Below are 41,128 nucleotides of genomic sequence, written 5' to 3' on the forward strand. Positions count from 1 at the left end.
TAAAAAAGATTTAAAACTATCTGATAGAGTTTATAAATGCAGTTGTGGACTTTCTATTGATAGAGATTTAAATGCTTCAATAAATTTAGCTAATGCAAAAGAATATAAGATAGCTTAATTAAACAAGCACTTATATGTGTACCCAAGGCTATTTGGGGAATTAACGACTGTGGAGTGCTATACAAACTGTAGTAGCTTCGGCAAGGCAGAGTACATTGAAGCAGTAATAATCTCAATATGGATACATTTGACCATATTTTGAGTAGCAGCATAGATAATCAATGTATAATTTGGAAGCGGTTCTTAAAAAATATTTTGGATATGACAATTTTAGAAAAGGTCAGAAGGAAATTATTGATAGCGTGGTAAATGGGAGAGATGTAGTAGGTATAATGCCTACTGGAGCAGGAAAATCTCTTTGTTTTCAAATTCCTGCTATTATTTTTAGTGGAATTACTATAGTTGTGTCCCCACTGATTTCTCTTATGAAGGATCAAGTTGACAGTTTAAGAGAACAGGGGATAGAAGCTACTTATATAAATAGTACACTTTCAGAAATGGAGTATATGGAGAGAATTCAAGGCATATCCGTAGGGGATTATAAGCTTGTTTATATAGCTCCTGAAAGATTGGAGTCAGAAGGGTTTTGTAGAATGTTAAACCAGGTGGAAGTATCTTTTGTAGCCATAGATGAAGCTCACTGTATATCCCAATGGGCTCATGACTTTAGACCTAGCTATAAAAAAATAGGAGATTTTATAAAAGGGTTTTCAAAAAGGCCTGTGGTAGGGGCATACACTGCAACAGCTACAGAGAAAGTAAAGGAAGATATAGTAAAACTTTTAGAATTAAATTGTCCCAAGGTTTATGTAACTGGATTTGATAGAGAAAACTTGTTTTTTTCAGTATTAAGGGGAGAAGATAATCAGAACTATATATTATCATATATAGAAGGGCACAAAGAAGACACTGGAATTATATATACAGCTACAAGAAGAGAAACTGAAAGCATATATAATTTTTTATTAAAGCATGGAATAAAAGCAGGATTGTACCATGCAGGATTAAGCGATAGGGAAAGGGAAGAATGGCAAAATAGATTTGCTTATGATGATATAGATGTAATGGTGGCAACTAATGCCTTCGGTATGGGTATTGACAAACATAATATTAAATTTGTAATTCACAACAACATGCCTAAAAATTTGGAAGCGTATTATCAAGAAGCAGGACGTGCAGGCAGAGATGGCGGAAAAAGTGAATGCATACTTTTATTTAATGCAAGGGATGTTCAGCTTCAAAGCTTTTTTATAGAACAAAGTGATTTACCTCAATATAGAAAAGAATATGAGTATGAAAAATTGAGAGAGATGGTAGATTATTGCTATACATCAAAATGCCTTAGAAAATACATATTAGAGTATTTTGGAGATACAGTGGATTATGAGGAATGTGAAAATTGCGGTAACTGTTTAGATGAAGGAGAATTTAGGGATATAACATTAGAAGCTCAAAAAATATTTTCTTGCATTTATAGAATGAGGGAAAGATATGGCAGTGGTATGGTGGTTGATGTACTAAGAGGTTCACAGAATAAAAAGCTTTTATCTGCAGGACTAAACAAATTATCCACCTATGGAATAATGCCGGAGTATAGTAAAAGGGATTTGATGAATGTAATTAATAAATTAGTAGCAGACGGTTATTTGAAACTTACCAATGATGGATATCCAGTAGTTAAATTAACAGCAAAGGCAGTGCAGGTTTTAAAAAGCAAAGCTAGGGTAACAATGAAAGTTGCAAAGGTTAAAAAGGCTATTAAGGCGGATAATCAATTGTTTAACTTATTAAGAACCATTAGAAAGCAGATATCAGAAGAAGAAAAAGTTCCACCATATATAGTGTTTGGAGATAGCTCTTTAAAAGAGATGAGTGAGTATATGCCTATTAATAAAGAAGAGTTTTTAAGTATAAGTGGAGTAGGAGAAATAAAGTATGAAAGATATGGAGAGAGATTTTTAAAGGGCATACAGGATTATGTGGAGGAAAATAACATCCAAAGAGGAAACTTTTTAAAACCTATAAGAAGTGTAGATGATAATTTAAAAATCAAAAATGAAGAAAATAAAAATGCTAAAACTCCAAGTCATTATATAACTTATGATATGTATTGTCAGGGAAAAAGTTTAGAGGATATTGCAAAGGAAAGAAATATTATATTGAGAACGGTAGAAGATCACATAGTTAAATGCTATATGGAAGGAAAGGAATTAGATATTAATGAATTTGTGCCAAAAGAATACATGGAGATAATTAAAAAAGCCATATATAAAGTAGGCACAGAGAAGTTAAAACCTATAAAAGATGAATTGCCAGAAGAAGTAAAGTATTTTTGGATAAAATTAGTTATGTATCAGGATAAGTTGGAAACTAATGAAAATGAAAGAGTTGTATAGCTGTCATATAAAATTTCTATGAGATATAAAATAGTGCAAGTATACACCAAAAATATTTTATTAATAGTTATTGAATTTTTGGGGCATTGTGGTAAAATTTTATTAGAGATTTCACCGCAGGAATGTATCCTGCGGTTTTGTTTTATTTAATCAATTTATAGGAGGGACATTATGGATTTCTATGTTTACAACACCTTAACCAGAAAAAAAGAAGAATTTATACCTGTAAAAGAAGGAAAAGTTGGTATGTATACTTGTGGACCAACAGTTTATAACTATGCACATATTGGAAATCTAAGGACATATATTTTTGAGGATGTTTTGAAAAAGTCTTTAGAGTATATAGGATATAAAGTAAAACACGTAATGAATATAACAGATGTAGGTCATCTCCAATCTGATGCAGATGAAGGTGAAGATAAAATGGCATTAGGAGCAAAACGTGAAAATAAAAGCCCTTGGGAAATAGCTAGATTTTACGAGGATGCATTTTTTGATGATTGTAAAAAGCTTAATATAAAAAGACCAAATGTTACTTGCAGAGCTACAGAACATATAGATGATATGGTAAATCTTATAAAAAAATTAGAAGAAAAAGAATATATTTATATAGCTAATGGCAATGTTTATTATCAAATAGATAAATTTAAAGATTATACTAAATTAGCAAACTTAAGTATAGATGAACTAGAGGCTGGTAGTAGAGTAGATGTAGATGTACACAAAAAGAATCCTTTGGACTTCGTACTTTGGTTTACTAATTCTAAATTTACTAATCAAATAATGCAATGGGACTCTCCATGGGGTAAGGGCTTTCCAGGGTGGCATTTAGAGTGTTCTGCTATGTCTATAAAATACCTAGGAGAAAGAGTGGATATACACTGTGGCGGAATAGATCATATACCAGTACATCATACTAATGAAATAGCACAGTCAGAAGGTGCTTTAGGACATAAATGGGTAAATTACTGGATGCACGGTGAATTTTTAGTTTTGGATAGTGGAAAGATGTCAAAATCTAGTGGGGATTTCTTAACTTTATCAAGACTTATAGAAGAAGGTTTTGATGCTTTAGATTATAGATATTTCTGTCTTCAATCTAGATATAGAAAACAGCTTTTATTTAGTTTCCAAAGCTTAGAGGAGGCTAGCAAGGGACTAAAAAAATTAAAAGAAAGAATATTTAACATAGGTAAGTCAGTGAATGAAGAGGAAGAAGTAAATGAGGAAAATATACAAGAATACAATAATAAATTTAAAGCATGCATATGCGATGATTTAAATATACCTAATGCTTTTACAACTCTTCATGAAGTTTTAAAACATCAAGATTTAACTAATAGGGAAAAGATTATATTAGTTAAGGATTTTGATAAGGTACTTGCATTAGATTTATTAAATTATAAAGAAGAAAAAAATCTAGATATAGATGAGGAACATATAAACCATCTAATAGTTGAGAGAAATGAAGCTAGGAAAAATAAAGACTGGGCTAAAGCAGATGAAATTAGAAACAAGCTTTCAGAGATGAACATAGAACTTATAGATACCAAAGAAGGAACAACATGGAAGGCAAGATAGAAACTAAAATAACAAATAACAAATATCAAATAATTCAACCTTCGCAGTTATAAAATAAAAAATTAAAATAAAGAATAAATAGATTAACTATAATTTGAAGATAAATAATAGCTAAGAAGTAAAATGATAATAATAGCAAATTCACAATAAGGTAGTAGTAAAAATGAATTTATAGAAAAGCAAAATTACAATGAAATGGGGTTGCTGCACTAAGAGTAAATACTATAATATATTGTGCTAATTTTAAATTTGCAAAACAATATATTGTATATAAATTTCTTAATGCAACAGCTCCATTTTTTACAAATGTAAATATGAATGTGATTTTGAAAATAAAGTTTACTATATTATGCTATTATGAATTCTTTCTCTTGCATTGGTTAAATGAGTTTCCATTATTGTTTTGGCTTTTTTGCCATCTTTATTTTTTAATGCTTCAATTAGTGCAATGTGATCTTCTACAGCAGTATCCTTAAGCAAATGCATATAAGGGTCTATCATTACTATACGTCTGCCTTCATCTAGAAGCTTGTCAATTAACTCAATTAGTTTTTTATTTCCAGAGGCCTCTGCTATTATTGTATGAAATTTTTTATTGTATTCCCATATGCAATCGCAATCAGGATATTTAACTAGATTTTCTAACTTTTTTATTTGTTCTTTGGTGATTTTAACTGCAGCTAGTTCTGCGGCAGCGCCTTCTAGAAGTATTCTAATAAAATACATTTCTAAAATATCCACATGAGTTATGGTTTTTATCATATATCCATTTTTAGGAATGGCTTCTAGCAGATTATCTTGGCATAACATAGTCATAGCTTCTCTTACGGGAGTTCTGCTCACTTCGAATTCCTTGGCTATAGTTGTTTCCAATAATATTTCAGATGGTTTATAGAAACCAGACAATATTCTGTCTCGTATATTTTCATAAACTTTTTCTCTTAAATTTTGTTTTAAATTAGAATTTTTCATATTAGCCTCCATTCTACAAATACGTAAGGTATACATTATATATTATACATTTAGGTTTAAAAATCCTTCTATAGGAAAAATAAAATATACATTATATATGAAATAATATAGATGGAACTTTTCAAATATAAAACAATAAACTATAATTGTTCTAAGAACATATAAAATTTTAAAGGAATGAATTTATTATGATTGAACTGTTAAAAACTTTAGTAAACAACTTGGGATATATTATAGTAATAGCTTTTATTGTTTCTAAACTAAATAGCTTTAAAAAAATAATGCAAAAGGATTCCTTTACAAAGCTTGATTTATTAATATTATCTTTAATATTTGGAGGCTTTGGAATACTAGGTACATATGTAGGAAAAGAAATAAATGGTGCCGTGGCAAATACCAGAATTATTGGGGTAATGACTGGAGGGATTATGTGCGGGCCTGTGGTTGGAGTAGTAGGGGCTTTGATAGCAGGTATTCATAGGCTTGCTCTATATCCTGTGGGTATAACTGCAATACCATGTTCTATTGCAACTATAATTTCTGGTATAGTAGGAGGGATTATATATAATAACGTAGAGGAAGGGGAAAAAAAGTGGGTTTATGGATTTTTTTCTGCTATGGCCATGGAGAGCTTAGAGATGATTTTGATTTTGATTATATCAAAGCCCTTTACACAGGCTTTTTCCATAGTTCAAAAGATATATATACCTATGTTATTTGCCAACGCTATAGGTATTGCTATGGTAATATTGTTGATTCAAAATATATATAATGAGAAAGAAAAAATAGCTGCTAGCCAATCAAAGCTAGCACTGCAAATAGCAAATAAAACCTTGCCCTATTTTAGAGATACTGGAGAGGACTCTTATGATAGAATATGTAATATTATTAAGAACTCCATAGGAGCAGATGCAGTATCCATAACGGATAGGGAATGCATTTTGTCTCATGTAGGCATGGGTTCAGATCATCATGTTAAAGGAGCATGTATACTTACAGAGGCAACTAAAAATGTAATTGATGAGGGAAAAATGATGGTTTTAAATAAGGCATATGAGATAAATTGTGAGCATAATAATTGCCCATTAAAATCAGCGGTTATAGCACCTTTGAAGGAAGGGGATAAAATAATAGGTACTTTAAAAATATATTATGCTAAGGAAAACAGCGTATCCTATAGAAATATAAATTTAGCGGAAGGGTTATCTCAAATAATTTCTACTCAAATTGAAATAAGTAAGGTTGGAAAACTTAAAGAAATGGCTAATAAGGCTGAAATTAAGGCATTGCAGGCTCAAATTAACCCACATTTTTTATTTAATGCATTGAATACCATATCATCTTTTGTTAGGATTAATCCTGATAAAGCAAGAGAACTAATTATAAGTCTTTCTACTTATTTAAGGTATAATTTGGAAGTAGGAGATGAACTAGTGGATATGCATAAGGAATTAGAGCAAGTAAAAGCATATGTAGAAATAGAAAAGGCTAGGTTTGGTGATAAATTAAATGTTATTTATAATGTAGATGATAATATAAATATTAAAATTCCAAGCCTAATAATACAGCCCATAGTAGAAAATTCTATAAAGCATGGAATTCTTCCTACAGGTAAAAGAGGTAATGTAAAGATAAATATTAAAAGTTTAACACAAGAAGAATGTGAAATTTGTATTGAGGATGATGGAGTTGGTATTTCCGAAGAAATAATAAATAATGTTTATGAGGGAAAATGTAGTGGAAATAAGATAGGTATTTCTAATGTAAACAATAGGCTAAAAATACTTTATGGACAGGGACTTAAAATAAAAAGAAAAGATAAAGGTACTAGTACTAGTTTTATAGTTAGGAATAAGAGGTGATAATTTTGAATTGTGTAATAATAGACGATGAATATCCTGCACGTGAGGAATTGAAATATTTTATAAATAATTATAGCAAGATAAACATATTAGGAGAATTTGATGATGGAGTAGAGGCATTGATGTTTATAGAAAAAAATATGCCGGACATTATATTTTTAGATATAAACATGCCTAAAATTTCTGGTATAGAAATGGCAAGGTTATTAAACAATTTTAGCAAAAGGGTTGATATAGTGTTTATAACAGCTTATAAAGAGCATGCGGTGGAAGCTTTTGAAATACAAGCCTTTGATTACATATTAAAACCCTATTCGAAGGAAAGAATAATAAATACTTTGAAAAGATTAGAACGGGACTTTTTAAGCGAAAGTTTGCCATATGTAAATAATAAGATAACTCTTTGGAAAGAAAATAAAATGGTGGTTATAAATGTAAAAGATATTTGTTATTGTGAAGCAAAAGAAAGAGAAACTATAATTTATACTAAAGATAATGAATATATAATGAATCAAAGTATTTCACATGCAGCAGAGAAGCTTCCAGATAATATGTTTTTTAGAACCCATAGATCTTTTCTTATAAATATTGATAAGGTAGTGGAGATAAATCCTTGGTTTAATAATACATATATGCTTAAGTTGGAAGGTGTAAACAAAGAAATTCCAGTTAGTAGAAATAATATAAATAGCTTTAAGCACATTATGGGCATATAAATGCACTTTATGTGCTTTTTTTTACATTTCATGCGAAAAGGTTTAAATGAATTCTGATAATTTTGTATACTTAAGTTGTAAACGATATTAAAAATTTATTAAAAAAATATTAATAAGGAGGACTAATTATGATTTCATTCTTATTATCTATTGTGGCTTTAGTAGTAGGATATTTTATCTATAGTAAGGTAGTTGAAAAAGCTTTTGGAGCTGACGAAAATATACAAACTCCAGCTGTAAGACTAGAAGATGGTGTGGATTTTGTTCCAATGCCTTCATGGAAAATTTTTCTTATACAATTTCTTAATATAGCAGGACTTGGACCTATATTTGGTGCTATATCTGGTGCATTATGGGGACCAGCAGCATTTTTATGGATAGTTCTTGGTTCAATTTTTGCTGGAGGAGTTCATGATTATTTTTCAGGAATGTTGTCAGTAAGACATGATGGTGCAAGTATACCAGAAGTAGTAGGACACTATCTAGGTGGCGGATTTAAGAATTTCATGAGAGTTTTTTCAGTAATAGTGCTTGTACTTGTAGGTGTAGTATTTATAACAGGTCCAGCAGGATTACTTGCAGGATTGACACCAAAGTCTCTTGATAAAACTTTTTGGATATATGTTATTTTTGCATATTACATAATTGCTACATTAGTTCCAATTGATAAGGTTATAGGAAAAGTATATCCTATATTTGGTATAGTTCTTTTGATAATGGCTATTGGAGTTAGTGCAGGTATAATATTTAAAGGATATCATATTCCAGAGATTGCTCTTACTAATATGCATCCAAAGGGACTTCCTATTTGGCCATTAATGTTTATAACCATAGCTTGTGGAGCTATTTCAGGATTCCACTCCACTCAGTCACCACTTATGGCTAGATGTATAACTAGTGAAAAACAAGGAAGACAAATATTTTACGGTGCTATGATAGCAGAAGGAATTGTAGCTTTAATATGGGCTGCAGCAGCGATGGCTTTCTTTGGCGGCACAGCTGAATTAGGAAAAGCTATGGCAGAAAATGGTGGAGCACCTTATGTAGTTAACATAATATCTAATACTTTACTTGGAAAAGTAGGTGGAGTTCTTGCCATACTAGGAGTTGTTGCTTGTCCAGTTACTTCTGGAGATACAGCTTTCAGAAGTGCTAGATTGACAATAGCTGATGTAATTGGATATAAACAAGGACCTATAAAAAACAGATTAGCTATAAGTTTACCATTATTCATCATAGGATTTATATTAACAAAAATAAACTTCGATATAATATGGAGATATTTTGCATGGTCAAATCAAACTCTAGCCATGATAGTGCTTTGGGCTTCAGCAATGTATCTTGCAATTAAAAACAAATTCCACTGGATAGCAACAGTTCCTGCTACATTTATGACAGCAGTTTCTATAACTTATATATTAGTTGCACCAGAAGGATTCAAAATGGCTGCAAGTATTGCTTATCCAGTAGGAATAGCAGTAGCAGTAGCAGCACTAGCTATATTTTTAGTAGCTGCAAATAAAAAAGTTAAGAATAATAATGTACAAGCTTAAATAAGTAAAAAGTAAAGAGTAAGAAGTAAGAGTTAAGGATAAAACTCAAGGAGTTTTTTATAATTAACTTGTGGATAAGTAAGAAGTAATAGTTGTTGAATAATTAATTATTCGTATAAGTTGTATATAAAAAATAAAGGCTTTGGAAAGATATATACTTTTCAAAGCCTTCATTTTTTTTATTATTCAGCTAGTTCTAGCGCTATTTCCATCATTTTTGTGAAAGTTTTTTGACGTTCCTCTGCATTAGTCTCTTCACCTGTAATTATGTTATCGCTTACAGTTAATATAGAAAGAGTGTCTACTCCGTATTTAGCTCCAAGAGTGTAAAGTGCCGTACTTTCCATTTCTATAGCTAGTACTCCATAATCAGACCACATTTTAAAGGAATTTGGAATATCATCGTAAAATAAATCACTAGTTAATATGTTTCCTACTGTAACTGGTATGCCCTTTTGTTCAGCTACGTCATAGGCTTTTTTTAGCAGTTTAAAGCTGGCAGCAGGTGCGAAATCCATTCCATTAAAACGTCTTCTATTTATACCTGAAGTTGTGCAGGATGTCATAGCAAGGATAACGTCTCTAACTTTAATATTTTCTTGAATTGCACCGCAAGTGCCTACTCTTATTAATCTCTTAACTCCATAATCTTTGATAAGTTCATTTGCATATATAGATATGGATGGGACTCCCATTCCAGTTCCCTGAACAGATATTCTTTTGCCTTTATATGTACCAGTATATCCGTACATACCACGAACCTCATTGTAGCAAATAACATCTTCTAAATAGGTATCTGCTATGTATTTAGCTCTTAGTGGATCTCCTGGTAGTAATATAGTTTCAGCAATTTGACCTTCTTTTGCACCTATATGTGTACTCAAATTATCTCCTCCAATGTATATAGATATTTTTTATGATAATGATAACATATTTTTAGACTATATAGGGATATTTTATATAATTTTTTAAAATAATTATTACATATATATCTATGAAATGGTAAAATTAAATATATAAATTCATATTTGATATAATAAGATCGAAGGGAGGGAAGCCGTTACGATAATTATATTTAAACTTTAAACCAAATATGTAACGGTGAATTTATGGATTATAAGCTGAAATTGGTAAAAAAGGAGCACCAAAAGACTTCTACTTGGTCGGGAGGTACTACGACAGAACTTTTTATATATCCAAAAGATGCTTCCTATGAAGATAGAAATTTTAAATGGAGATTAAGTTCTGCTACAGTGGAACAGGAAGAATCAAATTTTACATATTTAGAAGGTGTAAATAGGTGGATCATGACTTTAGAGGGAGATATTAAACTTCAACATAAAGGTCATGGGGAAAGGGAACTAAAAGCTTTTGAACCGTATAATTTTAGTGGGCAATGGGAAACTAAAAGTTTTGGCAAGGTAAGAGATTTCAATCTTATGTTAAAGGAAGATTGTAGTGGCGAAATTAGTAGTATTAATATTGCAATAGATATGTCTAGAGAACTGTACATGCATAAAGAAGAAATTAGAAAAGAAAATTTTTCTAAAGTAAGCTATGCACTATATTGTGTAAAGGGCAAAATTTTAGTTAGGACTTTTCATGATGAGGTTAGTTTAAATGAAGGGGATTTACTTCTTATAGATTGTGATTTAGTAACAGAAGAACAGGAACAAAGTTCTAACCTTTATATAGATGTTCATAATAACGGTGATGAAGAGGTTATAGCAGTTACTTCAATAGTTTATCAACCTTGATAATTATAGTTTTATCTAGAATTTTCACTTAAACATGAGCAATTAGAGCAATTTTATCCGATGACTACCTGCCGTAACACTGCCACTTCTAACAAAGTGGGAGATAACGGCAGCTACGTCCCTGGATAACGATCTCTAACCTTCAGTTGGAGTAAAAACTCCATCTGAAGCTAAGAGCTCTGTTTATAGATGTTTTTTAATAAAATATATAATAATTGTTTATTCATAATGATTATTTGTTACGAAAATTTAGTTTTTATGTTATAATATATAATCATATGTAATAAAAAATAATTTATAGGAGGGTTTAAATATGAAATCATTAAAAGGAACTAAAACAGCAGAAAATTTACTTAAGGCATTTGCAGGGGAATCACAAGCTAGAAACAGATATACTTATTATTCAAGTACAGCTAAGAAACAAGGATATGTGCAAATAGCTAATATATTTTTGGAAACTGCAGAAAATGAAAAAGAGCACGCAAAGAGATTTTACAAATTCTTACTTAATGATTTGCAAGGAGAAGGTATTGAAATTAATGCTACTTATCCTGTATCTTTATATGGGGATACTAAAGATAATTTAAAGGCAGCAGCTTCTGGAGAAAATGAGGAATGGTCAGAATTGTATCCTGAATTTGCTAAAGTAGCAAGAGAAGAAGGATTTGAAGAAATAGCAGTAGCTTTTGAAAGAATTGCTGAAGTAGAGAAGCATCATGAAGCTAGATATAATAAATTAGTAGAAAACATAGAAAAAGACATGGTATTTAAGAAAGATAAGGTACAACTTTGGAAATGCAATAACTGTGGATACATATTTGAAGGAGAAGAAGCTCCAGAGGTATGTCCTGCATGTATTCATCCAAAGGCTTATTTCGAAGTACTTTGTGAAAACTACTAGGATATTAAAATAAAAACCTCTCTGGTTCATTATTTGGACTGGAGAGGTTTTGTAATAATTAATTCATTGTTTTAAAATAATAAAATATTACTTGCAAAAGTATTTTCATAATAGTACAATAATATTGTAAGTTAAATAAAAAATGGATGTAAACTTAATATTATAAATTCATGTATAAATTAGTAAATGTATTTATAATATTTTAAATTAAAATTGAATAGATACTTTTAAGGTGTTTCTTTAAAAGAAATGAAAAGGGAAAGTGGTGAAAGTCCACTACAGCCCCCGCTACTGTAAGGAGGATGAAACCTTGTAACTCACTGAAGCAAGTGCTTTGGGAAGAGAAGGGAGTAAAATGATTCTAAGTCAGGATACCTGCCTTTAAAGTTATGTTTTAATCTTTCGGAGGGAGAGATTTCTTAGAGTTTATTGTATGAATAATATTGTTTTTTACGCCTTCCATAAAGGCGTTTTTTTATGCCCATACATTAACCACATCTTTGAAACAAGCCTCTCTTATGAGGCTTGTTTCTATTTTTCAAAAAATATCTTATAAAAACAAAATCAATATATTTAGAAGATTATTTAGTAAATGTTGTGCAATATTAAACGTCAGGTATCTGTAATTAGGTTGCCTTAGGTATTTATATGCAATTTTTACAATTCATGAAGATAGCATTAAATGAAGTAAAACAATTATTAGAATACAATTTGTTTATTAGGGTAGAGAATTTATATAAGGGGAATTCAAAAAAAGGGGAGATTAATAATGAAGAGTAAACAAATATTTGCACTAGCAATGGTCATATCTATGGCATTAACTGGATGTGGAGCAAAGTCAAAAGGAAAAATGGATACTAAAAACAAATCCGCTATGTTTCAAGGCATGAAGAGTGAAATGAAGGGAAAAGACTCGGGTTCCATGGGAGATATGAAGGATAAAGGTATGGGTTCCATGGGTAAATTAACCATGTCAGAAGGTAAGGGTTATCCAGTTACCATAAAGGATGTAATGGGAAATGAAGTTACTCTAAAAGAAAAACCAAAAAAAATAGCAGCAACCTCAGGAACATTTTTAGGACTTTTATATGCAGTAGGAGGAGAGTCTATTTGTACTGCTGATTTATCTGGAGGAAGTCCAGCGCCAAAGGGCACAGAAAAACTTCCTAAAATAGGACAAGTTTATAATCCAGATGTGGAAAAATTAATATCTCTTAAGCCGGATTTAGTAATTGCTCAATTTGGTCTTCAAAACAAATTAGTACCTGCCTTAAAACAGAGTAATATACCAGTTTTAGCTTTAAATATGAGAACCTATGATGATGTAATAGAAAATTTAAAAGTTGTAGGAAGAATAGCTGGTCATGAAGATAAAGCTGAAGATATTATAGCTAAAATGACTAAAGATAGAAAGGATATAGAAGATAAACTTCCAGAAAAATCAAAAAAAGTAGTTATTTTATATGCTACTTCTAAAGATATATCAGTAAAGCTTGAAAATAGTATAGCTGGTAATGTGGCAAAAATATTGAAATTAAACAATATAGCTGCAGGGAAAAAAGGAGAAGGAATGGGAGGAGAATCTATTCCATTTAGTATAGAAGAAATTGTAAAAGAAGATCCAGATGTTATATTGGTAACTAGTATGGTGAAATCTGATAAAAATGCAAAAGAAGTAATAGAAAAGCAGCTTGGAAAGGATCCTGTATGGAAGAATTTAAAAGCAGTTAAAAATAATAAAATAGTATATCTACCACAAAGATACTTTTTATACAATGCAGGAGATAAATTTGTAGATGCAATAGAATTTATGGCTAAAGGCGTATATCCAGAAATATACGGTGAGTTAAATGATAAATAATATAAAAAACTGTAAAAAAAGTAATAGGAATTTTTACAAAATAACTGTGATAATAGTATTTATTATATTAGCTATAAGTGCATTTTTTATAAGTAATGTGTATGGTAGTATGGAAATATCTATAAAAGATATATTTACCATATTAAAACACCCCAATAATTTAACTCCACAAGGCCTTGTTATATGGAATGTTAGAATTCCGAGAACTATTGTAGGAGTGTTGGTTGGAATTAACTTGGCCCTTTCTGGGGCAATGCTGCAGGGGGTAATGAGGAATCCCCTAGCAGACCCTGGAATAATAGGCATATCCTCAGGAGCTGGTCTTGCAGGCATGATTATACTAATAATTTTTCCTCAATATCAATATTTAGTACCACCAGTTGCATTTGTAGGTGCCATGGGTGCAGCTATGATGATATATATACTTGCCTGGAAAGGTGGAATACAACCTATGAGAGTTGTATTGGCTGGAGTAGCAGTTTCAGCCATATTAGGTGCAGGCATATCTGCGCTTATGGTGTTTTTTAGCGACAGAGTGCATGGAGCTATAATGTTCATGAATGGAGGATTATCTGCAAGAAGTTGGCCTCAAGTATATACTATTTTGCCTTATACTATGGTAGGCTTAGTGCTTGCTATTATTATGTCCGAAAGGCTAAACATATTGGTATTAGGCGATGATACTGCAAGAGGATTGGGCCTAAATGTAGAATTAGTCAGATTAGAAATAACGGCTATAGCAGCTATGTTAGCAGCTAGTGCAGTGTCTGTAGTTGGACTTTTAGGATTTGTAGGGCTTATAATACCTCATACCACTAGGCTTATAATAGGTAGTGATTACAAATATTTGCTTCCAGGTTCAGCGTTTTTAGGTGCAGCTGTAGTTGTGTTTTGTGATACTTTTGGAAGAACTATTTTTGCACCGGTGGAAATACCTGTAGGTATAATAATGGCACTTTTAGGAGCACCATTCTTTTTATATTTACTTAGAAAACAGTCGTAGAAATATAAAATATTATTATGGGTGATAAATGGGTGATAAAATGGATATTTTAACTGTAGAAAACATAAGGGTTAATTATGGTGAAAAGGAAGTATTAAAAGGAATAAATTTAAACATAGAACAGGGGAAAATAGTATCCATAATAGGACCTAATGGGTGTGGAAAGACTACGCTGCTTAGGGTTATGAGTAGAAATTTAAAGCCAAAGGCGGGAAATGTTTTATTAAATGGTGAGAATATATATAAATTAAAATCTAAGACCTTGGCAAAGAATATGGCTATTTTATCTCAGAATAATGGATGTCCTGAGGATATTTGTATAAGAGATTTAGTTGCCTATGGAAGACATGCTCATAAAAAGATTTTTTCAGGATTTACAGATGAAGATGAAGGAATAATAGATTGGGCTATAAAAAGAACAGGACTTGATAATATAAAAGATAGAAAAGTAGCTACACTGTCAGGGGGAGAAAGGCAAAGAGCATGGATAGCTATGGCTATAGCTCAAAAACCAAAGATTCTTCTTTTAGATGAGCCCACTACTTATTTAGACATAAGTCACCAATTAGAACTTTTAGATCTTATTAAAAGTTTAAATGAAGAGGAAAAAATAACAATAGTCATGGTACTTCATGATATAAATGAGGCAGCTAAATACTCTCACGAACTTATTGTTATTAAAAATGGAGAGTTGCATTGTAAGGGAACTCCTTATGATATTATAAATGATGAAATGCTTAAACAGGTATTTAGAGTAGAAGCTGAGATAAATGAAGATATTAACACTAAAAAGCCAGTTATATATCCAATAAGGGTTTTTAGTTAAATAATTTAATTTTCGCATTTATCCAGAGACTTACCTGCCGTAACACTCCCACTTCTAACAAAGTAGGAGATAACGGCAGCTACGTCCCTGGATAACGATCTCTAACCTTCAGTTGGAGTAAAAAACTCCATCTGAAGCTAAGAGCTCTGTTTATAAAGTAAAAATTTAAAAATTAGAATTAATGACTATCTGGAGTTGAAATTTGAGAATTGATAATGAATGATAAAACTCCTTTAAAGAAGTTTTTGAAAATATGAATTTTAGCTTGACGTAATTATTAAAAAATCAGCTACAGGAAATCATATATCTGTAGCTGATTTTTACTTTAATCAAGAAGTAATTAGTGTTATTTTATAAATTTGTATAGAAAGAGGGGATGAATTTGAAGATTACAGTGGTATCAGTTTCTACCAGTGTTTTTGGGGAAATTATAAAGGCCTGTGAATATATTAATAAAAGTTATGATAATATATTGGATTTGAATTTATATTATGTATCAAGGGGCTTGAAAGATGATAGATTAGAAAGTATGATGTGCCATATACAAGAAGCGGATATGTGTATAATAGACTTGATGGGTGCACCAGATAAAATTGTTAAGACAACTTATGATTCTCTAGAAAATTCAAAAGCACAAGTAGTTATTATAGGCAGACAAGGTAGGGAATATTTGAAGCTGGGAAGTTTAACTTCAAAGGATATGAGTATGAATAAAAAGAAGGGTGAAAGCAAAAATCCCGATGCAAAAGCTATGGATAAAATGATAAACATGGCAGAAAAAATGGGAAAAATCATGCCCGTTGGAAAACTAAATCATATGAAGAATTATATACACATAGGAAGATATTGGAATAATGCCGGGTTTGAAGATATGAAGAATTTATTATATTTAATACTTAGGGATTATGGAAATTATAAAGGAATTCCTAAGCCTTTAGAACCAGTAAAAAGAGAAGACATAAGTATATGTAATCCAGAAACTATGGAGTTTTTCAATAGTTATAAGGAATATATGAAAAAATATGGTTTTGATAAAGAAAGACCTACTGTTGCTTTAATATTTTATGGTCACAGTTACCCTAGTAAAACATCTGACTGCGTTGGAGAAATATGCCGTAGAATAAAAGAGTTTGCAAATGTGGTACCAATAGCTTTTTCTAGTGTTTTAAAAATGGATGGGAATAAACTTAGAAATATGCTGGAGGATGCCTGTGGTAAAAAGGTGGATTTAATATTAAATTTTATGTCCTTCAGATTAGGAGCAGGTCCTATGGGAGGAGATGCCAAGAAGGCCGTAGAAACTCTTGAAAAAATAGAAGCTCCTATGATTCATCCATTTTTTATGACTAAAAAAACAGAGGAAGAATGGATGGAAAGTGCTCAGGGAGTAAGTTCTTCAGAATTTTTAATTTCTGTAATGTTGCCTGAATTAGACGGAGCTATAGAAACTTATCCCATAGGGGCAATGAAATCTAATGGATTAGATGAGGAATTTAAAATAGAATTAAATGAACTGAATATTATAGAAGAAAGAGTTGAAAAACTTATAGGTAAAATAAAGGGATGGCTTAAGCTTAGAGAAAAGCCTAATAAAGATAAAAGAGTAGCTATAGTATGCTACAATTATCCACCGGGAGAAGATAATTTATTTGGAGGGGCTTTTTTAGATACATTTAAGTCTATAGAAAAGATATTAGAGGCCTTAAAAAATGAAGGATATAATACTGAAAGCTTAAACAGTGAAGAATTGATGAATAAATTTTGTGGTAAGATAGTTAACTCTGGAAGATGGGTTTCGGAAGAAAATATTCACAACATGATAAAATATAGCTGTGAAAAATATAAGAAAAATATTAAGGGCAGGAATTTTTATTTAGATATGATTAAGCAGTGGGGAAAGATACCTGGTAATGTGATGACTTTGGATAATAATTTTTTGATACCAGGAATAGTAAATGACAATGTTTTTATAGGATTACAGCCTTCTAGGGGAATCCATGAAAATACAGATAAAGTATATCACGATAAATCCATGCTTCCGCACCATCAATATATAGGATTTTATAAATGGATTAAAGAAGAATTTAAGGCAGATGTAGTTATACATGTGGGAACTCATGGCACAATAGAATTTTTAAAGGGAAAAGAATGTGGCATGTCTGGGGAGTGTTTCCCTGATATGCTACTTTATGATATTCCCCATTTGTATCTATATTTCATAGGAAATCCAGCAGAGGCTGTGATAGCTAAAAGAAGAAGCCATGCAGTAATGGTAAGTTATAGTCCGCCAGCTTTTATGGAAGGAGAACTTTATGAGGAATATTTATGGCTTCAAAAATCCATTGAGGAATACCACCAATGTGAAAGATTAGATCCAAAAAGATGTAGCCAAGTGTTAGAAAATATTAGAGAAAAAGCTAAAGAGGTGAATATGAATTTTGAAGACTTAGAGGAGTTGGAGAGGGAACTTTATAGGATGAATCGTTCCCTAATACCAAAGGGCTTACATGTATTTGGTGAAGGATATAATGAAGACGAGGCTTTTAATTATATTAAGTTTATTCTTAGATATGATAGAGGTGATATAAAGTGTATAAGGAGAATTGTATGTGAGAATAGATACTTGGATTATGATAAATTAATAGAAGAAAATTCTGCAGAAATTTTAGCTTCACTGGATAGTGAGGTGCAGTGGATTATGGAGAATTTCAAGAAATATGGTGACTTAAGTTTTATAAATAGTGGTGAAAAACATTATGAAAAAACTTGTATAGAGGATATGAAAAAATCTATAGAATATGGAAAAGAGCTTAGTTTAAATATAGTTAAAAACTTTGAGATAGAAGGTTTAATTAAGGCTATGCAAGGAAAATATTTAAAAGCATCACTGGCAGGAGATATAATTAGAAATCCTGATATATTGCCTTCAGGTTATAATTTATATCAATTTGATCCAACATTAGTACCTACAGAAACAGCTTATAAAAGGGGAGCTAGCATAGCTAAAAATACCATAGAATTATACTACAAGCAAAATGGAAAGTATCCATCTAGTACTGCAGTAATATTATGGGGACTTGAAACCTCTAGAACCGGAGGGGAAACTATAGGGCAAATACTGTATTATTTAGGAGTTAAGCCTGTTAAAACTGCAAGTTCCTTTGAAAGTGACTATGAAATAATACCTATTGAAGAATTGGGAAGGCCTAGAATAGATGTGGTAATAAACATGTGTGGATTCTTTAGGGATATGTTCCCTAATTTACTGAAGGATTTGAATGATATATTTGCCCATATATATAATTTAGATGAAACTTTTGAAGAAAATTATTTTAAAAAGAATTCTCAAATTATATATGATAAAATTATAAAAAATGGAACCAGTGAGGAAATTGCAAAAGAACTTTCTATATCTAGAATATTTGGACCTAAAGAAGCGGAGTATGGTACAGGAGTCACTAAGCTATTAGAAACAAAGGCTTGGGAGGAAGAAGAGGATATAGGTAAAAACTTTATAGATAGTTTGAAATATGTATATAGCAATAATTTTAGAGGTAAGGAAATAGATGGACTGTATAGAAGTAACTTAAAAACTGTGGATGTGGTATCGCAAGTAAGAAGTAATCATGAATATGAAGTTACTGATTTAGACCACTATTATGAATTTTTCGGTGGACTTTCTAAATCTGTTGAAATGGTTAAGGGGAAAAAACCTGCTATGTATATAAGTGATACTACGGGAGAAAGGTTAGAAACTGAAACAGTAGATAAATCCATAAATAGGGGTATAAGAACTAGAGTTTTAAATCCTAAATGGATTGATGGTATGTTAGAGCATAAATACCATGGAGTTCAAAAAATAGCTGAGAGGTTTGAAAATATATTAGGGCTAGCAGCCACTACTAATGGTGTGGAACAGTGGATATACAATGATTTATATGAAAAGTATATTGAAGATGAAAAATTAAGGAAAAGATTGAAGGAAAACAATTCATATGCATATATGACCATAGTGGAGTGGATGCTAGAGTATAATAAAAGAGAATATTGGCAGGCAAGCAAAGAGCAGCTTGAAAAGCTTAGAAATGTATATTTGGATATAGAAGGAAATATAGAGAGCTTTCAAGAGGAATAAATAAAATAGGAGCTTCTGTAAATTAACATTTCATTACAAATGTAATTTAATTTGCAGAAGCTATTTTAGTGGAAGGGATAAACTAAATTAGGTTGTTTGACACTGAAGTTTTTAACATGCTATAATTTGCTTAAAATTAAAGAAATTTAAAAATAATACAATGGTGGTAGTTAATATGATAAAACAAGAAGATATAGCCAAAATTTTAAATGTTTCAAGAACTACTGTGGCTAGGGCTTTAAATGGCAGTGAAAATATAAAACCTGAAACAAAAGAAAAGATTATAGAACTTGCTAAAGAATTGGGATATAAAAAGAATCCAATAAGTAGTTCCTTAGCCAGTAAGAAGAAAAAAAATGTATATGCTTTTATAATAAAATCAAAAAATAAATATTATACAGAAGAAATAGAAAGAGGACTTAAGAGCGCTGAAAAGGAATTTAAATTTTATGGGTTTAATATAAATATAATAAAAACAGATATTGAAACCCCAGAAAAGCAGCTAGAGCAGTTAAAAGCTGCAGTAAATGAAGATGTACAGGGGATAATAATAATTCCTTTGCTAAAAGAAAAGGTGAAAGAAGTAAGAAATCAAAATCCTAATATAGTTTTTACAACACTGGATATTAATATAGATCAATCTATATTTCATGTAGGACCTAATTATTTTAAATCCGGTAGAATTGCAGCGGAAATACTTATAAATACCCTAGAAGAGAAGTCTAAGGTTTTGGTTTTAGATACGGTAGATGATAGGATTTCCTCTAAGCTATACATGGATGGTTTTTTAAGTAGAATGTCAGAAGAAAAAAATAATCCTATGATAGGTCCTGTGTATTCAGAGCACTTAATGAATGATTTAGATGATATATTGGAAAAACACATGACAAAAGAAGTAAAATCAATATATGCTACTAGATTTTTAACAGATATAGTGAAATATATAGGATATAGATACAACATTCCCATGAAAATTGTAGGTAATGGTATGTCAGATGATATGAAAATTTTAATACTAGAAAAAAAAGTGCTGGCTACAGTGGTGGAACAACCTTACGAAGAGGGATATTTGGCAGGGAAGTTTATGTTTGAGAAATTATATAAGGATATGAATTTTAAAGAAGCTTCTCATATTATGGAAAGTAAAATAATAGTTAGAGAAAGTCTTTTTTAAAAATATAAAATAAACTAAAGAGGAGGAAAACATGAAAATAAAAGAACATATGAAAACCGATGTATTAGTTGTTGGAGCTGGAATTGCAGGTATAAGTTCAGCTATACAAGTGGCTAAAGCAGGAAAAAGTGTTACAGTAGTGAGCAGTGGTAGGTTTTGCTCTGGAGCCAGTTTTTATCCAGGAACCTGGGGGCTTGGAATGGTAGTGGCAGAGGATGAAAAAGATAAAGAGGACTTTGTCAATGCCATAATGGAAGTGGGATGCCACATTCCCAATAAAAAAATGGTAAAAACCTTAATAGATAATGCTGAAAAAGACATAAAAGAATTTATGGATTTAGGGATTCAATTTAGAAGACCTATAAGTGGAGAAACTGTAACACCTTGTTTTGATAAAAAGCCAAGAAAATGGTATGGATTTGATTTTAAGACAGCTATTAAAGCCTTTGATAAATTAAAATCATTAGAAAATGTAAGTATTGTTGAGAATACTAGTTTAATTAAAATATTGAAGGATGAAGAGGAGGCTTTTTCTTCAGCAATATTTATAAGTGATTCAGAAGAATATGTACAAATTTCTGCTAAAGCACTTATAATAGCCAGTGGAGGGTTTACGAATATATATAAATACAACCTTAGCACAGAAGATATGGCGTTGAATGCACATATCCAAGCATTAGAGGTGGGATGTAAACTCACTAATATGGAATTTATTCAATTCATTCCAGCACATATAGAACCAAATTATAAAACTATATTTAATGAAAGAGTTTTTAGTTATATAAAATTAGAAAATTCAAAGGGAGAAGATATTTTCCAGGATAATTTAGATGAAAATTTAAATGAAAAGGCTATATTAAAAGAAAGATCCACTCATGGCCCATTTACATGCAAATTAAATTCCAAATATGTGGATATAACTATGTTTAAGGAATATCTAAAAAGCTGCCAAGGTGTGGGTTTTTATTATCCAAAGGATATACTTAATATAAAAGATACTCTTATATATAATTATTTTATGTGGCTAAAGGATAAAAATGCTTTAAATGAAAATAAGATAATAATACTTCCTTTTGCCCATGCAGCCAACGGTGGTATAGAAATAAATGAAAAGGCCCAAACGGCTATAAAAGGCATATATGCTGCAGGTGAAGTAACTGGAGGGGTACACGGTGCAGATAGAATTGGAGGCTTGTCTACGGTTAATGCTATGGTATTTGGTAAAATAGCAGGAAAAGAGGCTATAAAATATATAGAGGAAAAAACTGTTGATGAAAAAGTCTATAATGATATTAATGAAGTATTCCATTTTAGTAATAAACAAGAATCAACCATAGAGCCAGATTGGGTTATAAATGAAATAAGAGAGATTATGTATAGAAATGCTAGCATAATAAGGAATAGGAAGTCCTTAGAAAATGCAGTAGGAACTATTAATAATATAGAGGATAAATTTAACTTGTACACATATGTATCACAAAATAAGCATTGTAAAAAAGCATTTATAGCTAATAATTATATTAATACTGCAATAGTGGTGCTAAAGGCCATGATAGATAGAAATGAAAGTGTAGGATCGCATTATAGGGAAGACTAAAAACTTAATAAATTTATGATTTAGTCTATAGTTACAAGAATAAAGGGTGTTGTGGAAGGGAGCTATAAAAGTATATAATTTTTATAAAATAAAAGTATATAAAAAAATTTAAAAAATTAATATTTACACTTGAAAATGTTCACGAGAACATATATAATATTCTTAGAAAATAAAAATATTAAGAATTTTCAAAGGCTTGATGTAAAGGATAACAAAACTTCAATGCTTTAGAAAATTTAGTCTATGAGCAAAAAAATGTATCTATTTTAAAAAAGTTATAATTTTTTTTAACAAATAATGTTCACGAGAACAAAACACACGAAAGCGCATTATACAATAATTTTAAATTTAGAGGAGGACTTGAGATGAAAGGAATTTTTTCAGCACTATTAGTACCATATGATGAAAACGGAAACATTAAAGAAGAGGGACTTAGACAGCTAGTTCGTCACAATATTGATGTATGTGGAATAGATGGTCTTTACGTTGGAGGAAGTACAGGAGAAAACTTCATGCTTTCTACTGAAGAAAAGAAAAGAATATTCGAAATTGTCAAGGATGAGGCCAAAGATCAGGTTAAATTAATTGCACAAGTAGGATCTATAAACTTAAAAGAAGCAGTTGAACTTGGAAAGTTTGCTACAGCTCTAGGATATGATTCACTATCAGCAGTAACACCTTTTTACTATAAATTTGACTTTAGCGAAATAAAAAATTATTATGATACAATCATAAGAGAAACTGGAAACAATATGATAATATACTCAATACCATTCTTAACAGGAGTTAACATAACACTAAATCAATTTGCTGAGTTATTTGAAAATGAAAAAGTAATAGGAGTTAAGTTTACAGCAGCAGACTTCTATTTATTAGAAAGATTAAGAAAGGCTTTCCCAAATAAATTAATATTCTCTGGATTTGATGAAATGCTTTTACCAGCAGTAGTTTCAGGTGTAGATGGAGCTATAGGAAGTACATTTAATGTAAACGGTAAAAGAGCAAAAGAAATCTTTGAATTAGGTAGAAAAGGTGAAATAGAAAAAGCTTACCAGGTACAACACGTTACTAATGACTTAATTGAAGGAATATTAAGCAATGGTTTATATCAAACTATTAAGGAAATATTAAAGGATAAGGGTGTGGATGCAGGATATTGTAGACAACCTATGAAGAAATTAAATGAAGAAGGAATTAAGTTTGCAAAAGAATTATCTGCAAAGTACCTATAATTAAAATTTGTAATATATAGATAAAAAAATAAAAATTTAAGTTTTGCATTAAATCTAAATTTATTAATCATCAGATATTTACAGTTTTGAGAGGATTATATAATAGCTTATGAAGTTATATAATCTTCTCTAATAAAATAATTAAATATAATGGAGGGTTATTCATGAAGGCATCATTTCAAATGTTGGATTATATAGTTTTAGTTGTATATCTTTTATTTGTACTGTATGTAGGTGTTAGAGTAGCTAAAAAAGAAATGAAAGGCAAAGAATATTTTAAAGGTGATGGAACAATTCCATGGTGGGTTGCAGCCGTTAGTTTATTTGCAACAATGCTAAGTCCCATTTCTTATTTAGCTTTAGCTGGACGTTCATTTAAAACAGACTGGTCAGCTTGGGTGGCTCAGCTTGGTATATTTATAGCTGTTCCATTAACTATAAAATATTTCTTACCAGTTTATAAGAAACTTGATTTAGATACAGCATATGAATACTTAGAAAGAAGATTTAATAAAAGTTTAAGATTAGTAGGAAGTATAATGTTTATAATTTACCAAGTAGGTAGAATGTCTATAATCATGTATTTACCAGCATTGGCATTATCAATAGTTACAAAAATAAACATAAATTTATTAATAGTTCTTATGGGTGTTATAGCAATTGTATATTCATACGTAGGCGGAATTAAATCAGTATTATGGACAGATTTTATACAAGGTGTAGTGTTATCATTAGGTGCCGTATTTGTAGTAGTTTATATGGCATTTACAATTAAAGGTGGATTAGGTGAAGTAGTTAGAGTAGGGGTGGCGGATGCTAAGTTCTTACATTTATCACAAATGCTTAACTTAAATATATTTAAAGAGGGCTTCTTTATAGTACTTATAGGAGCAGGTTTGTCAACGCTTTCATCTTATGTATCAAGCCAAGATATGGTTCAAAGATATACAACAACTACTGATCTTGGAGAAATGAAAAAGATGACATATTTAAATGGTGCTTTATCTATAGGTATAGCAACTGTATTTTTCTTCATAGGAACAGGACTATATGTATTTTATCAACAAAACCCAGCATTATTAATATCAAAAGCGGAGGACCAAGTTTTTGCAAGTTATATAGTTAGTCAATTACCAGCAGGTATATCAGGACTATTATTAGCTGGAGTATTTGCAGCAGGCCAATCAACTTTATCTACAGGTTTAAATAGTGTGGCTACAAGCTGGACTTTAGATATACATAAGTTAATAAAAGGTGATGTTAACAATGATGAAGCAACTAAGCTTGCTAAAATTCTTTCTTTAGTAGTTGGAATAGTATCTATAGTAGTTTCTATAGTTTTAGCTCACTCTGATTTGAAATCTGCATATAGCTGGTTCAATGGATTTATGGGACTAGTTCTTGGAGTTGTAGGAGGTCTTTTTGGACTTGGAATATTTACAAAGAAGGCTAACTCTAAGGGAGCTGTGGCAGGATTTATAGTGGCTGCAGTATTAACTGTAGCGGCAAAATACTTTACAACAGTTACATTCTGGATGTATTCAGTTATAAGCATAGTTTCATGCATGTTATTTGGATATATATTTAGTTTAATATTTAAAGATGATGAAAAGAAAAACTTAGATAACTTAACTATATATGGGGATAAGTAGTAAAGTAGAGTTAATATAAATATTTTAGATTAAATTGCCAGTAAAGCATAGTACTTAAGTGTATATGCTTTCTGGCTAATTTCAAATGTAACATAAGTTTGTATTTTGGCTTAATACAAAAGTATTTTATTAAAATATGCTTTATTATTTTAATTATGAAAAGCAATAATAGTGCGTATATTAAAGATTATAGAGGGAGAGGCTATGCTATGATAATTGATAGAATTAATAATATGGAACTTTATGGTGAGGCTGAAAGCAATATAAGTAAGGCATTGAAATTTATGAAAGAACACGATTTTTCTAAGGATGAAAAAGGTGTTCATAAAGTGGATGGAGATAATCTTTATTATGTAGTTGCAGAATATCAAACTAAAGATTTAGAAAAAGGTTTTTGGGAATCTCATAAGAAATATATTGATGTACACTATATGTTAAATGGACAAGAAAAATTATTATATTCTAATTTTAAAAATATGGAAATAGAAAAAGATTATAATGAAAATGACGATGCTTATATTTTAAAAGGTGATAGTGAAGGGGAAGTGACTATAAAAGAGGGAACTTTTGTATTGTGCTATCCAGAGGATGTACATATGACAGGTATAAAAGTAAAAGATTCTGAGGATATAAGAAAAATTATATTCAAGATAGCTATTTAGTGAGATAATTTTATGACTTTGTATAAGTGTTATATTTAGGAGATGATTATGATGAAAGAAGATTTAATGGATAAAATAAAAGGCGGTTTGATAGTATCTTGCCAAGCATTAGAAGATGAGCCACTTCATAGTTCTTTTATAATGTCCAAAATGGCTCTTGCAGCTAAAATTGGAGGCGCAGTGGGCATAAGGGCAAATACTGTAGAGGACATAAAAGCTATAAAGGGCCAAGTGGATTTACCTATAATAGGAATAATTAAGAGAAATTATGGAGAATGTTCTGTTTATATAACGCCTACCATGAAAGAAGTGGATGAATTGTGTGAAGAAGGAGTTCACATAATTGCAATAGATGCTACTAAAAGGGAAAGACCAGATGGAAAGAAGCTTTGTGAATTTGTAAAAGAAATAAAAAGTAAATATCCAAATCAATTATTAATGGCGGACATATCTGATCTAGAAGAAGCAAAATTAGCAGAAGCATATGGCTTTGATTTTGTGGGGACTACTATGCATGGATATACTGAATATACTGAGGGAATGGATATACAAGATAATGATTTTGAATTTCTAAGACAGGTTTTAGATAATGTAAAAATACCTGTAATTTCAGAAGGAAAAGTAGACACACCAGAAAAAGCAAAAAAATGTTTGGAGCTAGGAGCTTTAGCAGTGGTTACAGGAGGAGCTATTACTCGTCCACAATTGATAACTAAAAAGTTTGTTGATGAAATAAACAATAAATAGGAGGAACAAAGGGTGAAATATTTAGCTGTGGATATAGGTGGAACAGGAATAAAATACGGGATAGTAGAAGATAATGGCAATGTGCTAGCTCTTTATAATATGGATACAGAGGCATCCAAAGGAGCAAATTGCTTAATAGAAAAGGTAAAGGATATAATAAGATTTCTACTAAAGGAACACGGCGAAGATATAGATGGTATAGGCATAAGTACTGCAGGACAAGTGGATAGGGTAGCAGGGGAAATTATATTTGCAACAGATGCAATACCTGGTTGGACAGGTGTAAAGCTAAAAGAAATTATAGAAAAGGAATTTTCATATCCTTGCTATGTGGATAATGATGTAAACTGCGCAGCCTTAGGAGAAATGTGGGCAGGAGCCGCAAAAGGTGAGAAAAACTTCTTATGTCTTACATTAGGTACAGGCATAGGTGGAGCCATAGTATTAAATGGAGATGTGTTTACAGGAAGTAGTTATTCAGCAGGAGAATTTGGACATATGAATTTGTATCCTAATGGTATGGAATGCAATTGCGGACATAGGGGTTGCTATGAAAGATATGCATCTACATCAGCTTTAGTAAAATTTGCACAAGAAAAGGCAGGAACAATAGAAAAATTAAATGGAAAAATAATATTTGAAAGAGCTAATAATGGAGAAAAGATATATAAAGACATAGTTAATCAATGGACTTATAATGTTGCATTAGGACTAAAAAGTCTCGTACACATATTTAATCCTTCCCTTATTATAATAGGTGGAGGGGTATCGGCTCAGGGAAATTTAATTACAGATCTAATTAAAGAACATCTGAATAATATGATAATGCCTTCCTTTAATAAAAACTTAATGTTAAAGGTTGCTAGCTGCGGTAACAAGGCTGGAATGTTAGGGGCAGTATATGGATTGAAAAACAATAAAAAATAACTATTAAATATATATTGTGAAGTAAGTGCCGTAGGAAAAAGCTGCCTTTAATTCCGTGATAAAATTGAAATTTTGGACTGTGAACAGTACGCTAAGAACTTCTAAATGTTTTGAAATTTAAATCCCCTAAAGCCTTCAAACTCGCTCGTACCTCACTCAAGCAATGAAGGCTTCTTAACGGGGCTTTAAATTTCAAAACAAAGAAGTTCTAAAGCTAGTTCAATAGTCCAAAATTTCAATTTTATCACTCCATTAAAGGCAGCTTTTTCAGTTACAGAATGCTTGCTTCGTGGGTAAGAGATAGCCTACTAAAGGATGATTTTCCTCCACTTCGTTACGGAAAATCTTTAATTGAATATAAGCAATAGTATAGTGGGAAAAGGTATAACTGATTCATTAAATGAAGTGGTTATACCTTTTCTTTTAAGTGCTTAAAAAATCTTTTATTGGCGGTAGCCAGGGAAAATATAGAAATATCAAATATTAAATATTAAATATCAAATAATGTTGAAATTTCTATGGAATTTCTTAAATTATAATTTGTGGAGGAAGTACGAAGTGACAATTGAGAATTAAGTAAGAGGTGAAAAGTAAGAAGTAAGAGTGAGTGAGGATTTTCCTCCACTATGTTCTGGAAAATTTTTAATTAAATAAAATGTAATAGTAAAACAAGCTATACGGCAAAAAGTAAGAAGTTGAGCACTTAAAAAGTTCTTTTGGCGTAGCCTGCTGATTTATAATAAAAGACTTATTATATAAACAGATCTCTAACCTTCAGATGGAGTTTTTACTCCAACTGAAGGTTAGAGATCTTTATCCAGGGACGTAGCTGCCGTTATCTCCCACTTTGTTAGAAGTGGGAGTGTTACGGCAGGTAGTCATCGGATAAAGTGGTTGGAATAATCTATTTTTAGTTAAAACTTAAAATAAAAATGCAATTTGAAATTATTTATTAAGGTTATTACGGTTTTATGGGTTAAGTCAAAGCATAGCTATTTTTGCCCCTATCGGTCTGATGACTTAGTAGCCCTTTAAGCAATAGTTCTTTAAAAATTCAGCAAAGCTGAATTTTTAAAGAACTATTAACTTTTATTTATTCACAAATTAATTATAAAAAACTCCTTGAGTTTTATCCTTAACTATTATCCTTAACTATTACTTCTTACCTTTTCCCCTCTACAAATAAGATTTATACAAACAATTGCCTTACGGCAAAATAAATTGAATTTTAGTTACTGCTTTATTTTAACAAGTATACTATAACTTTTCGAAAGGCTCCGCCTAAAAAATATTATGAGCCCCTTATTTAATATTTGATATTTATTATTTTATTATTTTATTATAGTATAGGGTACTAAAGTTTCAGTGTTTATATGTGTAAGTTTTGAGTTATAATTCATTAAATTTCCACTATAAATTAGTTTTAAGTGTTTACAAGTCCTAAAGTCACTAGGAGTTACTAGTTCGCATTTCTTATTAAATATTTTTATATTACTTCCTTCTAGCACAGTTGCTGCAAATTGGGAGCAAAAATAGGCATTTTCTCTCTTAAAGGGTATATTGCAAGCCACTGCAAATAGGCCTAGAAAATTATATTTATATTTATGTTTGTCATTATGAAATTTGTTTATAATTTCCTTCATTTTTTCATATTGAAGCCTGTCCACTTCTAAAGTATAAACTGCACAATTTACATTGGTAAATATAGAATATAATCCTTTGTATCTATCTTCAACTATAAAACCTCCTATTAAGGGGTTATGAGGAAATATCCTGCCAAAACTATATATTTCGTTTAATTCAATATCAAAGCCTATGGAAACATGAGTATAAGGTTCATTAGTATATTGCTTTATAACCTTGGATAGAAATGTGCCTGTATTAGTTAAAAGTATTACTACTTCATATTTTTTAGTTTTGCACATGTTTTTTCTCCCTTTTTATATTATGGAATAATGAAAACTTTATTTAAATTATATTTTACTTTCTAAAAAGTTAATACTATTTTAACATATTAAAGGGGTGTTGTATGTATGATTTTTATGTATAAAAATTTTAATATTTGGAAGTATAAATATGAAATATATAGAATAGGAGTGGAAGATATGAGTAAAATAAAAAATACTAACAAACAACTTGCAGCCATGGGTATAGAAAGAATGGATAATGACAAAGAAACGCGAAAGAAAAAGGGGAGAAATAAAAATGAATCTATTGAGGATGATGTATAACCTATATATTGGAGAATATATATACAAATAATATGATATTGGATATACAAATAGCTGTATAAAAAAATTAAGTTAGCATTTTTTTAGGTTTTTTGAAAATATTACTTGAAAATAATATATAATTGGTTTATACTAAATATTATGAAAATTAATAAAAAAGAAATTTTGAAAAGGAGGTCGTGGAATTGATTAATAAAATAAATATAAGTTTTAATGGCAATGCATATGTAATTAAATTTAATACTGTACGCGGCCTTTGGAATATAGTGTGATTTTATGTTTATTACTATTATTAGTTTGTAGTAAGTTTTCTTGAAATTATACTGCCATGGGTTAATTGCGACCTATGGCTTTTATATTCTATATTAATATTTTTATTTAAGATATTAAAGCCGTAGAAATCTCTACGGTTTTTTATATATTATGGAGGTGTACAGTTATGAAAAAGTTGCTTAGTAAATGTTTTAGGAAGCCATTAGTTTTTACGTGAGTTATTTTAGAAAATGTAATAGAGAGGGGGACTTTATATGAAAAATTCTAAACTTTTGTGGAATTTTATGAAAGGTAATAGACTTAAATATATTGGGGCAATAGTAAGTGTTGGATTTGCAATATTCTTTTCTACCTTAGCACCTTTGGTTATAAGAACTACCATAGACTCTATATTAGGGGGAAACCCTATGGAACTTCCAGCTTTGGGTGTAAAGGTTGTAAATTTTTTAGGTGGTAAGTCTATATTAGTTCAAAATATTTGGATTTGCTCATTATTATTAATAATTATAACTTTAATAAAAGGAATATTTTTATTTTTAAAGGGTAAATGGTCAGCTTCTGCAGCAGAAAATATAGCTAAGAATATGAGGGAAACTTTATATGATCACATTCAACATTTACCTTATGATTATCATGTGAAATGCAAAACAGGAGACTTAATTCAAAGATGTACTTCAGATATAGATACTGTAAGAAGATTTTTGGCTATGCAATTAGTTGACATTGGAAGAGCTATTTTTGTATTAATTTTTTCTATAACAATGATGCTTTCCTTAAATGTGAAAATGACTCTTATAGCCATGGCAGCAGTGCCTATAATATTTGCATATTCCTTTGTTTTCTTTAATGGCATAAAAAAATTATTCCAAGATGCTGATGAATCTGAGGCTAAAATGACCACAGCACTTCAAGAGAATTTATCTGGAGTTAGGGTTGTAAGGGCCTTTGGAAGGCAAAAGTACGAGGTGGATAAATTTAATGCTAAAAGTGAAGAATTTAAAGATTTAAGCTACAAAATGTATGCATTAAGAGGAAACTATTGGGCTATTTCGGACTTTTTATGTATGCTTCAAACAGGAGCAGTATTAATAGCTGGTGTTTATCTAACAGCAAGAGGTGACATGACATTAGGTACATTATTTGTGTTTACAACTTACGAGGGAATGTTATTATGGCCAGTTAGACAGCTTGGCAGAATACTGTCTGATGCAGGTAAGATGACTGTATCTATAAAGCGTATAAACGAAGTTTTATCTGAAAAAGAGGAAGAAACCCCATTAGATGCTGCAAAACCTGAAATAAAAGGAAATATATCATTTGAAGATGTATATTTTGAGTATGAAAAAGGTGTGCCAGTATTAGATGGTGTGTCATTTAATATAAAGACTGGAGAAACTATAGGTATAATGGGTAAAACTGGTTCAGGAAAATCATCTTTGGTTCATTTATTAGCTAGGTTGTATGATTATAATAAAGGTTCCATAAGGATTGATGGAGTGGAGCTTAAAGATATTAACAGAAAATGGATAAGAAAAAATATAGGTATAGTTCTTCAAGAACCATTTTTGTTTTCTAAAACTATAAAAGATAATATAAGCCTTGCTAAAAGGGAAGCAGTGGATAAGGAAATATTCGAGGCAGCTAATATTGCAGCTATACATGATGTAATATTGGGTTTTGATAGAGGATATGAAACTTTAGTAGGAGAAAAGGGCGTAACCTTATCTGGAGGGCAAAGACAAAGAGTTGCCATTGCTAGAACAGTTATAAACAAAAGTCCTATATTGATATTTGATGATTCACTAAGTGCAGTGGATACAGAAACAGATAGGGCTATAAGAAAAGCCTTGTCAAAAAGAAGTAGAGGAGTTACTACATTGATAATTTCTCACCGTGTATCTACACTAAAGGAAGCAGATAAAATAATAGTATTGGATAAAGGTAAAATAGCAAGTATAGGTAGTCATGAAGAGCTTATTAAACAAGAAGGATTATATAAGCGTGTTTGGGAAATACAAAGTTCATCAAAGGCTGACTATCATAATGACAGTAAGGTTAGCTAAGGAGGTGCATAGTTTTGAGCGCATATGTAGAAGAAAATTTTAATAATAAAAATGAAAAAATTGATTTTGGACTTTGGAAAAAACTTTTAAAGTACGCAGCAGACTTTAAAAAACAACTTATAATTTTAGGATTTGTAATGTTAGCTGTAGCGGGTATTGATGTTTTAATTCCCTATCTTACAAAATATGCTATAGATAATTTTGTAGTAACAGGAAATATAAAAGGTCTTTTGAATTTTTCAATGGTTTATGTATTAGTTATAGGAGTGCAAGCTATAAATGTAAAACTTTTAATAACTTTATCTGGGTCAGTGGAAACTAAACTTGCTCATCACATAAGAAAGCTCGGCTTTAAGCGATTGCAGGAATTATCTTTTTCCTATTATGACAAAACTCCTGTAGGATGGATAATGTCTAGAATGACATCAGATATATATAGATTAAGTGAAATAGTTTCATGGGGACTTACAGATATGGTATGGGCCATAGTTATGATGATGGGCTTTGCAGGAGTTATGTTTTATCATAATTGGAAGCTTACGCTAATAACTTTATCAGTGGTTCCACCGCTATTTTTAATAGGAATGTATTTTGAAAAAAAGATATTAGATGCCTATAGAAAGGTTAGAAAAATAAATTCTTGTATAACCGGAGATTTTAATGAATGTATAACGGGAGCTCAAACCACTAAAACATTGGTAAGAGAAGAAGACAATTTAACAGAATTTAAATTGGATACAAGAAATATGAGAGACTCAGCAGTTAGAGCTGCAGTATTCTCAGCCCTTTTCTTACCTATTGTTTTGACATTAGGCAGTATTGGAACAGGGTTATCCCTTTGGTTTGGTGGTAAGGAAGTTCTTCTAAAAACTATGAGTTATGGAACTTTAATGATGTTTATATCTTATAGTATAGAATTTTTTGAACCAGTAAGCCAATTGGCATCTACTATAGCAGAACTTCAGCATGCTCAAGCTTCTGCAGAAAGAATTTTATCTATGATAGAAACAGAATCAGATATATATGATTCTGAAAAAGTTAAAGAAATTTATGGAGACGAATATAATCCAAAAAGAGAAAATTGGCCAAAAGTTCATGGAGATATAACCTTTAAGAATGTATCCTTTGCTTATAAGGATGGACAAAAGGTTTTGGACAACTTCACCTTAGATATAAAAGCAGGAGAAACCATAGCTTTAGTTGGTGAAACAGGTTCAGGAAAGAGTACTATAGTGAATCTTGCTTGTAGATTTTATGAGCCTACAGAAGGAGAAATTTTAATAGATGGAGTTAATTATAAGGAAAGATCTATTGGATGGCTTCAAGCTAATTTAGGCTATGTTTTACAAAGTCCTCATCTTTTCAGTGGTACCATAAAGGATAATATAAGATATGGTAGATTAGAGGCTACAGATGAAGAAATAGTAGAAGCAGCTAAACTAGTGGATGCTCATGATTTTATAATGAAAATGGATAAGGCATATGATACAGAAGTTGGAGAAGGTGGAGGAATGTTGTCCACTGGAGAAAAACAACTTATATCCTTTGCTAGAGCTATAGTTGCAAATCCATCTATATTTGTTTTAGATGAAGCTACTTCATCTATAGATACGCAAACAGAAAGAATAATACAAAAGGCTATAGATAAAGTGTTACAAGGAAGAACCAGCTTTGTAATAGCTCATAGATTGTCTACTATAGTATCTGCAGATAGAATACTAGTTATAAAAAACGGAAAAGTATTAGAACAGGGCAATCATGAAAGCCTTATGAGAAGAAAAGGATATTATTATAACTTGTACACTAATCAATTTGTACAGGAACAAGAAAGTGAAATTTTAAATGAATAGAAATTTTAGTAGATAATTCAGAATATATATGCTATAATTTATATTGTTTGAGGCAAACATATAATAGAGTTATAGGTGAACGAATCATTTATAACATTACTTATATAAAGCCCAAGCATTAAATAAAATTTAATAATTAAATGAAATTATGCGAATATATTATGTTACCACGAAGGTAGAGATTTTTCTCTACCTTTTTATTTTTTTATCCGATGACTACCTGCCGTAACACTCCCACTTCTAACAAAGTGGGAGATAACGGCAGCTACGTCCCTGGATAACGATCTCTAACCTTCAGTTGGAGTAAAAACTCCATCTGAAGCTAAGAGCTCTGTTTATAGAAATTATATTATTAGGGGGTATTAATAAAATGAACAGTAAAACTAATAACATGATTAAGGCAGCTATTTTTATAGCAATAGGGTTAATTTTACCTTACTTTTTTCACATGGTAGGCATGGCAGGACCAGTATTTTTGCCTATGCATATACCAGTTTTATTATGTGGAATGATACTTGGGTGGAAGTATGGAATTGTAGTAGGATTTATAACACCACTTTTAAATTCATTTTTAACAGGAATGCCACCATTATTTCCAACAGGTATTTCTATGGCATGTGAACTTGCAGCTTATGGATTTTTATCAGGATATTTATATAAGGAAAAAAGATTAAATATAATGTTTGCATTGGTATTATCTATGTTGGGTGGACGCTTCATATCTGGTATAATGAATTATATACTACTTATTGCTAAGGGAAATAATTTTGTATTTAAAGCATTTTTAATGGGAACTTTTGTAAAAGGATTTATAGGCATAATTATACAATTAATATTAATTCCTGTAGTGGTAAAGGCACTAGAGAAAGGGGAAAAAGTAACTGCATGATGAATGATAGGGAGTTTTTTAACCAAGTGGCATTTAAATGGGATGATATGTGTCACCATGATAAAAATAAAATAAACTATATAATAGATATAAGTGAAGTTAAAAAAGATTCTAAAATTCTTGATGTGGGAACAGGTACAGGTGTGCTTATAAAATATTTAATGGACACAAAGCCTAAGGAAATTCATGGTGTAGATTTGTCAGAAAATATGATACAGGTTGCCAAAAGTAAATATAAGGATGATAGAGTAAAATTTTATGCAGAAGATATAGTAGAATTTAATGAAGAAAAAGATTTTGATTATGTATTCATTTATTCTGCATATCCACATTTTAAAGATAAGAAAAAGCTTTTTAGTCATTTAAGAAAGCTTATGAAGGAAAATGGTAAGATAATAATTTGTCATTCTCAAAGCAAGGAAGACATAAACAGGGTGCATGCTTCAAAGGAAGCTGTAAAAGAACATATACTTCCTAAGGCAGAGATTACCTGTGAAATTATGAAAGATTATTTTAAAATAAACAAGTGCATTGACAATGATGAGATGTATTATATATCTGCCGTGAAATAATTGTATATTGAAGTAATTTAGAGCTAAATATAGATTTATTTTATCTATATTTATTATGAGCTGCTATACTGAGTGATTAGTATAGCAGCCCTATTTTTATAATATGGGATTATTTTTTACTGAATTTACAGTTTAAATAAGATATAATGTATTATGTATGTAAAAAAATATAGTGGACTAAATAAGAAAGTTTCTCTTATAATTTTGCGAATTTTAGGCAGTTATATAAATGGATATACTAAATCTAGTCTTATTAATAAAACTAGAATATAGAATCTAAATAAAATCTATAATTAAAATAATAAAATTATTTGGAAATTAAGTATTAGAAATTGTGGATTCGTATATATAGAAAGGAAGATAAAATGAATTTAATAACATTAGAAAATATAAGTAAGAGCTATGGTGAGAAGGTACTTTTAAAGGATGTGCCTCTTGGCATAAATGAGGGAGAAAAAATAGGACTAATAGGGATAAATGGTACAGGAAAGTCTACTCTCCTTAAGATTATAGGAGGGGTAGAAAATTTTGATGAGGGAAACTTAATAAAGAAAAATAAGCTTATTATAGAATATTTAAATCAAAGCATGGAATTTCAGGAGGATTTAACGGTTATACAGCAAATATTTAAGGGCGATTCTCCAGTGATGAAAGTCTTAAGGGAATATGAAGAAATAATGGACAGTATAGAGAAGAGTCCTGAAAATTTAAATCTTCAAAGTAAACTTATGGATATTACAAGTAAGATAGATGCACTTGATGCATGGAGCCTTGAAAGTAATGCTAAGATAATTCTTACAAAGCTTGGAATAAACGATTTTAATGCAAAGGTAGGAGAGCTTTCTGGTGGACAGAGAAAAAGAATAGCTCTGGCAGGAGCACTTATTAGGCCCTGCGACCTTTTGATATTAGATGAGCCTACCAACCATTTGGATAATGAAACTATAAAATGGCTTGAAGAATACTTAAATGGTAGAAAGGGCTCCCTTATTATGATAACCCACGATAGATATTTTCTGGACAGGGTAACTAATAGAATATTAGAATTAAATAGAGGGAATTTGTATAGCTATGAAGGAAATTATAGCTTATATTTAAATGCCAAGGTAGAAAGACAAGAACTAGAAAAGTCTCTAGAGCAAAAGAGACAAAACTTATATAGAAGAGAACTGGCATGGATAAGAAGGGGAGTTAAAGCTAGAGGCACTAAACAAAAGGCTAGGGTAGATAGATTTAAAGAACTAGTAGCAGAAGAGGGCTATGTAGATGATGAAAACATGGACATATGTGTTGGCAGCACTAGACTTGGGAAGAAAGTAATAATTGCAGAGGAAATAAATAAGAGTTTTGGAGATAAAAAAATTATAAAAGACTTTAGTTTTATATTGAGTGGAGAAGATAGAGTAGGTATAATAGGAAACAATGGACTTGGTAAGTCTACTCTTTTAAATATTTTATCAGGAAATATAAAAGCTGATAATGGACTAGTAGATGTGGGGGAAACAGTGCAAATAGGATATTTTTCTCAAGAATATACTCACATGGATGAAAATATTAGGGCCATAGAATATATAAGAGAAGCAGGAGAATTTATAAAAACGGCAGATGGACATTCTATAAGTGTCTCTCAAATGATGGAAAGATTTTTGTTTCCAGGAGATATACAATATGCTCCTATAGGCAAGTTATCTGGTGGGGAAAAGAGAAGGCTTCAACTTTTAAGGGTTTTAATGTATGCACCTAATGTGCTATTTTTAGATGAGCCTACCAATGATTTGGACATTGATACATTAAATGTACTAGAAAATTATATTGAAAATTTTGAAGGGGCAGTGGTTACAGTTTCCCACGATAGATACTTTTTAGATAAAATTGCAAATAAAATACTTGCTTTTAGGGGAAATGGTGATGTTTTAGAGCATACAGGAAATTATTCAGACTATGTGGATTTTCTAGAAAAAACACAGCAAAGTTCATGTGTAGAAGATGATATACAACAGAAACTACCTAAAGATAATCAAAATGCAGGAAAATATAAGAAAAGTGAAGATGAAAAAAGTGAAAATAGTAATTTGAAAAATAGCAATAAGCCCTCTAAAATAAAATTCTCTTATAAGGAGCAAAGAGAATATGAAAAAATAGATGAGGTTATAGAGGGAGTAGAAAAAAATCTTTCAGAAATTGAAGAAAAAATAAATTCAACTGCTACTGATTATACATTACTTCAAGAGTTATTAGCTAAAAAGGAAGAGCTTGAAAGTGAAATTTTAGAGCTAATGGAAAGATGGGAGTATTTAAATGAAATAGCAGAGAAGATTAAAAATCAGAGCTAGAAAAACAAAATACAGAAGAGGAGAAAAGAGATGAGTATTTTAACAGTAAAAAACGTAAATCACGGCTTTGGAGCTAGAGCCATATTTGAAGATGTATCTTTTAGACTTTTAAAGGGAGAACATGTAGGTTTAATCGGAGCTAACGGCGAAGGAAAATCTACCTTTATGAATATAATAACTGGAAAGATAGCACCGGATGAGGGGACTGTAGAGTGGGCAAATAGAGTTAGAGTTGGCTACATGGATCAGCATGTAGTGCTTCAAAAGGGAAATACCATAAGAGACATACTTAGACAAAGCTTTCAATATCTTTTTGATCTAGAGAAGGAAATGATGGATATAACAGAAAAGATGGCTGATGCCTCAGAGGATGAACTTACCAGACTTTTAGAGGATATGGGGACTATTCAAGATCTTTTGGATAACAATGGATTCTATGTTATAGATGCTAAAATAGAGGAAGTAGCAGGTGGTCTTGGACTTAGAGATGTAGGACTGGATAAAGACGTAGCTGAGCTGAGTGGCGGACAGAGAACAAAGGTGCTTTTAGCAAAGCTACTTTTAGAAAATCCAGATATACTTCTTTTGGACGAGCCTACTAACTATTTGGATGAGCAACATATAGAATGGCTTAAGAGATATCTTCAAAATTATGAAAATGCATTTATACTTATATCCCATGATATTCCGTTTTTAAACAGTGTTATAAATTTAATTTATCATGTGGATAATAGAAAGCTAGAAAGATATGTAGGAGACTACAACACCTTTATGGAACAAAGAGAAGCAAAGATAAAGCAAATGGAAGCAGCATATGAAAGACAGCAACAGGAAATAAAAGGCCTTAAGGACTTTATAGCTAGAAATAAGGCTAGAGTTGCTACCACAAATATGGCAAAATCAAGACAGAAGAAGCTTGACAAAATGGATATTATAGAACTTCCAAAGGAAAAGGTAAAGCCAGAATTTAACTTTAAACAAGGAAGAACTTCAGGAAAAATGATTTTTGAAACTAAAGATTTGGTGATAGGATATGGAGAACCTCTTTCAAAACCTTTAAATATAAGCATGGAGAGAGGTCAGAAAATAGCCCTTGTGGGAGCTAATGGTATCGGTAAAACCACTCTTCTTAGAAGTTTAATGGGAGAAATTAAACCACTTTCAGGGGAAATTGAACTAGGAGATTATCAGTTAATAGGTTACTTCCAGCAAGAAGAAAAAGAAGGGAATTATAATACCTGCATAGAAGAGGTTTGGCATGAGTTCCCTGGATTTACTCAATATGAGGTAAGAGCAGCTTTAGCAAAATGCGGACTTACTACAGAGCATATAGAAAGTCAAATAGTGGTTTTATCTGGAGGAGAAAAAGCTAAGGTAAGACTATGTAAGCTTATAAATAAGGAAACAAATATATTGATACTGGATGAGCCTACCAACCATTTAGACGTGGAAGCTAAAGACGAGCTTAAAAGGGCTTTAAAAGAATACAAAGGCACAATACTTATGGTTTGCCACGAACCAGAATTTTATAGGGATGTGGTTACAGAGGTTTGGAATTGTGAGGAATGGACAACGAAGATACCATAGGATGTGTGCTTTAAACGTAGATATAGAGCCATTTTTTAAAGCAAATAAAAAACTGTTATGATGTTATTAGCACCATAACAGTTTATTTTTATTTAAGGACAACTTGGATGTCCTCCTTACTATTTATTAAAAAATAATCTACCTTTTTTAGATACTCTTCCCTTGAAAGCTCTTTTCGTGTAGTTTCTTTTTGTTTTTCTAATTCCTTGATTTTACTATTTAATTGTCTTACATATCTTTCCTTATCCAATAGTATATTCTGATTATTTTCTATTTCCTTTTCTTTTTCTTTAATCTTATTTTCAATTTCTTCCATTTTGCTTTTAAAAATCTTTTGAGTAGTTTCTGTCATATTTGTAAGCATATTATTTATTAAAAATTCTGCTTGTTTTTGCAAATCTTTTAATTCTTCTTCGCAAGTTTTCAGCGTTTTATAAATATTAGTCTCGTCTATATTATTTATTTGTGACTTTAGCTGTTTAATCTGTAGATTAATACTTAACTCACCTGTTTGCGGATATATAATAGTCCTTTGTTTTTCAATAAAATCATCAAAACTAGATTTTTTTATGTTCTCGGCATTACAATACTCTTTTCCTCTCGATTTTTTATGCGCACAAATATAGTAGCTGTGAAATTTTGGATTTGTAAGCCTTTTGTCTGCCGCCAGAATAAAAGATGCTCCGCATCGACCACATTTTAATTTACCGGCTAGATCTGTTTTACTTATGTTTTTTCCACGATTGCCATGCAGACATCTTAATTCTATTGACTCCTGTACTTTATTATATAGTTCTTCAGATATAATTGCCTCTATACGTTCATTTGGCACCTCTATCCATTCATCACGCTTTTTCATGACATATCGCTGGTTGCCAAAAAGATTTATACTATCATATCTCCCTCTTACATTATATCCAGCATATTTTCTATTTCGCAGCATATTAACAAGTGTGTGTTGAGAAAAATACTTACCTTTTCTATTTTTAATCTCCAACTCTTTCAACTTATTAGCTATAACTCTAAAGCCGTGCTCTAAAGCTAAATTAAATATTAGTCTTACAACTTCTGCTTCTTCTTCGATAATAATTAGTGCGTTTTTATCTCTATCAAAATTATATCCATAGAGTTCATTATTGCGGATTTTATTTTGTCAGAAGTTTAGCACTTAAAAATTTTTGGGGCGTGAGCCCGCTGATTTATAATGAATGATTGAGGGTTAGGTTAAAAACCATAAATTCTGATTTTTGCTGGAAATTTTAGAGAAAAAATTTGCATAATAAAAGCATCCTTTTTATAATAGTTTTTACTAGAAACCAACTTAAAAAGGATGCTGATAAAATGAGTAAAAGTTATTTAAAACAATTACTTACTTATATTAATAAGGTATACGATATAGGTGAAAAAATCAATAACTTAAAAGATAAAAGAATAAAATCTGATGTAAAAATTTCAACAATTACCTTCGTGGTGTTATTTGGATTTATGCTTCAGATAAGAAGTTTCAATAGATTAGAACATTGGCTTAAAAAAGGCAAGTTTAAAAAAGTAATACCTAAAAAAACTAAAATGCCACGCATTGATGCCGTTAGGCGCTCCTTAAGTGATTTTGATTTAGATGGATTAAAAGAAATTCATAAACATATAATAAAAACCATTGTAAAAAATAAAGTATTTAGAAATGGTACTATAGATAAATTAAAAGTAGTTGCCATA

The 41,128-nt window shown here is 30.7% G+C and carries 31 protein-coding genes and 1 riboswitch; of the genes, 27 read left to right on the forward strand and 4 right to left on the reverse strand.

Annotated features, from left to right (window positions below; translation table 11 throughout):
* From FGK85_RS06250 to cysS, 3 genes are all read left to right on the forward strand, one after another.
* The coding region (locus FGK85_RS06250; RefSeq protein ID WP_171011345.1) for a zinc ribbon domain-containing protein at window positions 1-118 on the forward strand (118 nt) is incomplete at its 5' end.
* 163 nt (window positions 119-281) lie between these two features.
* Window positions 282-2,456 (forward strand): DNA helicase RecQ, encoded by a 2,175-nt coding sequence (gene recQ, locus FGK85_RS06255; protein ID WP_138204796.1) that lies wholly within the window; start codon window positions 282-284, stop codon window positions 2,454-2,456.
* Between the two features lie 171 nt (window positions 2,457-2,627).
* Window positions 2,628-4,037 carry a cysteine--tRNA ligase gene (cysS, locus tag FGK85_RS06260; protein WP_138204798.1) on the forward strand — a complete coding sequence of 470 codons (1,410 nt, stop codon included), beginning with the start codon at window positions 2,628-2,630 and terminating at the stop codon, window positions 4,035-4,037.
* Between the two features lie 342 nt (window positions 4,038-4,379).
* On the opposite strand, the gene FGK85_RS06265 is transcribed toward cysS, so the two are convergent.
* Complete coding sequence (locus tag FGK85_RS06265; protein WP_171011346.1) at window positions 4,380-5,009, reverse strand: GntR family transcriptional regulator; 630 nt, start codon at window positions 5,007-5,009, stop codon at window positions 4,380-4,382.
* A 188-nt stretch (window positions 5,010-5,197) separates the two neighbouring features.
* On the opposite strand from FGK85_RS06265, the gene FGK85_RS06270 reads away from it, so the two are divergent.
* The 3 genes from FGK85_RS06270 (at window position 5,198) to FGK85_RS06280 (ending at window position 9,140) form a co-directional block, all read left to right on the forward strand.
* On the forward strand, window positions 5,198-6,871 hold the full coding sequence (locus FGK85_RS06270; protein WP_138204802.1) for a sensor histidine kinase: 1,674 nt from the start codon (window positions 5,198-5,200) through the stop codon (window positions 6,869-6,871).
* Between the two features lie 5 nt (window positions 6,872-6,876).
* Window positions 6,877-7,587, forward strand: coding sequence for a LytR/AlgR family response regulator transcription factor (locus FGK85_RS06275; RefSeq protein ID WP_138204804.1), 711 nt, complete (start codon window positions 6,877-6,879; stop codon window positions 7,585-7,587).
* Window positions 7,588-7,715: 128 nt separating this feature from the next.
* Complete coding sequence (locus FGK85_RS06280; RefSeq protein ID WP_138204806.1) at window positions 7,716-9,140, forward strand: carbon starvation CstA family protein; 1,425 nt, start codon at window positions 7,716-7,718, stop codon at window positions 9,138-9,140.
* 182 nt (window positions 9,141-9,322) lie between these two features.
* On the opposite strand, the gene deoD is transcribed toward FGK85_RS06280, so the two are convergent.
* Window positions 9,323-10,024, reverse strand: coding sequence for a purine-nucleoside phosphorylase (deoD, locus tag FGK85_RS06285; RefSeq protein WP_138204807.1), 702 nt, complete (start codon window positions 10,022-10,024; stop codon window positions 9,323-9,325).
* Window positions 10,025-10,249: 225 nt separating this feature from the next.
* On the opposite strand from deoD, the gene FGK85_RS06290 reads away from it, so the two are divergent.
* The 13 genes from FGK85_RS06290 (at window position 10,250) to FGK85_RS06350 (ending at window position 27,614) form a co-directional block, all read left to right on the forward strand.
* A complete protein-coding gene (locus FGK85_RS06290) occupies window positions 10,250-10,897 on the forward strand; it encodes a HutD/Ves family protein (RefSeq protein WP_138204809.1) in 648 nt (215 codons plus the stop codon).
* Window positions 10,898-11,210: 313 nt separating this feature from the next.
* Window positions 11,211-11,798, forward strand: a complete 588-nt coding sequence (rbr, locus tag FGK85_RS06295; protein ID WP_138204811.1) for a rubrerythrin — start codon at window positions 11,211-11,213, stop codon at window positions 11,796-11,798.
* Between the two features lie 213 nt (window positions 11,799-12,011).
* Window positions 12,012-12,195, forward strand: a riboswitch (cobalamin riboswitch).
* 372 nt (window positions 12,196-12,567) lie between these two features.
* Entirely contained in the window at window positions 12,568-13,659 is a 1,092-nt protein-coding gene (locus FGK85_RS06300) for an ABC transporter substrate-binding protein (RefSeq protein ID WP_138204813.1), read from the forward strand.
* Window positions 13,649-14,662: a FecCD family ABC transporter permease gene (locus tag FGK85_RS06305; protein WP_138204815.1), complete on the forward strand. Its 1,014-nt coding sequence runs from the start codon at window positions 13,649-13,651 to the stop codon at window positions 14,660-14,662. The genes FGK85_RS06300 and FGK85_RS06305 overlap by 11 nt, the downstream gene beginning before the upstream one ends.
* A 28-nt stretch (window positions 14,663-14,690) precedes the next feature.
* Window positions 14,691-15,488: an ABC transporter ATP-binding protein gene (locus FGK85_RS06310; RefSeq protein ID WP_207670524.1), complete on the forward strand. Its 798-nt coding sequence runs from the start codon at window positions 14,691-14,693 to the stop codon at window positions 15,486-15,488.
* Between the two features lie 382 nt (window positions 15,489-15,870).
* Entirely contained in the window at window positions 15,871-19,623 is a 3,753-nt protein-coding gene (gene bchH, locus FGK85_RS06315; RefSeq protein ID WP_138204817.1) for a magnesium chelatase subunit H, read from the forward strand.
* A gap of 175 nt (window positions 19,624-19,798) precedes the next feature.
* Window positions 19,799-20,797, forward strand: a complete 999-nt coding sequence (locus FGK85_RS06320) for a LacI family DNA-binding transcriptional regulator (RefSeq protein ID WP_138204819.1) — start codon at window positions 19,799-19,801, stop codon at window positions 20,795-20,797.
* A 31-nt stretch (window positions 20,798-20,828) separates the two neighbouring features.
* Window positions 20,829-22,394, forward strand: coding sequence for an FAD-dependent oxidoreductase (locus FGK85_RS06325; protein ID WP_138204821.1), 1,566 nt, complete (start codon window positions 20,829-20,831; stop codon window positions 22,392-22,394).
* A gap of 365 nt (window positions 22,395-22,759) precedes the next feature.
* Window positions 22,760-23,626 (forward strand): N-acetylneuraminate lyase, encoded by an 867-nt coding sequence (locus FGK85_RS06330; protein ID WP_138204823.1) that lies wholly within the window; start codon window positions 22,760-22,762, stop codon window positions 23,624-23,626.
* A gap of 164 nt (window positions 23,627-23,790) precedes the next feature.
* Window positions 23,791-25,278 (forward strand): sodium:solute symporter family protein, encoded by a 1,488-nt coding sequence (locus FGK85_RS06335; protein ID WP_138204825.1) that lies wholly within the window; start codon window positions 23,791-23,793, stop codon window positions 25,276-25,278.
* A gap of 209 nt (window positions 25,279-25,487) precedes the next feature.
* Window positions 25,488-25,940: a NanQ anomerase/TabA/YiaL family protein gene (locus FGK85_RS06340; protein ID WP_171011347.1), complete on the forward strand. Its 453-nt coding sequence runs from the start codon at window positions 25,488-25,490 to the stop codon at window positions 25,938-25,940.
* 51 nt (window positions 25,941-25,991) lie between these two features.
* Window positions 25,992-26,687: an N-acetylmannosamine-6-phosphate 2-epimerase gene (locus FGK85_RS06345; RefSeq protein ID WP_207670525.1), complete on the forward strand. Its 696-nt coding sequence runs from the start codon at window positions 25,992-25,994 to the stop codon at window positions 26,685-26,687.
* Between the two features lie 12 nt (window positions 26,688-26,699).
* Entirely contained in the window at window positions 26,700-27,614 is a 915-nt protein-coding gene (locus FGK85_RS06350; RefSeq protein ID WP_138204831.1) for an ROK family protein, read from the forward strand.
* 1,331 nt (window positions 27,615-28,945) lie between these two features.
* On the opposite strand, the gene FGK85_RS06355 is transcribed toward FGK85_RS06350, so the two are convergent.
* Window positions 28,946-29,539: a hypothetical protein gene (locus FGK85_RS06355; protein WP_138204833.1), complete on the reverse strand. Its 594-nt coding sequence runs from the start codon at window positions 29,537-29,539 to the stop codon at window positions 28,946-28,948.
* Window positions 29,540-29,647: 108 nt separating this feature from the next.
* Here FGK85_RS06355 and FGK85_RS06360 point away from each other — a divergent pair, with 108 nt between their 5' ends.
* The 7 genes from FGK85_RS06360 to FGK85_RS06390 all read left to right on the forward strand — a co-directional run bounded on the left by FGK85_RS06360 (window position 29,648) and on the right by FGK85_RS06390 (window position 39,412).
* Window positions 29,648-29,845 carry a hypothetical protein gene (locus FGK85_RS06360; protein ID WP_138204835.1) on the forward strand — a complete coding sequence of 66 codons (198 nt, stop codon included), beginning with the start codon at window positions 29,648-29,650 and terminating at the stop codon, window positions 29,843-29,845.
* Between the two features lie 527 nt (window positions 29,846-30,372).
* Window positions 30,373-32,181, forward strand: coding sequence for an ABC transporter ATP-binding protein (locus FGK85_RS06365; RefSeq protein ID WP_138204837.1), 1,809 nt, complete (start codon window positions 30,373-30,375; stop codon window positions 32,179-32,181).
* Between the two features lie 14 nt (window positions 32,182-32,195).
* Window positions 32,196-34,031 (forward strand): ABC transporter ATP-binding protein, encoded by a 1,836-nt coding sequence (locus FGK85_RS06370; RefSeq protein ID WP_171011348.1) that lies wholly within the window; start codon window positions 32,196-32,198, stop codon window positions 34,029-34,031.
* A 370-nt stretch (window positions 34,032-34,401) separates the two neighbouring features.
* Window positions 34,402-34,920, forward strand: a complete 519-nt coding sequence (locus tag FGK85_RS06375; RefSeq protein WP_138204840.1) for an ECF transporter S component — start codon at window positions 34,402-34,404, stop codon at window positions 34,918-34,920.
* Window positions 34,917-35,492 carry a class I SAM-dependent methyltransferase gene (locus FGK85_RS06380; RefSeq protein ID WP_138204842.1) on the forward strand — a complete coding sequence of 192 codons (576 nt, stop codon included), beginning with the start codon at window positions 34,917-34,919 and terminating at the stop codon, window positions 35,490-35,492. The genes FGK85_RS06375 and FGK85_RS06380 overlap by 4 nt, the downstream gene beginning before the upstream one ends.
* Window positions 35,493-35,857: 365 nt before the next feature.
* On the forward strand, window positions 35,858-37,825 hold the full coding sequence (locus FGK85_RS06385; protein ID WP_138204844.1) for an ABC-F family ATP-binding cassette domain-containing protein: 1,968 nt from the start codon (window positions 35,858-35,860) through the stop codon (window positions 37,823-37,825).
* A gap of 30 nt (window positions 37,826-37,855) precedes the next feature.
* Complete coding sequence (locus tag FGK85_RS06390) at window positions 37,856-39,412, forward strand: ABC-F family ATP-binding cassette domain-containing protein (RefSeq protein ID WP_138204846.1); 1,557 nt, start codon at window positions 37,856-37,858, stop codon at window positions 39,410-39,412.
* Window positions 39,413-39,500: 88 nt separating this feature from the next.
* Here FGK85_RS06390 and FGK85_RS06395 read toward each other — a convergent pair whose 3' ends face one another.
* Window positions 39,501-40,556, reverse strand: a complete 1,056-nt coding sequence (locus tag FGK85_RS06395) for a recombinase family protein (protein WP_341472471.1) — start codon at window positions 40,554-40,556, stop codon at window positions 39,501-39,503.
* Between the two features lie 197 nt (window positions 40,557-40,753).
* On the opposite strand from FGK85_RS06395, the gene FGK85_RS06400 reads away from it, so the two are divergent.
* Window positions 40,754-41,128 (forward strand): hypothetical protein (locus FGK85_RS06400; RefSeq protein ID WP_341472459.1); only part of this gene is annotated, 375 nt, incomplete at its 3' end.

The organism is Haloimpatiens lingqiaonensis, assembly GCF_901447495.1.
GTDB lineage: Bacteria > Bacillota > Clostridia > Clostridiales > Clostridiaceae > Haloimpatiens > Haloimpatiens lingqiaonensis.

Excerpts from the sequence above, each read along its gene's own strand:
- FGK85_RS06330 (WP_138204823.1), top strand. The coding sequence starts at position 22,760 with ATGAAAGGAATTTTTTCAGCACTATTAGTACCATATGATGAAAACGGA.
- FGK85_RS06320 (WP_138204819.1), top strand. The coding sequence starts at position 19,799 with ATGATAAAACAAGAAGATATAGCCAAAATTTTAAATGTTTCAAGAACT.
- cysS (WP_138204798.1), top strand. The coding sequence starts at position 2,628 with ATGGATTTCTATGTTTACAACACCTTAACCAGAAAAAAAGAAGAATTT.
- FGK85_RS06355 (WP_138204833.1), bottom strand. The coding sequence starts at position 29,539 with ATGTGCAAAACTAAAAAATATGAAGTAGTAATACTTTTAACTAATACA.
- FGK85_RS06360 (WP_138204835.1), top strand. The coding sequence starts at position 29,648 with ATGATTTTTATGTATAAAAATTTTAATATTTGGAAGTATAAATATGAA.
- rbr (WP_138204811.1), top strand. The coding sequence starts at position 11,211 with ATGAAATCATTAAAAGGAACTAAAACAGCAGAAAATTTACTTAAGGCA.
- FGK85_RS06325 (WP_138204821.1), top strand. The coding sequence starts at position 20,829 with ATGAAAATAAAAGAACATATGAAAACCGATGTATTAGTTGTTGGAGCT.
- FGK85_RS06385 (WP_138204844.1), top strand. The coding sequence starts at position 35,858 with ATGAATTTAATAACATTAGAAAATATAAGTAAGAGCTATGGTGAGAAG.
- FGK85_RS06375 (WP_138204840.1), top strand. The coding sequence starts at position 34,402 with ATGAACAGTAAAACTAATAACATGATTAAGGCAGCTATTTTTATAGCA.
- FGK85_RS06365 (WP_138204837.1), top strand. The coding sequence starts at position 30,373 with ATGAAAAATTCTAAACTTTTGTGGAATTTTATGAAAGGTAATAGACTT.
- FGK85_RS06270 (WP_138204802.1), top strand. The coding sequence starts at position 5,198 with ATGATTGAACTGTTAAAAACTTTAGTAAACAACTTGGGATATATTATA.
- FGK85_RS06305 (WP_138204815.1), top strand. The coding sequence starts at position 13,649 with ATGATAAATAATATAAAAAACTGTAAAAAAAGTAATAGGAATTTTTAC.
- FGK85_RS06310 (WP_207670524.1), top strand. The coding sequence starts at position 14,691 with ATGGGTGATAAAATGGATATTTTAACTGTAGAAAACATAAGGGTTAAT.
- FGK85_RS06345 (WP_207670525.1), top strand. The coding sequence starts at position 25,992 with ATGAAAGAAGATTTAATGGATAAAATAAAAGGCGGTTTGATAGTATCT.
- FGK85_RS06300 (WP_138204813.1), top strand. The coding sequence starts at position 12,568 with ATGAAGAGTAAACAAATATTTGCACTAGCAATGGTCATATCTATGGCA.
- FGK85_RS06380 (WP_138204842.1), top strand. The coding sequence starts at position 34,917 with ATGATGAATGATAGGGAGTTTTTTAACCAAGTGGCATTTAAATGGGAT.
- recQ (WP_138204796.1), top strand. The coding sequence starts at position 282 with ATGTATAATTTGGAAGCGGTTCTTAAAAAATATTTTGGATATGACAAT.
- FGK85_RS06265 (WP_171011346.1), bottom strand. The coding sequence starts at position 5,009 with ATGAAAAATTCTAATTTAAAACAAAATTTAAGAGAAAAAGTTTATGAA.
- FGK85_RS06340 (WP_171011347.1), top strand. The coding sequence starts at position 25,488 with ATGATAATTGATAGAATTAATAATATGGAACTTTATGGTGAGGCTGAA.
- FGK85_RS06335 (WP_138204825.1), top strand. The coding sequence starts at position 23,791 with ATGAAGGCATCATTTCAAATGTTGGATTATATAGTTTTAGTTGTATAT.
- FGK85_RS06280 (WP_138204806.1), top strand. The coding sequence starts at position 7,716 with ATGATTTCATTCTTATTATCTATTGTGGCTTTAGTAGTAGGATATTTT.
- FGK85_RS06390 (WP_138204846.1), top strand. The coding sequence starts at position 37,856 with ATGAGTATTTTAACAGTAAAAAACGTAAATCACGGCTTTGGAGCTAGA.
- FGK85_RS06290 (WP_138204809.1), top strand. The coding sequence starts at position 10,250 with ATGGATTATAAGCTGAAATTGGTAAAAAAGGAGCACCAAAAGACTTCT.